Here is a 57,671-nt window from a genome sequence, read left to right on the forward strand (position 1 = left end):
TGGTGTCCTTTTTGTTTACTTTAATATCAGAAAATTGCGTGCAAAAAATAATAAGCATGGTCCTTACCGTTAAAACGTTGGTAAGGACCATGCTTATATTAATTTACTGGGGTTTTGTCCCAGCCTCTTTTTATTAACTTAAGGCTTCCAACAATTGAAGTGCATCTTATCAGTGATCGGCTTTTACTCATACACTTCCCTGTCATCACTTTTATTAAGTTCGTTAATAAAAAATCTACTAGTACCATTTAACGAAAGAAAAACGCTATATTACTAAGATTGATATGTATAAATAGAGGAAGATGTAATTAGACTTTCAACACCGTTTGGATGGTATGGTGTTAATTTATTTGCTGTGTTGTAATCAACCCATTTTATCTCTAGGATTTCATCTGTATACTTAATTTCACATTCTCCCGCTATTACATCTGCTTTGAATGTAAAAAATAACACGTGGTGATCCTTTTCTTTAAAAAACGCTTCATTAATTGCTACTACACTTCCTACCTTAACAGTTAACCCTGTCTCTTCCTCTACTTCACGAATAACTGCCTGTTCTAAAGTTTCACCTTTTTCTACTGCTCCCCCTGGTAACGACCAACCTTGACCAGCATTATTAACCATAACTATTTGCTCTTTATCCTTGTTACAAATCAAAGCATAAACAACGTCAATCCTTTGCATATTGCCCCTCCATACATTATTATCTTATTACTTAACTTATCTATTCTATTTATTAAAAAACACTTACTCTTACTAAACTATCATCTTTTAGTTTCATAATCTAGACGAATTTCATGAAAATTCGCATATTCAACTAAAAAAGACTTTTTGCGTTTAGCAAAAAGCCTCCTTTTTCTATAGAATTTAACAGCGAACTGCTAATAAGCCATTAAACTCCTCGTAACTCACTATGTTTAGTCGCTTTAATATACCTACTAAATATAAAACGAACCAAAGGACCCATAATAATAATTTGTAGAGGTAAAGCCATAATCAAGTTACTGCCGAAAATGACTGCATAATCTTTTACAACTGAACTAGAAGTAAAACCATTATGAATATAAGCTGTCACTAAACCGTAAATCGACATAAAAAAAGCCATCCCAATTACCATACATATTGAAATTGCCAGTACTGTATAGATTTTCTTTTTGGTATTTGCAGTTATTTTTAAAGCAATTTTTTTAGCATTAGGTCCTACTATTAACATATCTAGAATTAATGCAATGACAAATCCAATTAGAAAATCGGATACCCCTTCCATAATTGTCATTTTACCCATCATACCATTTAAATAATAATTATAAACCGTCATCAGTAAAACCATCCCAAAACACATCATTAGTCCAAATTGTAGACTTTCTTTCTTAGTTGTCGGCAATTATATCATCCTCTCTTTTTTATACCTTTGTATTATAGTGATAATATAAACACTTTCGTAAGTGAACACTTTGTGAACGTTTATGATAATAGAAGTTGCAGATCAATTTTGTTTGAGTTAACTTAGACAAGTTTTTTAATATACAAGTCTCTATAATGGAACTACCTTCAATCAAACTATAATCCACCTTTAATAACAGCCTAAATTCACCGTAATAAAGCGATAAAAATCATACCAAAAATTTGACAAAAATTTTTATTTATGCTATAATTTACATTAATTAAAATTTTGTATATAATAAGGTTCTCCTGGCCAGGGGAATCTTATTTTTTTTAGGAGGAAACGGTTTGAAACAGAATGAGTCCAGTTTAACTTCCTTAGTATCAGCATTTGGTCGAGCTTATCACAGTAAAAATGACACACCAATCATTTTTGATGATTTTATGGTAAGCAATTTAATTTCCGAAGATGAGTTTGCAGCTATTAGCCAGAATATGATTAACGGTATAACATTTTTTAACAAGGATATCGGGGAAAGATTTAAAGAAAATCCGGATGAGATTTTAAAATGGATTACCCAAGTACAGCTCTCCCCAACACCTATAGCACGCTCAGCCTATTGTGAGAGTGTATTACTTAATGAAATTAATTTAGGCGCCAAACAGTATGTGATACTCGGGGCTGGTTTAGACACTTTCTGCTTTCGACATCCAGAATTAGAAGACAAATTAGATATATTTGAAATTGATTATCCTGCTACACAAGAATTTAAAAAGAAGAAGCTAGCAGAAGCTAATTTCTCTATACCAAACAATCTGCATTTTGTTCCTATGGATTTTACTAATAAGCTTTCTCACCGTGATTTAATTGATGTAGGGTTTGATAACAAGAAGACCTTCTTTAGCCTATTGGGTGTATCTTATTATTTGACGAAAGATGAGATTGCGAGTTTGATAGGTGAATTATTCGCTAATGTCCCAACAGGTAGCTCTATTGTTTTTGATTATGCAGATGAAAATCTCTTTAAAGTAAAAGGAAAATCGAATCGTGTTGAAAACATGGTTAAGATGGCTTCTGCAAGCGGAGAACCAATGAAATCGAGTTTCACGTACAGTGAGATGGAGAAAATGTTAGAACAATCAGGTTTACTAATTTATGAACATGTAACACCAACTAAAATAAATGAGGTTTATTTCAAAAATAGAACAGATTATTTGTCCGCATTCGAGACCATACATTATATCCACGCTGTTAAGAAATAATCTGGCTAATAATTCAAGAGTCTCTCAATGAGTAACACATTGAGAGATTCTATTTGTAATCTTCATTTATTGTCTATAGCAATGTTTACAGCTTCAGTGGCATGAATTACGGTTGTATCAAACAACGGAACATCTGAATCTTCAGGTTTAACTAGTAATCCAATTTCGGTACAACCTAAGATTATTCCTTCTGCACCATTTTTAACTAAATTATGAATTACATCCTTGTAATAATCCTTTGATGTTTTACTAATTTTTCCTAAACATAACTCTTCTTGAACTACCCCCACTTAACCTCCTTGCAGGATGTTTGAAGTGGGGGATTCTTGGGAACAGAGCGTACTTGTTAGTAGTCTTTCTTAACTAACAGCGGTTTCTCTTCTTTACCAAGCTATCCCCGTAGTCCCTACGGTTTTATAGGTTGTTTAAGCCGAAGCTATGATTCGTAATCCTTCAGCTAGAATATTTTTACTCGCATTGATATCTCGATCATGATGCATGTGACAAGCTGGACACGTCCATTCCCTTACCGCAAGCGACTTCTTGCCAGTTTGATGTCCACAAGCAGAGCATCGTTGACTGGATGGGAAGCCCCTACTTATTTTCACCAGGGTTTTACCATACCAATCCGCTTTGTACTGTAATTTCCTCACAAAACTAGACCATGATACGTCAGCGATAGATTTCGCTAGTTTATGATTGCGCAACATTCCTTTCGTGTTCAAGTCTTCGATACAGATGACATCGTGGTTTTTGATGATGGCTGTACTTAACTTATTCAGGAAGTCGGCACGTTGATTCAGCACTCTTTCATACAATCTTGCTACTTTTCGTTTTTGTTTTTGATAGTTTTTGGCATCGAGTAAGTTGATTCCGTTGTTTTTCGCATGCAAAGCACGTCTGGATAGTTTGCGTTGTTCTCGTTTTAACTTTTTTTCCATGTTGGCGGTGAACCGATGATTATCCACCTTTTGTCCATCAGAAAGAATCGCAAAGTCCGTGATGCCTAAGTCAATTCCGATAGCGGATGCTGTTTTTGCTAATGGTTGTACGTCTGTTTCTGCCAGTATAGAGATGAAATATTTTCCGCTTGGATTACGTCTTACCGTAGCATTGATGATACGACCATGTACTTCACGGCTTTTGGCAAAACGAACAAAACCAAGTTTCGGCAGTTTTATTTTGTTGTCTACAATGGAGATATTTCCGTTGGTCTGCTTCGTTGTGTAGGATTGAACCGGATGCTTTTTGGACTTAAATCGCGGGGCTTTATTTTGCTTTTGGAAGAATCTGGAGAAGGCATCAGAGAGGTTTCGGAGGGAAGTTTGGACTGCGATGCTGTCTACTTCTTTTAACCAGCTTAATTCTTTTTTCAATTGAGGTAGTTGAGCAGAACAAGCGTTATACGTCAGTCCTTTTCCTGTTTGTTTGTAGGTGTCGTTCCACTTAGCTAAAAAATGGTTGAAGACAAAACGAGAACAGCCCATGGTTTTCGCAATCTGTCTTTTCTGTTCATTTGTTGGATAGATACGGAATTTGTAGGCTTTTTTGACGAGCATTGCTTTCACCTCTTTCTGTATCACGATACATCTATTTTACCATATTTTGTATGGTGGATAGGTCATTTCAGGGAAGAATGGAAGCACTTGAATAGTCGGACAAGAGATGGCGATTCATCTCCCACCTACTCATTTCCCATTCCTTGAGGTGGGAGTCTTCTCGCCTATTGATGATAAATAATACTATTCACCTGTAACCTTTCTTCCTTATTTGGAACAACTACATTGATTCCTTGTGACTCGAGTCGAGACTTATAAAAATCTTGTTCCATCGTATATTTAGTCCCCAGTAATCCAATTGTTTTTATGTTAGCCTTTAAAATTTGGGTTGCCGTGGCGTCAGCGATATGTAAAACAGGTATTTCGATCTTTTCTTCTATTGAATCAATAACTTTGTGCATCGTATTCGTACAGATTACTATAAAATCTGCACCGGCTTTTTCTAACGATAATGCAACTTCACCTAAAGCTTGACCAGCCTTCTCCCAATCACCTTCCGCTTGATACTGTTCAATTTCGTTAAAATCAACACTATACAAGAGACATTTCGCTGAATGTAAACCACCTAATTTTTTTTCACTTCTTCGTTTATAATGCGGTAATATTCTAAGGAGGATTCCCAGCTCATTCCCCCTATAAGTCCAATCGTTTTCATTACGATCTCTCCCTACGTTAGTAACTATATTTGACGCGTATAGTTACGATAAAATTAATATGAAACGAATCCACTTTGTTAGTCTGTATATACTTAGCTATTTAGTTTATGATACCATAATATGGTTATTGTAATTGAAAAAATCAAGAGCTCCACCATTTAACATCATTTATGATTTTTATTGGTAAATTGTAAAGATCTATCTTAAGCCCTCTATAAAAAAGGATTCTACTTAACTGGTTGAAAAAATAAGTAGAATCCTTAATGTAAATTATTATAGGAACTAACTATCTGAATCTTGAACAAAACCTAACTCATTACCATCTAAATCACTTATAGTAAATTTTTTAGTCCCATAAGGGGTTGAAAACAGTTCTTCTACTACATTTACTTTATCTTTTACATCATTCCATAATACCTCTACATCTGTAACATTAAAATTAAAACGTCCATGTGATGGGTAATTTTTATCTTCCATGATGGCAAAAGTTGCTCCACTATCAGCCTCAAAATGGGCATAGTTAGGTTTTTCAGGTGGCCATGTTGCTGCAACCTTTAATCCTAATTTTGTTTGATACCAATCTATTGCTAAAGCTAAATCTTTCACATTAACTCGTACATGTGATAATTTGGTCTTCATCTTTCCTCCCCCTTCCTTTTAATCATACCAGGCAGATTGAGGTCTATTTGCTGGGTAACCGTTTTTTTCTCGATACTTTTTTCTTTCATGTGTAAAATCAAACCATTGCTTTTTACTAGTTGGATGATTCGCATAGTATACGACACATCGAATTTGGTCCTCCACACAACCATCTGTCCATACACCTAACTGTTGTTCTAATTCATCAAATAATTGTGCACCTTGTTTGTCTTTTATTTCGTTTAATGAATAGATGTTTAATTGATAAACCAATTTTTCAGCTAATTTATAACCAATAGATGGTACAGTTTGAAATTCAGCTAAACCTTTAATAATTCTCGCCCTATCAATTGAAGCATTTAATAGACTAGCTATTCTTTCCGTGTAAAGTGTACGTATTTCAGTTAATTTCACTTTAGCTTTCCTAAGCATTACTCTTTCTTCTAGTGTTAGTGGTAATTTAGGATTAGAACTCAAATGGTCTCCTCCTTATTCATTATCCGTTATACATCAAGAATCTTTATCAAATCTTTCAGTCTAGTTAGAAGAAATCACTACTTCAGAATGAAAAGATAATCCATTCAATTCTTCTAGTATTTTTTGTGCATCTATACTATATTGTGTTATTGGTTTTCCTTCATACATTGGCACCTTGCTGTATACTTTTCTAATGCTAATTGGATATCCACTTCCCGTATTGGAATCATTAATTGTAATGCGATCTGGTTCAAAGAGTAGCGTATTGATTAAGTCCTTGGCTTTACTAGAAGGAGAAGCTTTTAACATCGACACAACATCTGCATCTGTTAAACGCGCAAATTCACTCTTATTCATTGGCTCTACAGACCAGTGAATCTTAATAGACTCAGCTAATATTCTATCTACAGCGACCATGTATGGCGATAGAAACAGTTTATGATCTGACAAGATAAGCTCTAATAGGTAGTGCCCTGTTTCTAAATCCGTATCGATTCCTTTAACAGTACATGTCATTCTGTCTAATAAATCTTTAGGGAGCATTTCCACCATACCAGCCATATACGTATCTCTTAAAAAACTATCCAAATGATCGATTCCAAGTATATTGTCCTTTCCTGTGATAGGTGATGGTTCATTTAGAATTTTAATGATTACATTCGGATCAATATTATGGGCATTCAACATAGAAGATATTTCCTCTTCTTTTATATACTGTTCTGTTAATTCATGGTGATTAAATCCAAGCGTTTTTTCTACTGCGTGAGAGAAAGGTAGATGTCCGATATCATGTAACAAGGCGGCAACTCGTAATTCTATGTCATCTGGAAAAAAGAAAGAAGTTAATTTCCAAACACCTATAGAATGTTCAAATCGACTATGTACAACAGGTGAAACGAGTGCTCCGGCACCGAAATTGCTTCAGCCTTCTGAGCGGTTTGCTTTTAATTAATTGTATTTGGAGTTCAGTTGGTTTGATTGGTGGATAAAGTGCTTCTAAGATCAGTTTCGTTTCGCTCATCAATTATGTAATTCCTTCCATTTTGACTTTTCTTAGTTCGATAGTGGAACCATTCGGTAGAGAAACAAATAAACGATAAAATTCCTTATATGAATGGACTAATAATACGCTAAATTTTGGGAGCTTTATCAATCTGAATATTTCAGAAGTGCATCCAGTGATATAGGGAATTTTTGGTAAGTTAATTCTTTAACTGCATTAGCAAGTATTCTAATTTCATATTGCGCATCCTCTGGTAGTCTCAATTTCAAGAAATGAGCAACACCCTGTAATGAGCCTGTCCAATAATATCTTACAAACATCGAATAGGCGGCAAGGAATAGTCGAGCTTGTTCCGGTGCAATTCCAGCTTCCATTGCCTCTTCGTATAGACGCTCACCTTCTGCAACATGTTCTTCTAATTTCTTCGTAAAAGCACTACCTACGGATGGTTGTAATGCTTCACCTGATCCTTGTTTAGAATTGGCAGGCTTTGTTCTCCATTCATCATCATGTGGAATATAAAATGTTGGTTCTTCTGTAATATATCGGCGTGATGATTCGTTCCAAGCAACAAAAGGATCTTGGAAGCCTGAGCCGATGATATGCTTCCAATGTTGCCTTGCAACATACAGTGGAACATATACCTCAAATTGTAGCGAAGTGTGCCTAAATGGACTGGTATGTCCCTCCCGTGCTAGAAAATCTATCAGTCTTTCATCTTTTTCATCTAGCTTGTCTTTTTTCTTGTTGTATGACACTCGAGCTGAATTAATAACAGATAAGTCCGAACCCATATGGTCCTGTAAAATGACATACCCACCATTTAATATATCTATTTTTGTCATAGCATCCCGCCTCTCCATTTTGCTATCTAAATTTTACCAAAATTATATGCTATTTAAAACTAATCACATTTTAATTTTGGAAAGCTATTCCTTTAACATCTGTATTATAGATTATAATCACCTAAAAAAATAACCCCGATTGAAAATTCCAATGGGGTCTCTTTTTCCTATATCCTAATGTTCGTGCGTTAAAGGTAAGTGATTCTGTTGACATAATGGCGAATCTACATGTGGATGTTCCTCGTTCTCTAGCTGTACCGTGACGTGGTTTATTCCTTTATGCTCTAATTCATGTTCAACCGCTCTTATAATCTCTTGGCTTTGGAGAACAGATAGATTTCCATCTACAACCGCGTGGCATGAAAGAACATGCTGCCCACTTGTAATACTCCATACATGTAAGTCATGAATCCTTTGAACACCTGTTACACTCTCAATCGTCTTTATAATGCTCTCGATATCGCAGCTCTTTGGAGTTCCTTCCATTAGGACATGTACAGCATCTTTAGTCACTCTAAAACCACTAATTAGTACAAGGATCGCAACTAGTACACTAGCTAGTGGGTCCGCCCATCCCCATCCAAAGAACATCATACATAATGCGGCTGTTACTGCTCCTACAGATCCAAGTAAATCACCTAAAACATGTAGAAAAGCGGCACGCATATTTAAATTTTCTTTCGTATCACTACGCATTAATAACCAGGCAACCATTATATTAACGAGGAGACCTATAAAAGCGATAATGAACATGCCGGTAGATGCAACCTCAGGTGGTTCTGAGAATCGATGATATGCTTCATAAAATATATAGAGAGATATTACTATGAGGGTAACCCCATTAAATACTGCTGCTAATATTTCAAACCTTTTATAACCGTATGTTTTATTATAATTTGCTGCTTTCTCCCCTAATCTAAAGGCTAGTAGTCCTACACCAAGAGAAATGGCATCACTCAACATATGCCCAGCATCAGAAAGAAGTGCAAGACTATTAGTGAAGATTCCCCCAACTGCTTCTACCACCATATATGTCGTAATAATAATAAAGCTTAACATTAACATTTTTTTATTTGTAGTGTGTGTATGGTTATGATCGTGTCCCATTATATCCCACCTTCCAATATTGAAATATGAGCATTTATTCATATAACGATGAAAAGGAACTACTTAGTTATGACAAGCATGATCAATCATTTGTTTCAGCATATTCATGACATGTTCATCATCTTGAGAATAATACAACGTTGTACCCTCCCGGCGATATTTTACTAAACGTAAATTTTTCAAGAAGCGTAATTGATGCGAAACCGTTGATTGCCTTAACTGTAAGGTTTCCGCTATTCCGTTTACTGAGTATTCGTGATGAATTAAAAGATTTAGTATCCGGATTCTCGTTGGATCACCCAATGCCTTAAACGTTTGTGAAACCACGAATAACGTCTCCTCATCCAAATCCTTATTATTAACCGCTGTCTGATTTTCATTATGTTCCATAACATCCTCTCCTTTCTAGGCTTAAGTTAAATTTATTAATATGTATATATTAGTATATGTTCATATTATAAAACAAGAAATGGATCATGGTCAATGATTTATAAATACCGTATAAATCGTGGGACAAGGCAATATAAATTAACAAAGGAAGGAAAAGGAGACGTATGATGGCATTCATATGGTTATCGGGAGTAATTGCCTCTGGATTGGGTATTGGTATTGGGGGTGGACTAGCATGGTTCATGAAGCGTATCCATGGTAGTGTTAGCTTTTTATATTCTCTCTGCGGCGGATTAATAATCGGCCTATTATTTATTGAAATGATCCCTAAAAGTATTCAACTTGGTGGTTGGGTTATATTGGCTCTTGGAATTGCAACTGGAGTTATTCTGTATCTATGTATTCATCGTGTCCTAAACATGATAACCCTTGTTACAGATACTCAACAAAAAATTCTCTTATTCCGTACTGGAGTTCTATTAACTATTAGTATAGCAATGCATAATTTTCCAGTTGGCCTTGCGCTGGGAGCAGCTATCGGTACGGAATTTGGCAATCCCATGTTATTAACCATCCTGTTACACAATATTCCTGAAGGTGTGATCATTTTTACCCCACTATTTTTAGCTGGATACGGCTTCTTCACTTGGTTGGTAATCACAGCCGTGCTTACCGTCCCAGTAGCAATAGGCTCGTTACTTGGGTTATTTATTACTGCTGAGGTCCCTTTTTTATTTGCTTTTATGATTAACCTTGCCATCTCTATGATTTTCATAGTCGCAGTAAAAGAAATGGTTTGGGAAGCAATGAAAAAATCTTCTATATGGTATGGTTTACTAGTTAGTCTATTTGGTATCACATTGGTCTATATGTATTTTACTTTTATTAACTAATATCTTAGGTTCATTTTAATCAACAATTAAACCTTCTTGAAATACTGTCGGTACATTGTACGAGACTAAACTGCAGTATTCCCTACAGTTGAACTTTTCTGTACAATAATACCCTTTTACACAGTAAAACTCCTCCACCACAAAGGAAGAGGAGTTTTATTTTGGATTATTACTCCATAAGGGAGATTTCATGATGATGCAGAATTAGTTTCTCTAGCTTTTAATCTCTCTTGATCTTTTCTTTCCAATTCTTCTTGGGATTGACGCTTATCTTTAATAAAGAGAGCAATCAACAATCCGACTAATGAAAGTGCTGCTACAACAATGAACGCTACATTGGCACCATAAATGTCTGGATTGACAATTTCCCTACTTGCTGCACTCTCCTCTGATGTCGTCATGACTGTAACGAGAATTGCTGTACCTACAGAAGCTGCTATTTGTCTCATCGTATTATCCATTGCAGCCCCGTGTGGAATTAATCGTTTAGGTAATTGATTTAATCCAGCGGTTGCAATCGGCATCATTACCATCGACAGTCCGAACATTCGGATACTGTATAGAATGGTTATAAAAGCTAATGAAGTCGATGTATCTAATCTAGTAAACGGGATTGACGATACGGTAATGATTATTAATCCAATTATTACTAGCTTTTTAGCACCGAATTTATCAAAGATTCTACCTGTAATTGGTGACATCAATCCAGTAATTAATGCTCCAGGTAACAGAGCTAAACCAGCTTCAAAGGCTGTAAACTCACGCATATTTTGCATATATAGTGGTATTAATGTCTCCACGCCAATTAATCCCATAAAAGCGATCATGCCTATCGCAACGGCCAGCGGGAAAATGGAATAAGTAAACACTCTGAATTCGAGCATTGGATGCTTTAGCTTTAATTGTCTTAGAATGAATCCGAATAATGCTAACACACCAACTGCAAGTGATATGATAGTCATCATAGCCAACCAGCCATTATTTCCTGCTGAAGTAAATCCATATAGTAATCCACCAAATCCAAATGAAGATAAGATGATTGAAAGTATATCGAATTTTGGTTTCTGTAACTCGGTTACATTTTTCAATGCAAAGCAAGCTATGACAATATCAATTACTGCAATTGGCAGAATAATAAAGAATAACAATCTCCACGAGTAATGTTCTGTCACATACCCAGACAAAGCAGGACCGATCGCTGGAGCAAACGAGATTACTAGTCCAATTAGTCCCATTGCCGCACCACGTCTATGTACAGGGAAAATCATTAAAAATACCGTCTGCATCAATGGTAACATAACCCCAGCACCAGTTGATTGGATGACACGGCCGATTAATAATGTGGAAAAGTTAGGCGCGATACCTGCAACTAATGTTCCAACAGCAAATATACTCATCGCTGTAATAAACAATTGCCTCGTCGTAAAACGTTCTAATAAAAACGCACTAACTGGAATCATAATCCCATTAACCAACATGAACACAGTAGTTAGCCATTGTCCAGTATTCGCTGTAATTCCCATTTCTTCCATTATTGGTGGGATAGCGGTTATCATTAGCGTTTGATTCAAAATGGCAATAAACGAACCTGCTAATAACAATGGTACGATCATTTTTCTGTTTACTTCTACATTCTGCATAAATACCCTCTCTTCCACTTATCTTACTATCTGTAATCATATACTTTATACAGGATACATGAATCAATTCTATTAATCTATAAGTTTGCTTACTGCCAATAGCTCACTTCGACAAGTCTAGAATACTTGTTTTAACAAAAAACTGCCTATTTAATATTAACGCCTAGTATCACGTTCTATTCCTAGCATACATTATGACATATATGGCACTAATAAAGAATGGAGGGAATCAGGATGATCTGTTTACCAGGCTACCGTTATTGCGGGCCAGGATGTAGTGGTCCAGGTGCACCTACCAATCAGCTTGACTACTTCTGTCTGCAGCATGATCAATGCTACCGGAGTGGTCTACCAAGAAGAGTTTGTGATGAACAATTTTTACGACAACTTGCACCATATATGACTAGACGAGATAAATTAGGTAGAGATGCGCGATTAATGTATCGGGTTATTTCGTTTAAATTGGGGTTCTAAACAAATACAAACACTAACTTAGCCCATCAAGACTAAATAAGACAATCACAAATCCATTCGATTGTCTTATTTTTCTATTATTTAATTTTTTATTTATAGATTGCTAACTTAATAGCGGGTTTAATGGACTCGTGATATCACCTATTTGAATGGGCATACCAAAGCGCCCGTGATAATCTGACCCACCCGTCATAACTAGGTTGTACGATTTTGCTAGTGCTTCCACTTTTTGGTGATCTTGTTCTGTATGATCAATATGGTTCCGTTCAATGCCACCTAGTCCGACCTCTACTAGCTCAGGAACCAAATCATAGGAATCTAGTTGTCCAGGATGTGCAACAACTGCCAATCCACCATCTTTTACAATTGCCTTCACTGCAGCGAATACATTAACATACTCAATATCTTCAGCAATAAGATTTTTAAATAGCTTTTGATATAGTTCTTTATACGTTGTTGAGGAATAAGGGTCTTTTATTAAATAATCCATCACATGTTGTTTATAAATTGCCTGACTTGGTAACGCTTTTTCCTTTATAATATCCGACTCTATTTCATAACCAAGTTTTCTTAATTGTTGGATTTGCCATAGCGATAACTCATTTCTTCTTTCCAATATAGGGTTACAAACCTTAAGGATATGGGATGCATCAGGTCTATAATGGTAACCGAGTATATGAACCTTACGTTTTCTTTTATAATCAAAGGCGAATATTTCAATTCCAGGGATGGTCGTAATATTATATGCTCGACCAACTTGACGGATTATATCTTGTCCGTCAACTGTGTCATGATCTACAAGACTAATGTGGGTTACACCATTTTGCTTAGCCTTCGTCATAATCGTTTCTATGGAATCAGCCCCATCAGAATAATGACTATGTACATGGAGATCAGCTTTCATTACGAACACCTGCTTTTATGATAGTTGGTTTCTTACTCATGTTAAAAATTTGATCACAGAGATTATCCATGAATTCAATATCGTGAAAAATTCCTACTAATGTCGTCCCACTCGCTTTTAATTTCACGATAACTTCTCTAACCTTTTCTTTCGATTGATAGTCTAAGCTAGCAGTTGGTTCATCTAACAACAATAGTCTCGGTTTTTTAACTGTTGCCATTGCTATGTTTAATCGTAACTTCTCACCACCAGAAAATGTATTCGGAAATGTGTCCCATAGACTCGGGTCCAGCTCGAAATGTTCGAGTGCTGCCTCCGCTTGGCGCTTTGCACGGAAATCAGATTCCCCCATTTCCAAAACTGCTTGTTCTACTAATTGTCTGCACGTTCTTCTTGGCATGACATTTAAAAATTGAGAAACATAGCCAATCTCATGTTTTCGTAAATAAATTACTTGCCTTTCTGTTGCTTTCGTTAAATCAAGTCGTCCAAATCGCTCAGACTCAAATAATATATTCCCTTGATTAGAAATGTATGTACGATAAATGCTTTTTAATATGGTAGATTTACCACTACCACTTTTTCCAACAATGCCAATAAACTGCCCCTTCTCTAGTTGAAAGCTAATCCCATTTATAGCTTGCCTTGTCGTTCCGAGATAATGATTAATAAAATTCTTTCCCAGATTATGAACTTCTAACATGGCCATGATCTTCCCTCCTATCATCCTATCTATAATTGGTTGTTGTGATGACTTGACCATTTACCATCGTCATCGTTAACATCGGATAACCATCTTCCATTCGTTCAATGATAAGTAAATCTGCCTTTTTACCAGGGTGAATCGAACCTATCTCCCGGTCCATATGAACAGCCTTAGCAGGATTAATCGTAACCATGTTAAACATATCGTGTAGCTTGTTATTATGTTTTTCGTGTAATTCAAAAATAGCATGTAGTAATGCAGATGGATAATAATCACTGCAAAGAATGTCGGCAAACTGATGCTGGATCGCTTCAATAGCAGAAAGATTTCCCGAATGAGATCCACCTAGCAATACATTAGGAGCACCAACTAATGTTCGTAACCCTAATTCTTTTGCTTTCTTAGCCACTTCCAAGGTAATAGGGAATTCACTTATAGTCGTCCCGAAGGATTGTACTAATTCTAGCTTATCTATATGGTCATCATCATGGGAAGCAATGGCAATCCCTTTGTCTATTGCTATCCTTGCTATTTCTGATATTTCACGTAAACTTAAAGACGCTCTGCTTTTTCGTTCTGCAATAATAACATCTACCTCATCATCGGATACGTTACGATAGCCTTTAAGCGTATGGCGGAAGACTTCTAAATCACGATATTGGCCTTGACCAGGTGTATGATCCATAAAGGATAAAAGATGAACCTTGCCTTGTTTTATATTCTGGATTAAACTTTCCACACCATCGATATTATCTATCTCAAATCTAGCATGCAGACGATGACGAATTAAATGGGGCTGACTTGCTGTTCGATCAATAGCATCCACCAGTCGCTGGACATTTTCAGGATAGCGCATTGGTTTATGGGAGAAGATATCTTCTAGGTAAAATGATAACGAATGAAAAATGGTAGTAATTCCATGACTGATTAAGTTCTTCTCCGCTTCTCTAAGACTCATATTTACGTCCATAATACTTGTAGGTCTTGGCGAGACAATCGTCTCAATGTAATCAGAATGGATGTCTATAAAACCAGGGGAAATATAGCCTCCCTTTGCATCGATAAACTGCTTATCTGAACCATACTCCATATCGCTCTCTAAAATAATATCCTGAATGCGATCACCTTTAATCACGACAGCATGCCCTTCTATAATTCCTGTTTCCATGACAATTTTTCCGTTATGGATAATAATCAAAGTACGTACCTCCTATAACAACGAATAAACTAATTGTTGCGTATATTTATCAGTCGGATCCTCTAAAATTTGATCTGTTAATCCTTGCTCCACAATCTCACCATTTAACATGACAATGGTACGGTCGGCCAGCATTCGAATGACAGCTAAATCATGTGATACAACAATCATACTAATCCCAAATTCACGTTGTATCCGTTTAATTAGGTCTAATACATCTGCCTGTACAGAAAGATCTAATCCAGTTGTTACTTCATCTAAAAATAAAACAGGTGGGTTATTCGAGAGAGCCTTTGCAATTTGAACTCGCTGCTGCATACCACCCGAAAAATTCCGCGGCTCCTCCTTCATTCGAAAGACAGGAATTTGCACAATGTCAAGCAGTCGTTTTCCGATTTCTTCCATATTACCAACATGGCGATTTCCAGCAGCAATTAATTTTTCTGCGATATTGCCGATAGAAGAAAAATTCATTTTTAACCCATGTACAGGATTTTGATAGACCATTCCATATTTGTAATTTCGAATATATCGCTTCTTTTGCGATGACAATTCAAATAAGTTTTCTCCGAGAAATTCCTCATCATCGAGATACACTTCCCCACTAGTTACTTCTGAGTCAAAATAAAGACATTTCATTAAGCTAGATTTTCCACTTCCGCTTTCCCCAACTACACCAAGTATTTCACCAGCAAATAAATCAAGTGAGATATTCCGACAAGCATAAACCGTTCCACATACTTCACAATAATTATTGGTTAAAGCTCTATTATCTGGGTTTTTACAGCTATTACACCCCGGTCCAAATTGCTGATTTAAATTTCGAACAGATAATAAGGCTTGTTCATCCTTCACTAGTCCCCACCTCTTCTCTTTCCTTTTTATTCAATTGTTCTATACAGAAACTAGTATCATTACATTGAAACACCCGCTCACCTGTATGGTGATCAATTAACTCATCCAGAAATACACCACTTGTTCCGCATAGATGACATGACTTATCTGTAAAGTCTTCTGTTCTGAAAGGGTGGTCATCAAATGCTAAAGAAACGACATCGGTATAAGGTGGAATTGCATAGATTTTCTTTTCTCTCCCCGCTCCAAATAGAATAAGTGCCTCGGATTGATTTAGCTTTTCATTATCGAAACGTGGAATCGGACTAGGTGCCATTACGTAGCGACCATTCACATAGACAGGGTGATCTGCTCCGGTGGACGTTGTACCATGCTTCATGATTTGCTCAAATAGCATAAGCCAGGCACCACTATATTCTTCTTCTGAATGGAGTAGTTTCGTTATCGTATTTTTTGCTTCATATGCCCGAAGTGGTTCCGGTTCAGGCACTTGTAGCACAAGGATTTGATCACTCGTTAGCGGAATTTCAGGAATTCGATGTCTTGATTGAATTAATGTTGCCTCCCTTGTTTGCTCGGTTATCACTACACCTGTCGTTTCATGGACAAGCTTCTTAATATTAACCGCATTCACCGATTCATCTGCACCTTGGTCAATGACTTTTAATACATCCATCTTCCCGATAACGGATAATGTAATCTGGAGACCACCCGTACCCCAGCCGCGAGCTATCGGCATCTCCCTTGATGCAAACGGTACTTGATATCCAGGTATCGCTACAGCTTTCAGAATGCTACGGCGAATTTCTTTTTTAGATCCTTCATCCAAAAAAGCAAAATGAGGGCTAGTCTTCATGTTTTTGTCCTCCTTGTTTCACGGTTCTCACACTATCAAGTTTGGATTGGAATGTGACATAATGCGGTAGTTTCAAATGAGATATAAAACCAGTCGACTCTACGGAATCAATATGTAATAAAACAAATTCCTCGTCATGGGTTGGAAAATCAGCTTCCGGATGTTCCAAGCATTGATCGAGAATGCTCATAGCTATTGCTTTCGTTTCATTCTGACCAAAACAAATCCCATAGCCAATCTCAAATTCTAGTTCTTCCCTTTGCTGCATATTCTTCTTAACAGGAACAAAGGACTCCACTTCTGTTAGTTTCACTTCACCAATGTAATAATTTTCCTCCTCGTTTCTTGTTTCTGTAGCTGGTGCAATATAGATCGGTGCCATCCCAACGCGAACCTCTCCGACTGTTGGATGGACCTGTCCATAGCCCCGTAACGATGCATAGCCCAATGACGTAACGGTACCTGTTTGACCGCGGGTTAACGTTTGTAATCGTTGACTTCGAGTGGCAGGAAATTGTAGACTTTTTTTCGTAATATCGTCAGGTGGTTCATTATTTTCCACATAACTCGTAAACAATCCCTCTTTACGTAAATACTCCACTACTTTAGGAAAATAGATTAACTCATTATGAGGATGTTCCTTGGATAGCTCCGCTTCATAAGCCGCTAACCATTGCTTCATTTCTTCTTTTGTCTCATTTAATAACGTATAATCTAGCAAACGGTGGCTATAATCATTTGTGGCCCCTAATATCTGGCCCCCCGGAATATCCTTAAAGCTAGCAGAAATCCTGCGTTCGACAAACATACTCTCTGATTCTACTGTTTCACTATAGTATAGTCTTGGTAATGTAGAGCGGTGGGCTCGAAGTAGAAATACAGCCTCCTCCATACTCCCTTCAGCTTGTTTAATGGCTAGTGCTGCTAACGTTGGTTCATATAGACTAGCTTCCGACATCACCTGATCAATTAATGACCGCATTGTAGTTAGGATGGTATGTATCTCTAATACCTCTTGTCCCTTTAATCGCTCATACCGTAATCGTTTCAACGATGCTTCAATTGCATCAGTTCCACCTTTTACTGCTACATAGCCCATTCCTAAGCACCTCCTAGCGGTTCGATAGTAGTTGTACGTGGTATACAAACAACCTGTAAGCTTGCATCCGTGACAATCATATCTATACCTAACGGATACTCTTTCACTAGCTCATTTCGTTTAGCGAGGATTCCGTTCGATAGATTTACCTGAATAGTAGTTTGCTGGTTAATACCTGGTCCGCTTAAACGCAAACTCCTTCCTGTTTTAATCGATTCACACTCCAGTATCCATGTTGCCGAATATTGTGGATCGATTAGATTACCTATCTTACATTTTTCCATTGCCTGTACAATGGTACTGTCATCTGTACCTTGTAAAACAATCACAAAATCAGCTTCTTCCATCGGTACGATTTTGGCAGATGTGTAATCCATAATTTGTTTTTGAAGCTCATTCTGCTGGTCATTAGTCAAGATATGAAAGCCGATTTCTGCATCAAATAGAGTTAGCATTGTTAACATAGTTGCTTGGTGACATGTCCTACTAGAGAGGTTAATAGAAGTCTCGTTTAATTTCGAAATTTCACCAGGTCGCGACATACTATGAAGTAAATTACGGAATACAGCTTGTGTGTCATGTACAATATTCATCATCATTACAAAACTCCTTTATATAGATGAGGCTGACTATACTTGCATCGTATCAAACTGGACTTTAGTCGCTAGTAGTTCAGCTTGTTTTTTAATTTTTGATTCTAAGAGCGCTTTTTCCTCTTTTAATAAGGGCTCTTCCCATTCTATGGTCTCTTTCAGATTCGCTTTATAAGCTGCATCGATGATGGCTAAGTGTTTTGCCAGCTCCTCTTTCATCCCAGTTACAATCCCGATCCCAATATGACCTTTTATTTCCATTTTCGCTTCGGTTATGACTACCTCGCCAAGATAGAATAGCGAACTTTTAGCGGTTTCTCTCATTTTTATCATCGTCAGTCCATATCTAGGAGAAATTACTTCCCGATATGGATATTGCAGCATAATTGTTTCTGCTAATTCTTTTGCTAATTCTGGTCTCCCTTGAATTAGTATTTCGGTTCTTCTTCGTCGATTCATTTAGCCCTCTCCTTTCTTCTACGTCCATGGTAACTTGTTGCCAAGTTACCATGTGTTAAGAAATGTTGAAGTATTTGTAAATTCAATTAACAAAAGAAATATAAAAAACTAGCACATCTGCTAGAAAATAAGCGAATGTGCTAGTTTTTATCATGCGATGGGGAGATTTTTTAAATTCCCTATCTACGAATGTAAAATCACATACTTAATGATATATGTTGTTCATGGGTCGGTTGTGATATCATATTTAAATTGATCACTACGATATAGTATTTTCGTATATTCTAAAATGCTATCGGAGTCTTGGTCTACACAATCCGTCTCTAGAATAATCAGTGGAACCATACTATTACAAGATAATAAATGTTGTTCCTTTAGAGTGGGAAACGTAATACTAAGATAGGTTTTTCTACTAGAAAATCGTTCCGTCCCTTGTTGACGATAGTAGTCAAACATAGAATGAATCGTTGGACCATCTTGTTTGATCGTTGGAAAACGATGCTCACTTACATAGGAATAATGGATAGCCATTGGGACGCCGTTTATGATACGTAACCTTCCAATTTGATAAACTGTATCCGTTTCTTTGGCTTGTAAAATATCATATATTTTCGATTCGAAAAGAATTTTTTTACATGATATCGTAACGGTCTTTAAATCATGACCCATCGCTTTCATTTTTTCAGTAAAACTCGTTTTTCCTGTAAGCGAAAGTTGGATAGGTATGGATTTGTCTTTTAAATACCTCCCTTTCCCTTGTACAGAATAAATATAAGAGCGCTCTTCTAATTTAATCAAGGCATTTCTAACCGTTATTCTAGGTACATCATATTTTTCAGCAAGCTCATTCTCAGAAGGTAACTTAGACCCCGGTAGGAGCTTCTTTTCTATAATTTGTTGGATTAAGTCATCGATAATTACAGCTTCTTTATGGATACCCATCGCAACCGATTCCCCTCTTTCCATTATGTGTAACGCATTTGTGCTTTTAGCTTATAACATATTATAAGCGTATTGCATTAACTAATGGTAATAACAAATTTAATTTTGTTAAGATTTTCAAAAAAAATTTACATTAGCTCAAGAATAGTCCTACATACTTTCGCTACACTAAGTAGTAAGAAGTCCCAAACATAGGAGGTTCTATCGTGGCTAATCTAAGATTATTAGATTTCAGCTTTCAAAATTTAACACATAAACATATGACCTTTCAGGAAGTTTTCCAGCATATCGTTCGATTTATGAAAAAAGATCCAACCGGTAGATATCGTTTAATATTTGGTACCGATTCCCAAATACACCCAACCTACACTCGATTTATAACTGGAATTGTTATTCATTGTGAATCAAAGGGTGCATGGGCATGTATTCGAAAAGTTGTCGTACCAAGAAAAATGACCAATCTACATGAACGAATTTCCTATGAAACAACCTTGACAGAGGAAGTCGTATCCATGTTCACGGAAGATAAAAAAGATCAATTGATTAATATTGTCTTACCCAATATATATAAAGGATCTTCCTTTACGATTGAAGGGCATATTGACATAGGCGCCAATAGTCAAAATAAAACAAGAATGTTTGTAAATGAAATGGTTGGACGGATGGAATCTTTAGGGATAGAACCAAAGATTAAGCCTGAATCCTTTGTAGCGAGTTCCTATGCTAATCGATTTACTAAATAGCACGTCTCTCGCCTAGATGTATTTACTTCCTTCGCGTATGCTTAATTTTGCTAAATCATTTTCCTGGATAAACATTCTTACAGATATAGGGTTGGTTTTGGAATATTCTCGTAAAGCCCAGCCAATTGCCTTCTGTATAAAAAACTCTGTACTTGAAGCATTCATTTTTATGTACGTATATAGCAATTCTTCATTTGTCCTATCCTTATACTTCAGCTGAAATAAGATAGCAGTTCTTCTAAGCCACATATTTTCATGATGAGCCCATTCTGTTATTCTTTCTGGGATCACCTCTGGAGATTCCAGTGCTATTTTGCCAATTGGCTTTTGTGCCAACATATCTACTGTATCCCACCAGGATTTTGTTGTAAGCAGCTTCTCCAATAATTCAAGATGCTCTTTTCCCAGCTTAGGAAGCATCGTTTCGATATAATCCAATGCAATATTCTGATACTCTCTTTCCTTCTGTTCCCATAAAGCTTGTACAAATTTTACATTAAACGGTTCTTTCGTTATACCGGTTTGTTTAAAAAATCGATTGGATATATTTCTTCTTTCCGGGGTTTTAATACCGAGGAAAGGAAAACGATTCTTCATGTACTTTTCCATTTGATAAGCGTTCTCATGATTACGATTTCGTTCAAGTTCAGTGATTAACCGCTCTAGCAATCTTAATCTCCCCCTCATTAAAATAGTAAGGTCTAATAAGACGTAAGCCTACATTAGACCTTACCCAAACTAAGATCCGGTAAACAGTTGTACCCAAGCACCTTGGTAATACCCCACACCAATGGAATCAAAATTCGGATTTAAGATGTTATCTCGGTGTCCTGGCGAATTCATCCATGCATTCATTACTGCTTGTGGGGAATCTTGGCCTTTCGCAATATTTTCACCTGCAGTTCGATACAAAACACCAAATGTTTTCAACATATCAAATGGCGAGCCATAATTTGGGCTTGTGTGGGAGATATAGTTGGAATTAATCATATCTTCAGCTTTTTTCTCTGACACAGCTTTAATATCTGCACGGTGTTTCAACGGAGATAATCCAGCTTTAGCTCTTTCCTGATTTACTAGTTGGACCACCTGCTCCTCAAAAGTAGCAGGACTTGGTGCAGTAGCCCTTAGTCGAATGACAGATCCAATTTGCATGTTGGTTGGTACGACATCTGGATTTAACCGCATTAGTTCTCTATAATCCAACCCATACCTTTTGGCTATAAACCAAAAGGTATCTCCCTTAGAGACTTTCTAAAAATCAAATGGAGCCTCTTTAAACATTTTAACCTCAGCACTGACTCCTATAGGAAATGTAATCAAAATCGCAAGAATCAAGGGAATGGTTCGCTTTAACATAATAAAGTCACCTCAAGTACGTAATTTAGCAATCCCCTGCTTCTATTTTCCTCTACACCTGCTTCTTAATGCCTGGTTATTCTTGGTACATTCTATCTTAGAAAAACATGGTTAAACCAATCAGGATTATCATTATATCCGCACAAATATGAATCATCCATGAAGCCCAAATCGTTTGATTTCGTTCATTCACCTTATGAAATATAAATCCAATCGTCCATAGTCCTATAAAACAAAGTGCTATAATCAGCGGACTAAACCATAGCATAATCATCGGAATATGATAACTAGCAAAAAGTAACGGACTATAGATGTAGCCAACTTTTTTCGGTAAATTAAAAAAGATAAATCCTCTAAAAAAATATTCCTCTAAAAATGAATTTGCGAAAGTAATATAAATACCAACTATAATATAAGTCGTTGTTGTAATTCCTAATCTCTCTGTTAAATCATTTTTAATGGTATGAAGATCAATAAGTGGTGAAAATAAAAGATAAGCAAGTAATACAATTCCAGCAGAGGAAAAGCCAAGAATTACAATTCGCTTCCATTCTCTGACTGATATCTTTTCCATGCGCACTGGATTTTTAAACTGATAATTCTTAAACAGCCAAGCAAAAGACCCTACTGTTAGAAAAAATAACAGTATTTTTAATCCCGATTTAATTAGATAATTCATCTCGAATCCATGCTCAATGAATGCAAGCAGGATACATGTAAATAAAGTACTGCCAATTAAGTAGTAATGTTTTTTCTCCATAAGTTCCCCTAATTTTATAAATTTTGCACGTTTCTTCTCGATTATGACATATTAAGGAAGAAATGGTCAAAGTAAAAAAAACAGGATAATTATGTTAAAAAATAATGAATTAAAAAAGATTTTCGGGGTAACATACATTTTGTAAGGTGAAATAACAATGATTATTTCACAAAAACATGATAGGAGGGTCAGAAAAAATGGCGAAAAACAATAAGAATCGCAATAACAACAACAATAACAACAATGATAATGTTGAATTTGCGAATGAGTTTCTAAATGATAATTTAGATAACAACAACAATAACAATCGCAATAACAACAACCGCAACAATAACAACAACAATAATAACAATAACAACAATCGTTAGTAGTCTTCAAGGCAAAAACCTGTATTTTTCAATACAGGTTTTGGTTTCGACTTTATGATAAGAGCTTTATTACACTTTTTACTTGAAGCTCTTCTAATCTTTTCACAACGTTCTCCCGATTATAATTCCAGGTAGCTTGTTCTAAAGGAACCGTAACTGGTACGTCACAACGAATTTCAGCCAGACTTCTGGATAAATGAAGCATATCTAAATTAGATCGTATCTTGGTTTGTACTCCCTTTGGAAGCTGGTCAATATTCTCGAGCAATTGATCAATAGACTCATTTTCTTGAAGAAGCTTTAAGGCAGTCTTTTCACCAATACCTTTTACTCCAGGATAATTATCAGATGTGTCCCCCATCAATCCTTTTAAATCAATAATTTGACGTGGTGCAAGACCCTTCTTCTCCAAGAAATTCTCCTCATTAAATACTTCATAATTTCCTTGCCCTTTTCTCATAATCGCAACACTTATGCCAGGCTCTACTAATTGTAAAATATCTTGATCACCAGTTAGAATCAATACTTGATGTTCGTTAGAAAACTGCTTCGCAAGTGTGCCGATACAATCATCTGCCTCAAAATTTTCAATCCCAATATTTGGCATATCAAATGCAGCAACAACTTCCTTCACTAAATCAAATTGTGGAATAAGCTCTTCTGGTGGTTCAGAGCGATTCCCTTTATAATCCTCATACATCGAAGTTCGGAAGGTCTTACTACCCATATCCCAACAGCAAATAACATGTGTCGGTTGAAACGTATTGACGGCATCTAATAAATATCTAACAAATTGATAGACACCATTGGTAGGAACCCCGTTTTCATTTTTCATAAAGTTTCCTCGAATAGATGTTGCAAAAAAACCTCTAAATAGCAAGGCCATTCCATCTACTAATAATATATTTTGCTGCATGGTTTACACGTCCTTTAATTTATACTTTCTAGTAGTACAGCTAAATGCTCTTCTTTACTGGTTAAAAGATTGATATCAATCACATCATCTAGAATTGCCATGCTACTTTGAACATATTGGTTAATTTCACTATTAAATTCTTCTGTTATCGTAGTAACAATCGTCTGCCATTGCTTCCCATATGCCTCTTTCATGATTTCTTCTGTTTGCATTAAATAGCTTTGAATTTCTGGTTGCAAAATCTCATAGATGGATTCCTTCATTTTTTCTTTTTCATTCTTTTCAAAGAAAGACTTTGTACTTTTGAACAGAGCATAGGATTTTTGAAATGCACTTAAGTTCATGTCTTGAAGCGGCTGAGTGAATTCTGGCGTATCTAAATTAACTGTATCGAAAGCTGGTAAGCCAAAATTCTCATCTAGCTTTGTTAGCGTATGCTTGAAATTGTCAATCAAATCTATTTGCTGTTCCTTCATAAAAGCCTCCATACGAAGTGAAACAGCTCTTGCTTCCTGTAATGTTTCATATCCGGCGTAGTCTAGCAAATCAATCGTGTTTTTTTGTAATTGATGTACGGCCTTACGACCAGATTCTGTCACTGTAGTAGGGTTAAACTTATCCTTAAACATATCATGAAAACGAATTCCAATTCGTTCCATAACATAATGCAGTTGTTTGGCTATTTTTTGATTGATTCTTTCCTGATAGACCATTCCATCAACAGTAAGAACTTCCTTAGAGAGCATTTCCTGTTTATCGAGTAGTTCCTGTTTATATTTTTCCTTTTCTTGTTTGTTTAAATTTGCCTTTTGTTTGAAATGGTGTAGTAGCTGTCTTGTTCTATGCAACTCATGTATGCTAGATTTGATTGCTAAATGAGATAATTCATTCTCAAGGAAATGATAGAAATCCTCTTCGAACATACGGAGTTGCCTATTTATTGGAGCTTTAACTAATTTTTCTTCCAGTGATTTTTTACTAGAGACTGGATATAGTCTTGGATTACGAATACCTAATTTCGTTAACTGCTCCTTCACATAATTGGTGACAAGCTGTAATTCTGTTTGATCAGATGCTAAGTCTGCTGCATTGATGATGAAGAACATTTTGTCTAATTGGAATGACTCTTTAACACGCCCAAGCTGCATGACAAAATCTTTGTCTGCCTTCGTAATAGCATGGTTATAATACGTGACATAGAGAATCGCATCCGCTGTTTTAATATAATCAAAAGCTACATTCGTATGTCTAGCATTCACCGAGTCAGCACCAGGTGTATCTACTAATGTAATACCTTTTTGGGTTATCGAACAATCATAATATAAATCAATTGTCTCTACAAAACATGCTTTCGATTCATCTGTTGCATACGCTGCAAATTCATCTAACTGAATGGTTATAGTCTTGCCAATTATATCTTTATGTGCGTCATATCCTTTAATAAATGCTTGTAAATAGCTCTGATACATCTGACTTAAGTCTTCATGATATTGAATCTGATGTTGTTTAATCCATCCCACATAAGTGCTTATATCCGCTGTTGTTGGCGGTGAAAAATGCTTTAGAATATTTGCTAAATCCATAGAAAGGGTATGTTCACTCTTTAATTGAATAACTACCGATCCATGCTGATATTCGTCTGTAACCGGGGTAATCCGATTAATGACCGCAGTAGTAGGATTTGGTGATGAAGGTAATACGCCTTCTCCAATCAATGCATTAGCAAACGAAGATTTACCGGCACTAAACGCGCCAAATAATGCAATCGTCATGTCACGATTTTCCAATCGCTCTTTTCTTATCTTTAATTCTCTTGTAATGGACTCAAATCCGGGTAATTCTTCTACTAATTGAGCGGTTTTATCAATTGCTTGAATCACCTTTTGTACATGTGGAACGTCATCTTCATCTGTTATAACAGAAGGTCTTACTTCCTCTCGTTGCGGTTCTGTATGAGAAGCAAGCGCTGATACAGTTTCTCCTTTTAAAAATACGGTGCTTTCTAATTGTTTATTTAACATAGATTCCGTTTCATTGGAATACTCAGGAGAATGCAACTGATTTTCAATTCGAGTTAATTGTTTATGATATGCTTCCTTCCATGACGCAAGCTCTTCATGAACTTTCATTAGCTCTTTGTGTTCTCGTAATTGTTCTTCATATTGGGCAATGGTCTGATGCCCGTCATTTTCCATCACCGCAATAATTCTACGTAGAAGCTTACGACTAGCATTGCGGTATTTTGTTTTTATTGAATGGCCAAGATCATTGGCGTAATTCAGTACATAATCGCCATTGACGGTTGCCCCTTTCTTTACATGGGCATATAAGTCATCGGGACTGATGTTTACTGTTAATTGTTGTAGATCTGTATTTAGATCTTGGTTTACAACTGCATATGTTTTTAGTAGTGCTGTGAATTTTTCACGTAATTTCCATTCAATACTAGCCTTCATGCTTTCTGTTACAGCAGTAAGAAACTCCGTTAACCTTCTCTCTCTTTCTTCCTCTGTCTTTTTCTTGGCACCAAGAAAACCAACCTTAAAGTCCTTTTGTTGGGATTCTAGAAAATGTAATGCTTTGTCACGTACGGTTGCAGGCATGAGGTAAGCATTTTTTAATGTTTGATCCAAAGCTTCGATAAAATCCTTTTCTAAATTTATCGGCTTTTGTTTAATCGTTTCAATTGAGCTTTGTAGATTCTCAACTTGATAGATAAAATCCTTATCTGTCCCGCCCTTACTAGAAAGCTCGGCAACAGACTCCTCTAATTTCTCTTTTAAAAACTGCTTATGTGCTTCAATAATAGTTCGTACGGAAGAATCAATGCGTTGAACGCTTTCCTCTAAAAATAATTCGTTTACTTTTGCTTTAATTTGATCAAATTGATTTATTGCCATCTCTTTCTTGAACAGGGAAGAGAAATATACTTCTTGTGGAGATAAGCCCCATTGGTCAAACGTTTGTTTGACACTATTCTCAAAGGATGCAAAAGTTAGTTCTTGTTCATTATGCTTATCAATCTGATTGATAATAATATAGAAAGGAATATTCATAGCTTGAATAGTCTTCAAGAACATTAAATTCACTTCAGATTGTACGTGATTATAATCCATCACATAAAACAACACGTCAACGAGATGCAAAGAGGATTCCGTAATAATTCGGTCAGTATCATCTGCCGCATCAATTCCTGGCGTATCAATAATGGAACAATTTTCTGGGATGATTGGCTGACTAGAACTAATCTCTATTCTTTCGATGGAATCTTTATCTTTACAATACTCCTTAATCATATCTAAGTCATACGGCTCTTCGTATTCAATCGGTGCTTCTTGATGGAAGAAAACACGTGCTACCCCACTTCCAGAAGAAAGCTTCACTATATTAGCACTAGTCGGAATGGGACTTTTTGGTAATAATTCAGTTCCAATAAGCGCATTAATCATAGAGGATTTACCGGCGGAAAAATGACCAGCAAAACTAATGATAAATTCATTCTTTTGTTTTTTCTTGTAAAGATCGACTATTTTATCGGCATTAACCTGATCACCATGTTCCCTCATCACATGATAGATGCCTAGTAAATTATCATAATTCAATACAGATGTATGTTGTTGAGTAGCCTTCACGAAACTAAACCCCTTTATTTCTTCTTGTATCCTTATTATAGCTTAATCTCGTATCGGATTACTACACCTTTGGAGACCTTTTATCATAACACATATTTATTGTTATGTAGATAGTGACAATGAATCTATATGATTAGGAGAAACAATTAAACGTTATAAAGCAGAACAGAAAACGGGACAAAAGAATTGATCGTAAAGGAAAAACCGAGTGATACACAAAGATCCCGCTCCGGAAATATACTTGAGGTTGCTTCTAGCACAGGGGCGACATCTGCTCGAAAAACCATCGCAGTGTCTTCTTTACACTTTATCACAGTATAAGTCCGACATCTGCTCGAGAGAATCTCGCAGTGTCTTCTTTACCGCCAGGCGGCTGGTGGGCCTCCTCGTGCTACTTCTTTAGGGGTCTCAACCTTGACCTATCCTCCCCCGCTTTCGTCTACGTATATTTCTGGAGCTAGTATCGTGTATCATTCGGTTTTACATTTAGTTCTTTTCGTTATATCTAAGCCTCCACTTACCCCTGAATAAGCTCATTGGTAATATGTCGAAGTAAGTCCCCTCTACTGACTACTCCAACGACTTTCTTTGAGGAATCAATGACTGGGATTTTTTTGAATCGATAATGTGAAAACATACGAAGTGCATCATCTATGTCATGGTTTGGTCTTAGTGTTTTGATATCCCTCGTCTTCATCAAACTGGATACTGGCTTTGTTAACGCGTATTGTAGTTTATCGGTTAGTTTTTCCTGCTCATTTACCATAACAACTGCAAACATATCAAAAATCGTTCTGCTATTCGGCTTCAAATAGCGAATGACATCGCCATCGCTTATAACACCAACTAGAACATTATCCTCATTTACAACCGGTACCCCACCAATTTTATGCGAAACGAATAGTTTTAATAGGGCCTTCAAAGTAGTATCTTCTTTTACACTGATAACGTCCGATATCATGAACTCTTTTATTAACATTTTGTCACCATCTTACGTTAGAATTTAGAATATAGTTCATGCACGATTAGTCCATCTATCCAATATTATTACCTTAAATAACAAGATTAACACGAAATGGGAAACTATTATCAGTTTACATAATAATAATATTGTTAATTAAGGTGATATAGCATTGCCTATTATAGGATATGTCAATACAGTCATTTTGTTAGGCAAACACCTAAAAAAAATGACCCAAATAAGCCTAAGCTTATCTGAGTCATCTAACCTATTTATACTGGGTAAACACCGTGTTTTCTTTCTGTAAAAACTACATTTTTTGCTTCGTATATACGGAAGCGTTTCATTAATTCTTCTCTTAAATTATTCGGCTCAATAATCGCATCAATTACCATTTCACTGGCTAGTCGATAAATATCAATATCATCTCGATATTCATCTTGTTTCTGTTTAATGAATGCAGCTCTTTCTTCTTCTGGTAACGCTGCTATTTTATTGGCATATACGGCATTTACAGCAGCCTCTGGACCCATAACTGCAATTTGAGCAGTCGGCAGCGCAATACAGCAATCCGGTTCAAATGCAGGGCCAGCCATCGCATATAAACCTGCACCATAGGCTTTACGCACAATTACCGAAATTTTAGGTACAGTCGCTTCACTCATTGCCGCTAGCATTTTTGCCCCGTGACGGATAATCCCTGCACGTTCCACTTTCGTACCAATCATAAAACCTGGGACATCCATCAGGAATAACAACGGAATATTAAATGCATCACAAAGCTGGATGAACTTGGCTGCTTTATCAGCAGAATCAGGGAACAGTACTCCCCCCTTCATTTTGGGTTGATTCGCAATAATTCCTACCGATTTTCCATTGATTCTGGATAGCCCTGTAATTAATTCTGGTGCAAATTTCTTTTTAATTTCACAGAAGCTATCTTCATCAATAATTCGATTAATAAGATCATGCATGTTAAATGGTGCATTTTGATTCTCGGGAATAATCTCTTCAATTGTTTTTTCAAATTGTTTGGTAGCAATCGGTTCATATGCTTCTGGTTTATATCTAAAATTCTTAGGGAAGTATGTCAAATACTTTCGTACATACGTTATAGCATCTGGTTCTGTTTTTACTAGGACATCACCAACTCCAGATACGGAACAATGCATCTTTGCTCCGCCCATTTCTTCTAAAGTTACCTTCTCACCAATAACCTTTTCTGCCATTCTTGGTGAGCCTAGATACATAGAAGCATTACCGTCCACCATGACAACGATGTCACAGAATGCAGGGATATAGGCGCCTCCTGCTGCAGATGGACCGAATAATAAACAAACTTGTGGAACACGACCAGATAACTTTATCTGGTTATGAAATATTCTACCAGCCCCTCTTCGACCAGGAAACATTTCGATTTGATCCGTTATTCTTGCACCCGCAGAATCCACCAAATAAATAATTGGTAATTCTAGTGTTAATGCTGTCTCTTGAATGCGTAGTATTTTCTCTACGGTGCGCTTACCCCAGGAACCGGCTTTCACAGTTGAATCATTTGCCATAACGCACACATCTTGCCCATTAATCTTCCCTATTCCGGTGACAACACCGTCTGATGGTAAACTATCATCTATACAATTAGCAAAAAATGCATCTTCTATATCTATTCCCTCATCTAATAGTAATTCCAAGCGATTACGAACAAATAATTTTCCTTTTTCTTCGTTTTGCTTGTGGTATTTTTCATTTCCACCTTTTTCAATCTGTTGAACTCTGTTACGTAGCTCTTCCAAATATGACATGTTCAGGCCTCCCATTGGTTAGTTTCCTTGGTATAATGGAGATCGTTTTTCTCGGAAAGCTTCCAAACCTTCCAGTCTATCGTTAGTTGGAATCGTTTCTTTATAGCATAGGTGTTCTATCTCTAATGCTGTAGCAAGATTCACCTGACTTCCTTGATTGATAGCTATTTTTGCTTGTCGCAATGCTATTGGCCCATTTTTAGCAATATCTAGTGCCATTTGTATTGCTGCATCATGAAGTTCCTCATTCGAAACTACCTGTTCTACCAGACCAATGGAAAATGCCTCTTGGGCAGTGATTGGTTTCGCTGTATAAATTAATTGCTTTGCCCGACCAATGCCTATTAATCTAGGAAGTCGCTGTGTACCACCTGCTCCTGGTATGATGGCTAGGGATGTTTCTGTTAATCCTAACTTCACATAATCCGCTGCAATCCGAATATCACAGCAAAGGGCAAGCTCTAACCCACCACCAAATGCGATACCGTTTAACGCAGCGATTACGGGAACCTTCATGGCTTCTACTTCTGAAACCGTCTTCCCAATATATCGAACCGCCGCAATTACTTGATCATCCGTCATGCCCCGACGCTCCTTCAAATCCGCTCCTGCACAAAAGGCTTTTACACCGGAACCAGTCAATACGGCACAGTAAATGTTAGGGTCATGATTTACCTTTTGTATAACTTGATTTAATTCATCTAGTAAAGCTTTAGACATAGCATTTGCTGCCTGGGGCCGATTTAATGTGATGACCGCCACGTGACTGTTTACGATTTCTAATTCTACTAGTGTCATAGAATCCTCCCAAATACTATTCTTTTAGTCTATTTTGATAATAGCTAACGTATCCCCTTCATTAACAAAATCGCCTTCCGCTACCTTAATTTCCGTGATGGTACCAGCCTCTTCAGCAGCTATAGGGATTTCCATTTTCATCGATTCTAAAATGACAATATCCTGATCCTCTTCTACTGTATCGCCCACAGATACTAAAACCTTCCATACATTACCTGCCATCATTGCTTTTATTTCTTCCATGTTTCTTCCTCCTTGTATAATGAACTAGTTTCGTTTAACTGGACTGAAATACGTTTCTATAAATTTTGTTGTCGTCTTACCAGATTGAAAGGCATCATGTCGTGCAATATCTAATAGTATTGGGACATTCGTCTTAATGCCTTCTATCGTTGTTTTTGCTAATGTATCAATCAATAATTCTATTGCTTCCTTTCGATTTGCCCCTTTGACAATCAACTTACTAATCATAGGGTCATAAAAAGGGGTGACCTGATAATTACTTGTCGCAGCACTCTCTATACGAATATTTTCCCCCATCGGGATATCAAAGGTTGAAATATAACCAGGTGATGGGAAAAATGTCTTTGGGTCCTCGGCATAAATTCTTGCTTCAATTGCATGCCCATTTATTTCTAAATCGTCTTGTGAGATGGAGAGCTTTTGACCGTTAGCAATATGAATCTGTTGCTCTACGATATCGATTCCAGTGATTTCTTCAGTGACCGGGTGCTCCACTTGAATTCTCGTGTTCATCTCTAGAAAATAAAAATGTTCCTTCTCATCCACTAAAAATTCAATGGTACCTGCATTGGTATATCCAATGGCTTTAGCAGCCTCAATCGCAGCATTTCCCATTTTCCTTCTTGTAGTTTCGGAAAGAAAAGGAGATGGGGCCTCTTCTATTACCTTTTGATTACGGCGTTGTATCGAACATTCTCGCTCAAATAGATGAATAACATTGTCAAACTTATCAGCAAGTACTTGTATTTCAATATGTCTAGCATCATCAATCTTCTTTTCCAGGAACATGGCCCCATCGCCAAAGAAGCTTTTTGCACGTTTAGCATTATTATCAAATGCTTTACGTAGCTCCTCATCACTGTTTACAACTTGCATCCCAATGCCCCCGCCACCTGCTGATGCCTTTAACATAATGGGATAACCAATTTGCTTTGCCAATTCTACTGCTTCCTCAGGAGATTCTATTGCTTCCTCTGTTCCAGGGACGATAGGAACATTAGCCTGCTTCATTACCTTCCTTGCTTCAATCTTACTGCCCATCATATCCATGACCTTGCTTGAAGGACCGATAAATGTAATCCCGGCTTCCTCACATTTCTCTGCGAATCTACCATTTTCACTTAAAAAACCATAGCCTGGATGGATGGCATCTGCCCCAGATTGCGTTGCGATAGAAAGGATTTTATCCACATGTAAATAACTTTCATTGACTCGTGATGGGCCAATTAAATAGCTCTCATCTGCCATCTTTACAAACGGCGCATGTTCATCTGCCTCCGAATAAACTGCAACGGTCTCAATCCCCATCTTTTTACAGGTGCGAATAACTCTAGCCGCAATTTCACCACGATTAGCAATTAATACTTTAGAAATCATCTTTTCACTCCTATCCACATCGTATTTCTCCTTAGCTAGCATCCTAGTTGTCTAGCAATAACAAGTCTTTGAACCTCCGATGTACCTTCGCCAATTTCTAGCAGCTTAGCATCACGCAAGTATCGTTCTACCTCATATTCACGCATGTAACCATATCCGCCGTGGATTTGAATTGCTTGGTTCGCAGCACGGAAGGCGGTTTCTGTTGCGAATAACTTTGCATAGGCAGATTCTTTCGTAAATGGTTGATTATTATCTTTTAACCATGCGGCTTTGTAGACCATGTTTCTAGCCAGTTCTACTTCCATTGCGATATCGGCAAGTTTAAATTGGATAGCTTGAAAGTTCGAGATAGATTTTCCAAATTGTTTACGTTCTTTTGCATATTGTAATGCTTTTTCGAGTGAGGCTTGTGCTATTCCCAACCCTAATGCGGCAATGGAAATTCTTCCACCATCTAGCGTATATAAAAATTGGCTAAACCCTTTTTGTGGATCACCTAATAGGTTGGCTCTTGGAACTCGAACATTATCTAACACAATTTCTGCCGTATCTGATCCACGAACGCCCATCTTATCGTAATTACTAGTTATTTTTACCCCTTCTGTATCGGTAGGGACGATAATAGCGGAGATAATATTTTTACCTTTTTCGTTTTTTCCTGTAACTGCTGTTACAATTAAAGTCTTGGCATAACTTGCATTCGTAATGAAGCACTTTTCACCATTAATTATAAAATCATCACCATCAACTACTGCAGTTGTCTTCGTTCCACCAGCATCTGAACCAGCATTGGGTTCCGTTAATCCAAATGATCCTAAAGCCTTTCCTTCTGCTAATGGCTTTAAATACTCCTGTTTCTGTTCCTCCGTACCAAAGTAATAGATTGGACTAGCACCTAAAGAGACTGCTGCAGCATAACTTAAACCAGTACTTCCACAGACACGACCAATTTCTTCTACAGCAATTGCGTAGGATAAGGTATCCCCACCAGAACCACCGTACTCTTCTGGAAACGGAATTCCAAGTAAACCAAGCTCGCCCATCTGTTCAAAAATATCTACTGGGAATTTAGCTTCTGTATCAATTTCTATTGTTCTCGGTTTAATCACTTCCTCGGCAAAATCACGTACCATTTTCCGAATCATCGATTGTTCTTTTGTTAAAGTAAAATCCATAAGTTTCCCTCCTGTTATCGTATAAGACCGACTGGTTGGTCGGTATTCAACTGAAAAATATAGCTTTCTCTCAAGCTATGCTGGAAGTAGCCAAATTAGTTAACCGCTTACATTTTGTTGGTTTATAATCGATCGCATAATTAATTCCACATAGATATCGCCAATCTCGTCAATTGATTTTTCACCAGACTGCTTATACCATTTATAGGTCCAGTTAACCATGCCAAGAATGGCCATACCTGTAATTTCTTCTGATAAGTCTTTTCGAAATTCGCTAGCTTCTTTTCCTTCTCGAATCGTATCAATGATAATGTTCTTAAATTGATCCCGCTTCTTCTTGATCAATTCCTCATAATTCGCTTTTAAGTATACATTTTCTTGATAAAACACTGATATATGCGGCTTATACAAGTCAAAGACTTGAACAAAGCTTTTAATAATTTGTTGCAGTTTCTTCGTTGGAGAGTCGTAGGTGTTCTTGGCTATGTATGCTTTTTCGAGCACATAAGTGATAAAAGTATCGTGGATAACAAATAACAATTCATCCTTCGATGAAAAGTGATGATAGAATCCCCCTTTGGAGGTCCCAATACTATCAACAATTTCATTAACTGTCACACCATGAAAGCCCTTTTTCTCAAATAAATGTAACGCTGCATCGACAATTTTATCTCTTAAATTCGTTACAAGCCCTCCTCTCTCTTTTCCATATTAGCTTATCATAATTTTCGAAATATAGAAAGTTAAAAATAATCAACGTAATTCAATCGTTCCGTAGTGAAACAAGGATGTCTTTCTTTTAAACTGGGTAAAACCTAACTCTTGAAACCTTTTGCTTTTCCAATGATCTTTTAATACCACTCTCTCTTTTGCTACTCTTTTTGCTTCTTCTATAATCTCGGCTGTTATGTCTGATGTAATAGCTTGTTTTCTTATGGCATTGATGCCGTTCGATTCTTCAATTCCTTCTTGGAACATTGGATCAAAATATACAATATCAAACGAATTCGCTTCTGCATGTTGAAGGTAATATAAATGATCCTCATGGACTACGTGGATACGTTTCATTGCTTCGTCTATATCTAAATGACCAGTTATATGTGAAGCTAGGCCCTCTTTTACTAGTAAATAGAGTAGTTCGTTTCCTTCAATACCTGTGACCCTACCTGTAGGTCCAACTACGAGACTTGCCATAATACTGTCTGATGCTAGTCCAAGTGTACAGTCAAGAAAGGACATCCCTTTTTTTAATTTTGCTGTTTCGATTAGTGGCTCGGTTTCCCCTTTTAGAACCCGTTTTGCTCGGATCATTGCTAAATTCGGATGAAATAACATTCGTGTATCACTGTTTTTTGGTGCAATAACTAATTGCTCCTTTCCTACAATAAGCACGTCATCTTGATAGTTCATCTTCATTTTTTCAATCGATACACCTTGTCTTTCCTTAAATGGTATATGATAAGTTTGTGCTAGCTTCATTGCTTTTCGAATTAATGGGCTTGTTGCTTTTCCTGCAGTCGTGATAATCATAGCTTCTCCTTGTAAAGTTGTCTGTCTTCTTTATTTCCATCTTACCTTAATTCCGCTCTTAACTGAATACATTAGTAGAGCTTTCTTAAGGATTTACACTGATATACTCAAGATAAAAAGACAGACTGCGAATATACAGTCTGCCTCCATTTTATTAATCCATTGTCGGATCAAATGGTTTTTCGTAATTGGCTTCTCTCCATGCTTTCAGAACTTCACCTTGATTATCAGAATCAATGACAAAGGAGCCATTACTATATCGATCACTATTTGGTAACTCTAATGGGAAAATTTGATGTGTTTCCCCTTTTGATGTAGTAAAGGAAAGCGTATCTTGCTCATAGGTTGCAAAGAATCCTACAATTCGATGTGGTTTATTCTTAAGCTCTCTCAACATGAGTAGACCACGTTTAGCTCTACTTGATTTTTCGAATTCCCGAAGCTTCATTCGTTTGCATGCGCCTCGCTGTGTAATAACGACAAGTGATGGTTCTGATAAGTCATCAAAGACTTGCCCACCAACTACAGATTCTCCGTCTTTTAGCTGAATCGCTTTAACACCTGCTGCACGCTGGCCTACAACTGGAACTTCTGATTCATGATACCAAAGTCCATAGCCTTTGTCAGACGTAATAAATACGTCAGAGTAACCTTTCGTTCGGCACACACTTACCACTTCATCATCTTTTTTCAAATTAAGTGCAACTAACGCTTTTGAATAACGCTGTGCTTCATATATTTTTAATTCACTTCGCTTAATCATACCATTTTTCGTGAAGAATATGAGATATTCTTCCTCTTTAAATTCTCTAATAGGTAACGCATGGACAATATATTCATCTTTATCTATTGGAACAATATTCGAGACGTGCTGACCGATATCCTTCCAACGAATATCTGGTAGCTCATGTACTGGAATATAAAGATACTTTCCTTTGTTCGTGAATAATAGAAGCTTATCGGTTGTATTTGCTTCGATCAATCCTACTAAATGGTCGTCTTCCTTGATAGCGAAATCTTCTCCATTAGATGCGGCATAGGAACGAATGCTTGTACGCTTAATATAGCCTTCTTCTGTAACCGAAATAAGGACATCCTCACTTGCTACCGTCACTTCAATGTCGATCTTTAATTCTTCAATTTTCTCTTCGATGACTGTTCTACGACGATCGGAGAATTGCTTTTTCATTTGTTTCAAGTCCATCTTAATCGTTTCTAATAATTTCGCTTCACTTGATAAAATAGACTCGTATTCAGCAATTTTCTGTTTTAGTACCTCTGACTCTTCCTGTAGCTGTGTTACATCCGTATTGGTTAAACGGTAAAGCTGTAACATCACAATTGCTTCGGCTTGTTTTTCTGTAAAGCCATATAAATCCATGATTCTTTTCTTCGCATCCTGCTTATCTTTTGATGCACGAATCGTTGCAACTAGTTCATCTAAGATGGAAATTGCTTTGATTAAACCATCCACAATATGAGAACGATCCTTCGCATGCTTCAAATCGAATTTAGTTGATCTTGTAACAACTTCCTTCTGATGGGTAATATAAGCATCTAGCATATCGGTTAAAGATAATAGCTTCGGTGTTCTGTCTAAAATGGCTACCATATTAAAATGGTATGTAACCTGTAAATCGGTATTTTTATAGAGGAAATTCAAGACCCCTTCACTATTCACATCTTTTTTCAACTCAATCACAATACGTAGACCAGTACGGTCTGTTTCATCTCGAACTTCTGCAATTCCTTCTACTTTTCGATCATAACGTAGCTCATCTATTTTCTTAACTAGATTTGCTTTATTAACCTCGAATGGAATTTCATCAATTACAATTTGCTCGCGATTTCCACGAATCGGTTCAACAGATGCTTTTCCTCGGACAACTATTTTCCCTTTACCTGTTTCATACGCTTTCTTAATTTCATCGACACCTTGTATGATTCCGCCAGTTGGAAAATCCGGGCCTTTAATAATCTTCATTAACTCATCAATCGTAGCATTTGGCTTATCGATACGCTTGATAACTCCATCGATTACTTCTCCAAGGTTATGTGGTGGAATATCTGTTGCATAACCAGCTGAGATACCGGTTGAACCATTTACTAAAAGGTTAGGAAACTTTGCTGGTAATACAACAGGTTCATGATCGGTATCATCAAAGTTAGGCATAAGGTCTACAGTTTCCTTGTTCATATCACGAAGAAGTTCAGAAGCAATACTAGAAAGTCTTGCCTCTGTATAACGCATAGCAGCAGGTGGGTCACCATCCATACTACCGTTATTTCCATGCATTTCAATTAGTACATTCCGCATTTTCCAATCTTGACTTAAACGCACCATTGCATCATAAACCGAGGAATCACCATGTGGATGGTAATTCCCAATTACAGTCCCAACTGTCTTAGCGGACTTACGAAAATGTTTATCATGGGTATTTTTCTCACGAAACATGGCATACAGAATTCTTCGTTGAACAGGCTTTAACCCGTCTCTTGCATCTGGTATGGCACGGTCTTGAATAATATATTTACTATATCTACCAAAACGATCACCGATTACTTCTTCTAATGGAAGATCGAGAAATTTTTCTGACTGTGACAAGTCATTTCCCCCTTCTTGTTACATTTGGTCTTTATTATTCTTGGTGAATTTTATCATTTTCTAAAATATTTGGATCATCATCTAAACCGAATTCCACATTGGATTCAATCCATTTTCTTCTTGGTTCAACTTTATCACCCATTAATGTCGTCACACGACGCTCTGCTCGGGCAATATCCTCAATGGTTACACGGATTAATGTCCGTGTATCTGGATTCATAGTTGTTTCCCATAATTGGTCGGCATTCATTTCTCCAAGCCCTTTATAGCGTTGAATAATATAGCCATTTTTAAACTTATTGATTGCCTCTCGCATCTCATCATCGTCCCATGCGTAGATGATCTGCTCTTTCTTACCAGATCCTTTCGATACTTTATATAAAGGTGGTAAAGCAATATATATTTTACCTGCTTCAATTAATGGTCTCATATAGCGGTAAAAGAAAGTCAATAACAATACTTGAATATGGGCACCGTCCGTATCTGCATCTGTCATGATAATGATTTTATCGTAATTGGTATCTTCCAGATTAAATTCAGGCCCAATTCCAGCTCCAATAGTATGAATAATAGTTGAAATTTCCTCGTTTTTAAATACGTCCTGGAGCTTCGCCTTTTCTGTATTGATTACTTTACCTCGTAGTGGAAGAACCGCTTGGAACTTACGATCTCTTCCTTGCTTTGCTGAGCCACCCGCAGAATCACCCTCTACTAAGTATAATTCATTTTTATCCGGGTTCCTCGATTGAGCAGGAGTAAGTTTCCCACTTAAGATGGTTTCCTTACGGCGTTTTTTCTTACCAGATCTTGCATCATCACGGGCCTTCCTAGCCGCTTCCCGTGCTTCTTTTGCTTTTATAGCCTTTTTCACTAATAGTCCTGAAACATCTGGATTTTCCTCTAAAAAGAAATTCAGCTTTTCAGATACGACTGCATCAACTGCTGAGCGAGCTTCTGAAGTACCGAGCTTACCCTTCGTTTGGCCTTCGAATTGTAATTTTTCTTCGGGAATTCTAACTGATACGAGTGCCGTTAATCCTTCCCGAATATCCGTTCCTTCTAGATTCTTATCTTTTTCTTTTAAGGCACTGGTTCTTCTTGCATAGTCATTGAAACTTCTCGTAATAGCGGCCTTTGCTCCCGATTCATGGGTACCACCATCTTTTGTTCGAACATGATTAACGAAGGATAACATATTTTCTGAAAAACCGTCATTAAATTGAAAAGCAAACTCTACTTCAATTTCTTGTTGCTCTCCTTCAAAAAATACTACTTCATGTAGTGGATCCTTATCTTCATTTAAATATTTTACGAAAGACTTTAATCCATCGGGATATTCATATACGTCATTTTCTTCTGTCCGTTCATCCGATACCTCAATACGTAAGCCCTTTAATAAAAATGCAGCTTCACGTAATCGTTCAGAAATGGTGTCATAGCTGAAAACGGTAGTAGAGAAAATGGATGCATCTGGCTTAAAGTGTATAGTGGAACCAGTTTTTTTTGTCTTTCCAATCTTCTTGCTAGTTCCAACGGGAGTTCCACCATTTTCAAAGCGCTGAAAATAGACTTCTCCATCCCGGTGAGAAGTTACTTCTAACCATTCTGACAAGGCATTTACTACAGAAGCTCCAACTCCATGCAATCCACCACTTGTCTTGTATCCACCTTGGCCAAACTTTCCGCCAGCGTGTAATACGGTAAATATAACCTCCATAGTCGATTTACCAGTACTATGCTTACCAGTAGGGATTCCCCTACCGCTATCCTCTACTGAAATACTATTATCTTTATGTATGGTTACTTTAATATTATTTCCATATCCTGCTAATGCTTCATCAACTGCGTTATCAACAATTTCAAATACTAGATGATGTAATCCTCGATGGTCGGTGCTACCAATATACATCCCTGGTCGTTTCCGAACTGCTTCAAGACCTTCCAGTACTTGAATGGAATCATCAGAATAATGTAAAGGTTTCTTGTCCAATTCCGTTAGCTCCCTTCACCAATAGTTCATTGTCATATTTTATATAGTAGAACAGGTGTTTGTTTTTGTAAAGGTCAATTACCAACACAATATTAATAAGTATACTACAACATATTTTAAAATGTATAGAAGTTCTATAATGATAGCTATTTTATCATGTTTTTTCACTATATCTTATCCACTAAATAGCATAGTCAAGGTCATTCTTGTCTATAAGTGCATTTGATCTGGTATTAGCGGTCAGCATAAAAAAACCGAACTATTGGCAATCCTTATAGAAGAATTGCCAATAGTTCGGATTAAGCTATGTTAACTTCTTGATGCTCCGTATCTTTACTTTTTAACTAATACAGCATGTGCAACTTTTATACATAGATCCATGATTACAGTAAACCCTTTTTCGGTTAAATAATCATATGCTTCTTCATTGGTAATTCCTTGCTGAGCCCAGAAAACCTTACAATCCGTTTCTTGAGCTTCCTTCGCTATTTCAGGCAAAAATTCTGGTCTTCTAAATATATTAATAATATCAATTGGTTCCTTTATATCTAATAAGGAATCATAGGATTTTTCCCCTAATACTTCGTCAACTGTAGGGTTAACAGGAATAATGCGGTACCCTACTTCTTGCATTATTTTTGCAATCTGATAGGATGTTCTTTCGGGATTATCAGATAATCCAACTACCGCAATCGTTTTAGCTGATTCTAATATTTCGCGTATAACATCATTACTAGGATTCTGCATATTTGGTAACTCCTTTCATTTCGATTATACTTATTATTAGTTTATCATGTAAGTAAAAACATCTTTTGTGTTAAGATTTTATTTATCTTTCATAATTTAGTACCTAATATTAATAGTTCATGATAAACTATATATATAATTTTAAAGAAGAAAGTAGGAAGTTAAATGGAATATGTTCTATTTGCAATAATTGCGTATCTTTTAGGTTCCATTCCATCAGCACTTATTGTAGGTAAACTTGGCTATAAAATTGACATTCGCGAACATGGTAGTGGAAACCTTGGCGGAACGAATACATTTCGTGTACTAGGAGTAAAAGCTGGGATTATTGTTACAGCAGCAGACATTTTAAAAGGTACTCTAGCTACTCTCATTCCTTTATTTTTTGATGCGGATGTATATAGGCTAGCGATTGGGATCTTTGCTGTAATAGGTCACACTTACCCGCTTTTTGCTCGTTTTAAAGGTGGTAAAGCTGTCGCAACATCAGGTGGGATTATATTAGGTGTCAATCCAATTCTATTTGGTGTGATGGTGTTGACATTTCTAGTGACATTAAAAATCTCAAAATATGTTTCACTTTCTTCTATGATTACTGGTCTAGTATCCTTTATTGTTTCTATTTTCTTTGGGGATATTGGTCTAATGATTGTGATTGCTGTATTGACTCTTTTTGTTATTTATCGACATTTAGCAAATATAAAACGAATTATAAATAAAACCGAGCCTAAAATTAAGTGGATGTAAAAGCGGTATAATTGAAATCGAATGAATACTTGTCTTATACTTTGGACAGAGACAAGTCTTGCACTAGAAAGGGAAATAGTCATGAATTCAAACAACATACCGCGTAAAACATTACCTACAAAAGAAGAAAGACATAAACTATTTGGAACTGTAAAACCTGGCCCGAAGCACAAGCCAGTTGAAAAAGAAAAAATGGCTGATTTACAAAATATACAAAAAGACTTTTTATTTGAGCTTGATGAAGTTGGTATTACGAATGTGAAATACCCTATTATAATCGACAGTGCTACTGCACCACATTCACAAACAAGTGTTGCATCATTTACCTTTACATCCAGTATCCAACAATCAAGTAAAGGTACGAATATGAGTCGGTTTATGGAGCAATTAGCTGCCTATAGTGTAAATGGATTTCATGCTGATTTTTCCATGTTAAAGGAATTCACGAAAGAGCTTGCTGAACGATTAGGTCAAAAAGATGCGAAGATAACGATACAATTTCCTTGGTTTTATGAACGCAAAGGACCTAGTACCGGTATAGCGGGGTTAAATCATGCCGACTTAACGATGGAGGTTTCCTACAATCAGGATAGTGGATATCTCATGAATGTTGGCATGTCTGTCCTGATTACAACACTTTGTCCTTGTTCAAAAGAAATTAGTGAATACAGTGCCCATAACCAACGTGGAAATGTAAGGATGGAGGTATCACTCTCCGATGATTTCACTGATTTAGAAGAGGATTGGAAGCTTGCTTTATTAGAGGCTGCTGAAAGTAATGCAAGTGCTAGATTACACCCTATATTGAAGCGACCAGATGAAAAAATGGTAACCGAGGAAGCGTATGAAAATCCCCGATTTGTTGAGGACATGGCGAGATTAGTAGCTGCTGATTTATACGAATTACCTTATGTGACAGGATTTAAGGTATCCTGTCAAAATGAAGAATCGATCCATATGCATGATGCCATTGCAACTATACGCTTCAATAAATAATATTAACTCCTTTTAAAGAAGGTTCGTATATGAAATATCTATTTATAGGCCTTATTAAGTTTTATCGTAGTGCCATTAGTCCCTTTACACCATCTACTTGTCGGTTTTATCCAAGCTGTTCCGAATATGGACTTGAGGCAATACGGAAGCATGGGGCAATAAAAGGCGGATACTTAACAATTAAACGAATAAGTAAATGCCATCCGTTTCATCCTGGTGGAGTGGACTATGTACCAGAAAAAAAGCAAAAGAAAAAGCGCTAAAAGTAATGTACTTTAGCGCTTTTTATAAATCAAATTTGGTTATATGATCCCATTTACCCTCTTGGATTAATACCTCTTTTTGCCTTTGACCAAATAGGTCGAAGTGAGGGTATCTTTCATCAAGGTGGATATAGTTAGGATTGAGATGATATTGGTTGCCCCACTCTATTAACTTCTCAACGTCTTTGCACCCTACTTTCGTTACACTTGTACAACCTGGAAAACGATCATCTAACCAATAATGGGTTAAAATAGCAATTTCGCCATTTTCCACTTTTCGTTTCCATTCTATTAATTCTTCTCTATTCAAACCAAACGCCATCACTGTTCCCCTTCTATACTCTGCATATAACGCTCATGCCATTTAGGAAAAGCTTTTTTTAAAGAAATGGGTCTAAAGTTATCCTTTTTCACGATAACGTGTTTTGTCGTTCCCGTTACCCTTATTTCCCCTTCTTCATCAATAATTTGGTAGCCATACACCGTTCTTAGTCCATCATATTTTTCAATCCATGTCTCTACAAATACGTTATCACCGTAACGAACAGGTTTTTTAAAAGAAACTTGTGCATCCAAGACAGGAGAAACTACATTATTTTTTTCCATTTCTACATAGCTTAGTCCTAAGTGCTCGATAAATTTGGTCCGTCCAATTTCGAACCAAACTAGGTAATTAGCATGGTACACTACTCCCATTTGATCGGTTTCTTGATATCTTACTTCGATTGGTATTTTTACTTTATTCAATTGAAGTCCTCCCTTATTATGTATGTTTAGTTTAGCATATACATTGGTTGAAACATAAATAAAGAGGCTTCACAAGATCCTAATTCCTAAAGGGAAAACCGAACTACTATACCATTCTGTTCGATTTCATAATAGTTCGGTTTAATATATTAACTAAATTATAGATTAGTGGCATATCCGTAATCCATATCATTGAGAAGATAGAACAAGGACAGCTATAGTTATCAGGCTTTTAACCAAACGACTTCACAAATATCCTCATGGCTAACGATCATGCGCTTCATCTTGAATTTCAGAGCGGAAGCCCTCAATTGCTTCTTCTCGACGTTTATTTTTTTCGATGATGTTCTGCTTTTCCTCACCTGAAGCAAATTGCATGGTTTCATGCGCTTCCTCGATGTTTTGAATCGTGTTTTGAACCATATCTTGTAGTTTCTCTACATTATCACTGCGATCATCCGGCTTTGGTGTTTGATGTTTTTCCGTCATATTCTTTCCTCCTTGTAATATTCGATTGCCATAGGCAATGTTATTGTTTGATTTTCTGCTATAACTATTCAAGAAAACAATAAGCACAACATGAAAAAACTCCACCCTATGTAACAAATTCGCTACACATAGTGGAGGTCTGAAGTACTTGATACAAATAACTATGCTTCTTTTCGTTTTGATAATAAATCTCTAGCTCTCTTTTCTAGGTTTTGCTCTATTCGGTCCAAGATTTCTTTATCATCTAGTATTTGCTGTCTATTCGCTTGAACCAATTCTTCAAATGAACGTCGTTTTTTTAAAGAAATGGTAATCACTCCCTTTTTAATAGAAGTATTACCATTTCTGTTGGTTTATATAATAATTTTTAGAAAAATATAATCCTTTAGTTTAAGGAATTCATCATTTCCACCATAAAATCATATGTCATTGGACCGACTTTACGCGGCACTTGTATAACACCATCCGTACCAATAAAATAGGACGTTGGAATCGTGTAGGCCATATAATTATCTGTCGTATCGTTATTCTTGTCAATTGCTACTGGAAAGGTGTAGCCATATTCATCAATAAAATCGCGAACAGCAGACTCATTACGTTCTGAACCGGTAGCATTAATAGCTATAATCGTAATATCATCTCCATATTCTTCGTACAAACGCTGCATTTCAGGCATTTCCTCTTTACAAGGTGGACACCACGTAGCCCAGAAGTTAATCAGTACCTTTTTGCCCTTTAAATCTGAGAGTTTTACGACATCACCATTTAATAACGGTAATTCAAATTCTGGTGCCTGATCTCCCACATTTAAGCCGTTAGCACCAGGAGATACGATCATTTCACCTTCAACTGACGTGTCACCTGTTACATCGACTAAATTAGGACCAGATGTTTTTTTATTAGTTAAATCCAATACGTTAATGACTAACGCAATACCTAGTGCTAGTAAGATTGTAATACCTACAAACTTTTTTATCATTAGTTAAACTCCCAACGTTATGTATTCCATCTCTGTTATCTATGCTTATAGTATACAATCTTAGCTAAAATAATAAAGAAATAAACCTATCTGTCAAAGAGATTTCACAAATACAACAATCTCATACGGAATTATTTGACATATAAAAGATTTTTTCCATGTAAAAACGAGCCCCAAAAGGAGCTCGTTTACTTGATTATTACGCTAGTTTATTACGTAATACCATTTGTAGGATACCACCATGACGGTAGTAGTCAATTTCAACTTCACTATCGAAGCGTACTACAGCTTTGAATTCAGTTGTTTTACCATTTTCATCTGTAGCAGTAACCTTTACAAGGTCATGAGGCTTAACATCTTCACCAATTTCTAAATTGAATGTTTCTTTACCTGTTAGACCTAATTTTTCAGCATTTTGACCTTTTTCAAATTCTAGTGGAAGTACTCCCATCATAACTAGGTTAGAACGGTGAATACGCTCAAAGCTTTCCGCAATAACCATCTTAATACCTAAAAGGTTAGTACCTTTCGCTGCCCAGTCACGAGAAGATCCCATACCATAATCTTTGCCGGCTAGAATAACTAACCCAGTACCTTCTTCTTGATACTTCATCGCTGCATCATAGATTGGCATGATTTCGCCTGTTGGCCAGTAGGTTGTATAACCACCTTCAGTACCTGGCGCAATTTGGTTACGAATACGGATATTCGCAAATGTACCACGCATCATGACTTCATGATTACCACGACGGGAACCATAAGAGTTGAAGTTTCTTGGTGAAACTCCTTTTTCTTGTAAGTAAAGTCCTGCAGGCATATCTTTTGCAATTGCTCCAGCAGGTGAAATATGGTCAGTCGTTACCGAGTCACCAAATTTACCAATAACACGTAGGTTGTTTAATGGTTTTACAGTACCTGCATTTTTCGATAACCCTTCAAAGAATGGAGGGTTTTGAATGTAAGTAGAATCTTCATCCCACTCGAATAATGGTTCATCAGTTGTATTGATTTCGTTCCACTTCTCGTTAGAGTTGAATACATTCTCATACTCTTTACGGAAGATTTCTGGATTAACAACACGATTAACCTCGTTCTTAATTTCTTCCATGGATGGCCAAATATCATTTAAATAAATTGGTTCGCCATCTGCATCTGTACCGATAGCATCTTTAGCTAAGTCGACATCTACTGTACCAGCAAGTGCATAAGCAACTACTAATGGTGGTGAAGCTAGGTAGTTTGCTTTCACTAATGGATGGATACGACCTTCAAAGTTACGGTTACCAGATAATACAGATGCAACCGTTAAGTCATTGCTTGCAATTGCTTCTTCAATTTCAGGTAAAAGTGGTCCTGAGTTACCGATACATGTTGTACAACCATACCCAACTAGGCTAAATCCTAATTTATCTAGGTAAGGCATTAAACCAGCATCTTCTAAGTAACGCGTTACAACTTTTGAACCTGGAGCTAGAGAAGTTTTTACATAAGCCGGTACTTCTAACCCTTTTTCAACGGCTTTCTTAGCAAGTAAACCAGCACCTAACATAACATATGGGTTGGATGTATTGGTACAAGAAGTGATTGCTGCGATTGCAATAGAACCGGTTTTCATCACGGTTTCTTTACCATTAGAAAGCTTAATGGTTACTTCTTTATCAAACTCTGATTTATCTAGTCCAAAGCCTTGGTTACCTTGTGGTGCCGTAATTGCCTTATTGAATTCTTCTTTCATTTTAGAAAGAGGAATCAAGTCTTGTGGACGTTTAGGACCAGAAAGGTTTGGTTCTAATTCTGATAAGTTAATTTCAACAACCTCAGTGTATTCAGGATCTTTTACTTCAGGTGAGTACCATAGGTCATTTTCTTTACAATATTTTTCAACTAATTTAATATGCTCTTCACTACGTCCAGTTAAGCGTAGGTAGTTAAGTGCTTCTTCATCCACTGGGAAGAATCCACAAGTAGCACCATATTCTGGAGCCATGTTAGAAATAGTAGCACGGTCTGCAAGCGGCATATCTTTTAGACCTGGTCCAAAGTATTCTACAAATTTACCAACTACATTACGCTCACGTAGTACTTGTGTAACTTTAAGCGCTAAGTCTGTAGCGGTAGTTCCTTGTGGGAAGCTGCCAGTAAATTTAACACCAATTACTTCTGGTTGTGGGAAGTATGATGGTTGGCCAAGCATACCTGCTTCTGCTTCAATACCACCTACACCCCAGCCTAGTACACCTAGTCCGTTAATCATAGTAGTATGTGAGTCAGTCCCTACTAATGTATCAGGAAATGCATCATACTCACCATTTCCATTTTCCACTTCATGAACTACATTGGCAATGTACTCTAAGTTTACTTGGTGAACAATACCTGTTGCTGGTGGTACAGCACGATAGTTATCAAATGCTTTTTGAGCCCAATGTAAGAACTCATAGCGCTCACCATTACGTTTGAATTCTAAATCCATATTGGCTTGTAGTGCACTTGGAGAACCATATTGGTCGACTTGAACAGAGTGGTCAATTACTAAATCAACCGGTACCTCTGGATTAATTTGTTCAGGCTTTCCACCTAAATCTACCATCGCTTTACGTAGAGAAGCTAAGTCAACTACTGCAGGTACTCCTGTGAAATCTTGTAGGATAACACGTGAAGGTTTAAAAGGGACATCTACCCCTTTACCATCTTTTGTTCCCCATTTTACTAATCCTTTTACATGATCATCATTAATTACACGGCCATCATATTGACGTACGAGAGATTCTAGAAGAACACGAATAGAAAATGGTAATCTATCAATTTTGCCTAAGCCAGATTCTTCTAGTGCTTTCAGCTGATAGTAGTTATAAGACTTACCATTAAGTTCGAATTTCTTCTTTGCATTGAAGATACTATTCTCCCCCATTTTCATAAACCCCTTTCAACACGGAATTCTCTAGATTTGGAACAGCTACTAAGAAAACATCATTTCAATTACACATAAGCGCTTCCAAAGTCTATTGTTTTCTTACATACTCATCTTAAATGAAAATCGAGTATAAAACAATTGTTTCATACTCGATTTACTATACAAAAATCTTATTCAAGGTGATAAGCATTACTTATACACAAGTTCGAATTAATTTCCTACTTAATTATATCAATAGCAGTAATAATGAGTCCTATTTTGGGAAAATAATCCGAAATGTACTGCCTTTAATTTCATTTTGTAAGATTTCTAACTTCGCATTATGTCTTTCCAGTAATTGCTTTGTAATCATTAATCCTAGTCCAGTACCTTGCTGTTTAGTAGTAAAAAATGGTTCGCCTAGCTTATGGATAACCTCTTCATCTATGCCTGGACCCTCATCGACTATGTCAATCGTAATCTCATCAGCCATATCCTTTAGAATTACCGTAATCTTGCCAGCTTCCTCCATTGCCTCAATAGCATTCTTAATAATATTGATTAGTACTTGTTTTATCTGGGATTTATCACAATAGATAAATTGTTCATCCCCGATGATCTCTATTAATATATTTTTTAGATTAGCTTGGGGTTTAAGTAATTCCATTACATCTTTGATCATCTGTAAGATAGATTCTTGCTTCTTATTATCCGTAAGTGGTTTGGAAATAAACAACAGCTCCGATGTAATAGTTTCCATCTTTTCAATCTCATCGATCATAATCTTATAATAGACATCTTTGCGATTTACCCCAGCCTGTAGTAATTGAAGAAAGCTTTTAATCGATGTTAGCGGATTTCGAATTTCATGTGCAATACCAGCTGCTAGTTGACCGGCAATAGACATTTTTTCTGAGCGAATCATCATTTCCTCGGTTTCTTTTTTTTCTGTAATATCTCTTGTCGTGCAAATATAGAGATGCTCTCCAGTAGTTGGGTCAGTGATTTTTCCAACTTTCACTTCACACCATATGTATTTTTGATCATAATTAACGATATGTACATTAAAGGTTTGATTTGTAAACGTTTCTTGATTAAAATCCTTCTTTATGTATGCAACATCTTCAGGAAGTATAAAATTCTGATAAGATTTACCTACTAATTCTCTAGGTTTTAAACCGAGTATATGCTCAATCGATTTTGAAAAGTATAGACCTATACCTCTACTATCCCATAAAGAAAAAAACTCATTACTATTTTGCTCTATCCATTCTGTGATAAATTCCGGTAACATATGAATACTATCCGATTCTGATAATACGCTTTCAAAAGGGCTGATTACCACTGCTGAATTTTGCTCTATACTGTCCTTATTTGTTTCTTTCTCCATTGGATCCACCCCTTTACTACAAATTCTTACAATCTAACAAGCTTACTATACTATATGTTGATATATATCCAAATATGAAAGTTGTTTAAAAAGTAAACTATAATTATAATAATATTAGCATAGATAATTATTAAAAGTAATAAGTTTATCAGAATTTTAGCGCTTAGTAGTGAAAATTACATAACTGTTACCTATAATTCAACTAAATTTTGATACGATAGTAAAGTAAAATGAAGGAAAAAGGTGGATATTATGTCATATATTATAGTGTTTTGGGGATTTTTTATGATTGGATTTATGGCAATCGGTGGATACTTTATGTTCCGCAAATTCTTAAAACAGCTTCCAAAAGAAGATGGAAAATCTATGATGGATTGGGAGCTTCATTTTATAGAGAAGTCAAAGCATATGTGGAATCAGGAAGAGAAAGATCTACTTGAGGAATTGGTCTCCCCTGTCCCTGAATTATTCCGAGATGTAGCTAGGCAAAAAATTGCTAGTAAAATAGGGCAAGTGGCCCTTGAACAAGGGATGAATAAAATTAATCAGGATGTTATCATCGAAGGATATATCCTTGCAACACCAAAGCGAGATCATAAATTCTTACGAAAAAAATTAAAAGAAAAACAAATAGACGTATCCCCTTATGAACATCTATTTAAGCGATCTAAAGAGGATTATAGAGCGAACTGGCAAGCTAATTATAAGAAAAGCCAATAAGTATAGTGTGAAGTGCCAGAGAATTAGATGTTGATGAACAATACGTTCGAATAAGTAAGGTGCCCTCAAGAAGATGAAGGCACCTTTAATTCTTTTTCTAATTGTTTATACTTATATAACATCGCTAGTCTCCAGCTACCAAGCATGCCAAAAGCCAATAAGAAAAACATACCGCTAGTTTCTCCTAACGTGATTGTTCCTCCTAATGCAATCTTTAACACTAATCTAACTATCAGTAAGCCAACTAAAATAAATATGAAGGCTTTGGAAGGAATCAAATATATTCTATCATTTCGAATTTCAAAGTTAGAGGTTTTAATGAGAAAAATCGAGAAAACAACCCCAACCGTAAGGGCCTCTACTACTTGAATCCACTTTATCTGAAATTCTGGGAAAAGAAACATCAATGCCCCTGTACTCATAAACAAAGGTGGTAAAATGATTCTTTTTACAGAAGCGGGCTTCCTGGATGCTTTTAAGCGAACAACTATCATGACAGAAGCCATTATAAATGCTACAACAGTACTTGCTATTATCCAAAACATAGTAACACTCTTTCCCGGTGTATAGATTAGCTTGTAATATGTGATAATACGCGATTTACCGTCTCCAACACACGGTGTTCATCGAATGGTTTTACGATAAAGTCTTTTGCCCCTAATTCTATCGCTTCTACAACCACTTTCTGATGCCCCATCGCTGAGCAAACAAGGATAGAAGCATTCGAATCAATCTTCATTATTTCTTTGATAGCTTCGATACCATTCATGATCGGCATGGTAATATCCATAATAACTAAATCTGGTTTTTCCTTTAAGTAAAGCGATATTGCTTCCTTCCCATTCTCTGCTTCCCCTACAACATCATGGTTATCCTTGGTTAGAATCGATTGAAGAGTCGTGCGCATAAATTTAGCATCATCAACTACCAATATTCTTGCCATTTAACAAATCCCCCAATTATATAAAATCAAACTTCTGCTTGTGTATCATTTGCTATATTTATAATAATTGTTACGGTTACACCTACTACTGTTAAATACACTCCCAAGTCAAACAACATTGCTGTCGCTAGTTCCACTTCGCCGAATACTGGAAATTCAAAGTAACCAAATGTATGTGATAAAAATGGAACATCAAATAAGAATGAACCTACACCTGTTAAGAATGCAACTAACAACCCGACTGAAATCAGCGCTCGAAAGTTAATTGGCAATATTTTGTTTACAAAATCAATACCATATGCCATGTATAGTAATACTACAGCTGCTGCTGTAACTAGGCCGCCAATAAACCCACCACCTGGAGAGTTATGACCTGCAAAAAACAAATATACAGAAAACCCTAGCAGTAAAAAGGCAATAAGTGCAGTTGCAGTTTGCAAAATTAGATTATTGGGTTTGCTCAAAAATAACACTTCCTTATGTAGAATCTATAGGTATTATAATAATATAGTTTACCGTTAAAATCCATTGAAACCTATCCACCCAGCTAAGAAAGCCGTAAGCTTCGTCATCCAATCGAAAAATAGAGCAATACCTAAAGCGATCATAATGTACCCACCGACTTTAACTAACTTATGGCTATTCCGTTTAATCCAACCTAATTTTCCGATAAAGAAGGAAAGGACAAGGAATGGGACTGAAAAACCTAAAATATACGCAATCATCATCACCATCCCCTTACTAGGATCGGTTGCAGTTAATGTAAATACTACCGCTAGAATAGGTCCTGTACAAGGTGTCCAGCCTAATGAGAAGGCAAACCCAATTAAGACAGAACCTAAAAAGCCTGACGGACGGTTTTTAAAGGTTATCTTCCTATCCTTCATTAAAAACTTGAAATTTAAAATACCGACAATGACAAGTCCAAAAAATATAATTAATAAAGCACCCACTTGTCTTATTATGTCCTTATAAGTCAAAAGAAATTGAGCTATAGAGGAAGTGACAAATCCAAAAATAATAAAAATACTAGAAAATCCAATTAAAAAGCATATCGTATGAAGAATACTATTACGATTTAACATTTTATGGTCATCTTTTATTTCACTAACACTCATTCCTGTTATGTATGATAAAAATGCCGGGTAAAGTGGCAATACACATGGAGAAATAAAAGATAGAAATCCAGCACCAAATGCAAGAAAAATATTTATTTCAGACATACTTAGCCTCCTAGTTTACTTCTGCCATTCATTATATCAGATGGTTGACCAATTTATGCATCAGGAATTTGACAATTAGGTGGATATCCTATTGGCAAAACTCTTAAATGGTTTCCTATCATATGAAAAAACCCCTACTAGGCATAGTACGGGGTATCTTTGTGCAATGTATACATGATTTTGTAACATGATTGCAGTATGCTATTTATCCATTTGATTATTCATTGCACGCATCATTTGATTGATTTTCTTCTGTGAAGGCTTTTGGCCCATTTGCATCATTAACGTGCGTAGCATTTGCTCATTAATAGGTGGATTCTTTTTCAAATAGCTCATCATATACTTTCTTGCAATAAAAAATCCAAGAGCAACACCAGCAATTAAAGCTGCTATAGCAATTAATACGACCCAAATTACGTCCATCTATTCGTTTCCTCCTTCGTGTTGTCTCTTATACAGTATAGTAAAACAGTCCTAAGAATACAATACTTGATCATTATTATACGCTGTAATTGTCTTTGCAGGCGAAATCCAACCATAATTTTCATATTCGCTATTCATAATGAATAAATATGGATGAAACCGTCTCAAAGTAGGAAATAATAATGCCTCAGCATCCTGTAATGTTTCACAACGAAATTTTATATGTTTTTCTTCAATCTGTAAAGTAATAAATTCCCGTTTATTACCAAGCTCTAGCATTTCGCTACTCTTAGTTTTTCCAAGTGTGTTTTTTGGCTGTCTCCGTAATTGTGAAGTTAAAGAATCCTTAGGGAAGTTCTCCGTAATATAATGAAATTGCATATGTAGATCATTTCTGAATTGATTCAAATGATACTCTTTAATAAAACGATATAAAATATCACTCTTATAGTAATAGTGTTTAGCAAATTCTTCTTTTATCCAATAAACCGTATACTCTTTCATTTGCTATAGCCCCTCCCCTTTTTCATCTATTATACGTTTTCTAGTAAAAAAGAATGTCAAACGGTGAAATATATTATCACTAGTTTTGTCGAATGGATGAATAGATGAAAAATAGGTTGGAACTACTTATATGTTATTTTTAAATAGCCCCGAATGTTGTTTCAGTCGGGGCTAATCTGCTTTTGGCTATCTTTTACCTAGAAAGAACATTTATGAACTTACTGAAGCCTCTCCTTCTGTTTGAGCCTATGCAATTCCTAAGTTGGTATCTTGTACTGATTTAAAATTAGATACGCATCATACCATCTAGTACGATTCCATTACGTAACGATATCTTTTACATGCTTTACTACATTTTCAACGGTAAATCCGTATTCTTCGATTAACTTTTCTCCATTTGCGGATGCGCCAAAGGTAGAAATGCCAATAATTTTCCCTTCTTGCCCAATATAACGTTCCCAGCCAAGCGGAGACCCCATTTCAATTGCAATTCGTTTGGTAACCGATTTAGGAAGAACTTTTTCTTTATAATTCTCTTCTTGGCTTTCAAAACGATCCCATGATGCAAGGCTAACCACTCGTACATCTATATTATCTTCACGAAGTACTTTTTGTGCTTCCACTGCTAATTGAACTTCGGAACCGGAAGCAATTAAGATCGCATCAGGGATTTCTTTATTGGAATCACGTAAAATATATCCACCACGTTTTACACCTTCATATGCATATTCCTTTGTACCCTCTAATGTCGGTACGTTCTGTCGTGTTAATACGAGAAGGGTTGGTTGATCTGTCGATTCCACCGCAAGTCTCCAGGCAGCATTGGTTTCATTTCCATCTGCCGGTCGAATTACGGAAAGGTTCGGCATGCTTCGGAACGCTGATAAATGTTCAATTGGTTCATGTGTTGGACCGTCCTCACCAACAGCAATCGAGTCATGTGTAAATACGTATGTAACAGGTGTATTCATAATAGCAGATAATCGTATTGCTGGACGTAAGTAATCACTGAAAACAAAGAATGTGCCGCCATACACCTTCAACCCGCCGTGAAGTGCCATACCATTCAGTGCAGCACCCATTGCATGTTCCCGAACACCGAACCATATATTTCTGCCACTATAATTCTCTCTAGTAAAGTCCTTATCTCCGGTAATGGTGGTTTTATTAGAGCCAGCTAGGTCCGCACTTCCACCAAGAAAATACGGAATCGCTTTAGCAATACCATTTAATACCTCGCCTGAAGAAGCTCTTGTCGCAAGAGACTTTCCTACCTCATATACTGGAAGGTTATCAGCCCACCCTTGCGGTAATTCACCAGTAATGGCCATCTCTAGTTCCTTAGCCTCTTGTGGATATTTATCACGGTAAGTGGCCAAAAGCATATTCCATTCTGCTTCTAGTTTCTCACCTTTTATTTGTACCTTCTCTTTAAAATCAGCATATACCTCTTCTGGAACATGGAATTCTTTATGCTGCCACTGATAGAATTCTTTTGTTAACAATACCTCATCCTTCCCTAATGGAGCACCATGTGAAGCAGAAGAAGCTGATTTATTAGGAGATCCATAGCCAATAACGGTTTTCACTTCAATTAGCGTAGGTTGTTTGATATTTTCTCTCGCGTCTTTTAATGCCATCCGAATCGCTTCTACATCATTTCCGTCCTCAACCCGAATTACCTGCCAACCATAGGCTTTAAACCGTTCTTCCGTATTATCCGAGAAAGAACGGTTTAATTCTCCATCTAGCGAAATATCATTAGAATCGTATAATACAATCAATTTACCGAGCCTTAGATGGCCAGCAAGGGAAGCCGCTTCATGCGAAATTCCTTCCATTAAATCACCATCACCAACTAAGCAATAGGTGTAATGGTCTATAATGCTCATATCACTCTTATTATACTTAGCAGCCAAATACGCCTCAGCCATTGCCATCCCAACAGACATTGCAATACCTTGGCCTAAAGGACCTGTAGTTGCTTCTACACCATCGGTATGATGAACTTCTGGATGACCCGGTGTCCTAGAGCCCCACTGGCGAAACTCCTTTAAGTCCTCTATTGTTACGTCATACCCCGATAAATGTAATAAGCTGTACAATAGCATGGATCCATGTCCAGCAGATAACACAAACCGATCGCGGTTAAACCATTGAGAATTATTAGGATTGTGATTCATTATATCTGTCCACAACGTATATGCCATTGGAGAAGCACCCATCGGTAATCCAGGATGTCCTGAATTAGATTTTTCTATGGCATCAATGGATAGGGTGCGAATTGCATTAATGGACATTTGCTCTATATTGGTAGACATACGTCATACTCCTTTCGGTCAAAAAGAATAGTAATACTTATTTCTGTAAATTGTAGATAGTTAACAAGTACTAGTATTCCTTATTACGAAATTACTATGTCTAATGTTTTTGGTTTCTTTCCTGCATGTCTCGTAACTTTTTAGGAGTCACGTCATTTCCCGCTGGGTCGATTACCGTCATGGTCTTCAATTGATTCTTAAAAGAGTTGCGGACATTCCCTAAATACTCTTCTCGTAGTTTTTTTCTCTCCCTTTCTTCATCCTTTGTCAGTCCTTCTGCAGTCTTTGCCTTTTTAGCCAGTGCATTAATACGAACTAATTTTTCTTTTGAAATCATCTCATAGCCTCCTAGAATAACTCTATCTTATTTAGCATTATTAATAGTAAAAAGCAAGAACACGACATGTTCTTGCTTTTTAATATTACCTGTTCAACTTATCTGAATCAATTATTTGATATTCTTGGTACCTTCTATGAACAGTTGCCTTTGAGATAGAATATCCCAATCCAGTTAACGTCTTTGCAATTTCACTGAAGGTAAGACCATTATTTCGCAATCGAATGATTTCCTCGATTGGTACTTCCTTTCTCTCTCTACCTGGAGCTAAATGCTGATTTGCCAGATTCTTAGCTGGATTATAACCATTCTCTATTGCTTTTTTCATACCTCGCTTTATTTTTACATTGTGAATTTTACGTTGGTATTCCTCCACTATTCCAACAATCTGTAATACCATGGAATCTGATTCGGATAATTCAAGCTTTCCATCGTGTATCGCAGTGTAGATGGAAATATTCAACTTCGCTAATTGATGAAACAATGCTATTTTTGTATTTCCCCGACCTAATCTTGTTTCATCTTGAATAAGGAGAGCATCTGCTTGTCCACGTTCAAACGCTTCAAGCATTTCAAATACGCCATCACGTTCTACTTCATATCCACTCGCTTGCTCCTCTATACATTTTACAACATGGAATTGATACCGATTAGCCAATTGGTATAATTCTTCCTTTTGTCTAGCTAAAGATGTTTCCTGAACTTTTTTATCTGTACTTACTCTGCAGTATATAATAACATTCAATTTATTAACTCCTATTATGCACTAATTAATGATACGTATAAGAAACCTAATGTTACAGCAAAAGCAACAATATAAAATAAATCTGTCTTGTTTACTCTACCAAACATTTTCCATCATCCCTTCTCCATTATATCACAAGAACCTTTGTTCGTATTTTTATTATAACAGAACATACGATCTTGTCAACGACTTTTTCGAACGAATGTTTGCATTCTATGCTATACGATGGTAAACTAGCATTAATAAATAATATGTGCGAGGTGTTTAATAGATGACAAAATTATCAACTAGACAACAAGCTATACTGGAATACATAAAAGAACAAGTCAGATTAAAAGGTTATCCACCATCTGTTAGAGAAATTGCTGAAGCAGTGGGCCTTGCCTCAAGCTCAACTGTTCACGGGCACCTCTCTAGATTAGAAAGCAAAGGTTTTATTCGCCGGGACCCTACTAAACCTCGAGCAATAGAAATACTAGATTTGGATGAAGAAAGTAATATCCCGAGGGAAGAAGCTCGCTATGCACCCGTTATTGGTAAAGTAACGGCAGGTATACCTATTACTGCTGTCGAAAATATTGAAGAATTTGTGCCAGTCCCTAGCTCAACTGCAGGTCCGGATGAAAATCTATTTGTCCTAGTAATTGATGGTGAAAGTATGATTGAGGCCGGTATTTTAGACGGTGATATGGTAATAGTGAAACAACAGAGTACGGCCCAAAATGGAGATATTGTTGTAGCAATGACGGAAGATGATGAAGCAACCGTAAAGCGATTCTTTAAAGAAAAAGATTATATTCGCTTACAGCCTGAAAACGCAACAATGGAGCCATTAATCTATAAGAATGTATCGATTCTTGGTAAAGTAGTTGGACTTTATCGTCATATTCATTAACGATATATCGAAATAAACAAACTAACACGCATTTGCCCATCTCTTGGCAAATGCGTTTATAATAATCGCAGAGCTAATATAATTTCTATCAAAAAACCGGTGAGCAAGG

61 protein-coding genes and 2 pseudogenes are annotated in these 57,671 nt (G+C 36.6%); 10 read left to right on the top strand and 53 right to left on the bottom strand.

What is annotated here, in order from left to right; all coding sequences use genetic code 11:
* Positions 1 to 273: 273 nt before the first annotated feature.
* Both AAIB49_RS00005 and AAIB49_RS00010 read right to left on the bottom strand, forming a co-directional pair.
* The gene (locus AAIB49_RS00005) at positions 274 to 684 is read right to left on the bottom strand and encodes an NUDIX hydrolase (protein ID WP_343456866.1); all 411 of its coding nucleotides are present in this window, start codon (positions 682 to 684) and stop codon (positions 274 to 276) included.
* A gap of 208 nt (positions 685 to 892) precedes the next feature.
* Entirely contained in the window at positions 893 to 1,384 is a 492-nt protein-coding gene (locus AAIB49_RS00010; protein ID WP_339215072.1) for a DUF2798 domain-containing protein, read from the bottom strand.
* A gap of 347 nt (positions 1,385 to 1,731) precedes the next feature.
* Between AAIB49_RS00010 and AAIB49_RS00015 the strand changes: the two genes are divergently transcribed.
* Positions 1,732 to 2,646 carry a class I SAM-dependent methyltransferase gene (locus AAIB49_RS00015; protein WP_343456867.1) on the top strand — a complete coding sequence of 305 codons (915 nt, stop codon included), beginning with the start codon at positions 1,732 to 1,734 and terminating at the stop codon, positions 2,644 to 2,646.
* 62 nt (positions 2,647 to 2,708) lie between these two features.
* On the opposite strand, the pseudogene AAIB49_RS00020 reads toward AAIB49_RS00015, so the two are convergent.
* The 9 genes and pseudogenes from AAIB49_RS00020 to AAIB49_RS00060 form a co-directional block, all read right to left on the bottom strand.
* Positions 2,709 to 2,930 (bottom strand): annotated as a pseudogene (locus tag AAIB49_RS00020) (aspartate/glutamate racemase family protein); the annotation flags it as partial.
* A 141-nt stretch (positions 2,931 to 3,071) separates the two neighbouring features.
* Positions 3,072 to 4,205 (bottom strand): IS200/IS605 family element RNA-guided endonuclease TnpB, encoded by a 1,134-nt coding sequence (tnpB, locus tag AAIB49_RS00025; protein WP_343456868.1) that lies wholly within the window; start codon positions 4,203 to 4,205, stop codon positions 3,072 to 3,074.
* Between the two features lie 167 nt (positions 4,206 to 4,372).
* Positions 4,373 to 4,860: pseudogene (locus tag AAIB49_RS00030) on the bottom strand (aspartate/glutamate racemase family protein); the annotation flags it as partial.
* Between the two features lie 283 nt (positions 4,861 to 5,143).
* Entirely contained in the window at positions 5,144 to 5,500 is a 357-nt protein-coding gene (locus AAIB49_RS00035; RefSeq protein ID WP_339215078.1) for a VOC family protein, read from the bottom strand.
* An 18-nt stretch (positions 5,501 to 5,518) separates the two neighbouring features.
* Positions 5,519 to 5,977 (bottom strand): helix-hairpin-helix domain-containing protein, encoded by a 459-nt coding sequence (locus AAIB49_RS00040; protein ID WP_339215080.1) that lies wholly within the window; start codon positions 5,975 to 5,977, stop codon positions 5,519 to 5,521.
* A gap of 60 nt (positions 5,978 to 6,037) precedes the next feature.
* Entirely contained in the window at positions 6,038 to 6,838 is an 801-nt protein-coding gene (locus AAIB49_RS00045) for an HD domain-containing protein (protein ID WP_343456980.1), read from the bottom strand.
* 288 nt (positions 6,839 to 7,126) lie between these two features.
* Positions 7,127 to 7,825 carry an FAD-dependent thymidylate synthase gene (gene thyX / locus AAIB49_RS00050; protein WP_343456870.1) on the bottom strand — a complete coding sequence of 233 codons (699 nt, stop codon included), beginning with the start codon at positions 7,823 to 7,825 and terminating at the stop codon, positions 7,127 to 7,129.
* Between the two features lie 174 nt (positions 7,826 to 7,999).
* Positions 8,000 to 8,932 carry a cation diffusion facilitator family transporter gene (locus tag AAIB49_RS00055; RefSeq protein ID WP_339215085.1) on the bottom strand — a complete coding sequence of 311 codons (933 nt, stop codon included), beginning with the start codon at positions 8,930 to 8,932 and terminating at the stop codon, positions 8,000 to 8,002.
* Positions 8,933 to 8,995: 63 nt separating this feature from the next.
* Positions 8,996 to 9,322 carry an ArsR/SmtB family transcription factor gene (locus AAIB49_RS00060; RefSeq protein ID WP_339215087.1) on the bottom strand — a complete coding sequence of 109 codons (327 nt, stop codon included), beginning with the start codon at positions 9,320 to 9,322 and terminating at the stop codon, positions 8,996 to 8,998.
* Between the two features lie 167 nt (positions 9,323 to 9,489).
* Here AAIB49_RS00060 and AAIB49_RS00065 point away from each other — a divergent pair, with 167 nt between their 5' ends.
* Positions 9,490 to 10,215, top strand: coding sequence for a ZIP family metal transporter (locus AAIB49_RS00065; protein ID WP_343456871.1), 726 nt, complete (start codon positions 9,490 to 9,492; stop codon positions 10,213 to 10,215).
* Between the two features lie 188 nt (positions 10,216 to 10,403).
* Here the strand turns inward: AAIB49_RS00065 and AAIB49_RS00070 are convergent, their stop codons facing one another.
* On the bottom strand, positions 10,404 to 11,855 hold the full coding sequence (locus AAIB49_RS00070; protein WP_343456872.1) for a DHA2 family efflux MFS transporter permease subunit: 1,452 nt from the start codon (positions 11,853 to 11,855) through the stop codon (positions 10,404 to 10,406).
* A gap of 234 nt (positions 11,856 to 12,089) precedes the next feature.
* Here AAIB49_RS00070 and AAIB49_RS00075 point away from each other — a divergent pair, with 234 nt between their 5' ends.
* Positions 12,090 to 12,329: a Parvovirus coat protein VP1-like protein gene (locus AAIB49_RS00075; RefSeq protein ID WP_343456873.1), complete on the top strand. Its 240-nt coding sequence runs from the start codon at positions 12,090 to 12,092 to the stop codon at positions 12,327 to 12,329.
* A gap of 103 nt (positions 12,330 to 12,432) precedes the next feature.
* Here AAIB49_RS00075 and AAIB49_RS00080 read toward each other — a convergent pair whose 3' ends face one another.
* The 9 genes from AAIB49_RS00080 to AAIB49_RS00120 all read right to left on the bottom strand — a co-directional run bounded on the left by AAIB49_RS00080 (position 12,433) and on the right by AAIB49_RS00120 (position 19,941).
* The gene (locus tag AAIB49_RS00080) at positions 12,433 to 13,233 is read right to left on the bottom strand and encodes a PHP domain-containing protein (RefSeq protein ID WP_343456874.1); all 801 of its coding nucleotides are present in this window, start codon (positions 13,231 to 13,233) and stop codon (positions 12,433 to 12,435) included.
* Entirely contained in the window at positions 13,223 to 13,942 is a 720-nt protein-coding gene (locus AAIB49_RS00085) for a phosphonate C-P lyase system protein PhnL (RefSeq protein ID WP_339215093.1), read from the bottom strand. The genes AAIB49_RS00080 and AAIB49_RS00085 overlap by 11 nt, the downstream gene beginning before the upstream one ends.
* A gap of 19 nt (positions 13,943 to 13,961) precedes the next feature.
* Complete coding sequence (gene phnM / locus AAIB49_RS00090) at positions 13,962 to 15,137, bottom strand: phosphonate metabolism protein PhnM (RefSeq protein WP_343456876.1); 1,176 nt, start codon at positions 15,135 to 15,137, stop codon at positions 13,962 to 13,964.
* A 12-nt stretch (positions 15,138 to 15,149) separates the two neighbouring features.
* The gene (locus tag AAIB49_RS00095) at positions 15,150 to 15,992 is read right to left on the bottom strand and encodes an ATP-binding cassette domain-containing protein (protein ID WP_339215096.1); all 843 of its coding nucleotides are present in this window, start codon (positions 15,990 to 15,992) and stop codon (positions 15,150 to 15,152) included.
* Positions 15,982 to 16,848 carry an alpha-D-ribose 1-methylphosphonate 5-phosphate C-P-lyase PhnJ gene (locus AAIB49_RS00100; protein WP_343456877.1) on the bottom strand — a complete coding sequence of 289 codons (867 nt, stop codon included), beginning with the start codon at positions 16,846 to 16,848 and terminating at the stop codon, positions 15,982 to 15,984. The genes AAIB49_RS00095 and AAIB49_RS00100 overlap by 11 nt, the downstream gene beginning before the upstream one ends.
* Positions 16,838 to 17,947 carry a carbon-phosphorus lyase complex subunit PhnI gene (locus AAIB49_RS00105; protein WP_343456878.1) on the bottom strand — a complete coding sequence of 370 codons (1,110 nt, stop codon included), beginning with the start codon at positions 17,945 to 17,947 and terminating at the stop codon, positions 16,838 to 16,840. Before AAIB49_RS00105 ends, AAIB49_RS00100 begins: the two co-directional genes overlap by 11 nt.
* A 2-nt stretch (positions 17,948 to 17,949) precedes the next feature.
* On the bottom strand, positions 17,950 to 18,546 hold the full coding sequence (phnH, locus tag AAIB49_RS00110) for a phosphonate C-P lyase system protein PhnH (RefSeq protein ID WP_343456879.1): 597 nt from the start codon (positions 18,544 to 18,546) through the stop codon (positions 17,950 to 17,952).
* 30 nt (positions 18,547 to 18,576) lie between these two features.
* A complete protein-coding gene (gene phnG, locus AAIB49_RS00115; protein WP_339215104.1) occupies positions 18,577 to 18,999 on the bottom strand; it encodes a phosphonate C-P lyase system protein PhnG in 423 nt (140 codons plus the stop codon).
* Between the two features lie 222 nt (positions 19,000 to 19,221).
* Positions 19,222 to 19,941: a GntR family transcriptional regulator gene (locus AAIB49_RS00120; RefSeq protein WP_339215106.1), complete on the bottom strand. Its 720-nt coding sequence runs from the start codon at positions 19,939 to 19,941 to the stop codon at positions 19,222 to 19,224.
* 260 nt (positions 19,942 to 20,201) lie between these two features.
* On the opposite strand from AAIB49_RS00120, the gene AAIB49_RS00125 reads away from it, so the two are divergent.
* Positions 20,202 to 20,684, top strand: coding sequence for a ribonuclease H-like YkuK family protein (locus AAIB49_RS00125; protein WP_445254553.1), 483 nt, complete (start codon positions 20,202 to 20,204; stop codon positions 20,682 to 20,684).
* A 12-nt stretch (positions 20,685 to 20,696) separates the two neighbouring features.
* Here AAIB49_RS00125 and AAIB49_RS00130 read toward each other — a convergent pair whose 3' ends face one another.
* From AAIB49_RS00130 to AAIB49_RS00145, 3 genes are all read right to left on the bottom strand, one after another.
* On the bottom strand, positions 20,697 to 21,371 hold the full coding sequence (locus AAIB49_RS00130) for a DNA alkylation repair protein (RefSeq protein ID WP_339215109.1): 675 nt from the start codon (positions 21,369 to 21,371) through the stop codon (positions 20,697 to 20,699).
* A 51-nt stretch (positions 21,372 to 21,422) separates the two neighbouring features.
* The gene (locus tag AAIB49_RS00135) at positions 21,423 to 21,890 is read right to left on the bottom strand and encodes a CAP domain-containing protein (RefSeq protein ID WP_481857820.1); all 468 of its coding nucleotides are present in this window, start codon (positions 21,888 to 21,890) and stop codon (positions 21,423 to 21,425) included.
* Between the two features lie 250 nt (positions 21,891 to 22,140).
* The gene (locus tag AAIB49_RS00145; protein WP_339215114.1) at positions 22,141 to 22,803 is read right to left on the bottom strand and encodes a CPBP family intramembrane glutamic endopeptidase; all 663 of its coding nucleotides are present in this window, start codon (positions 22,801 to 22,803) and stop codon (positions 22,141 to 22,143) included.
* Between the two features lie 197 nt (positions 22,804 to 23,000).
* Between AAIB49_RS00145 and AAIB49_RS00150 the strand changes: the two genes are divergently transcribed.
* Complete coding sequence (locus tag AAIB49_RS00150) at positions 23,001 to 23,171, top strand: hypothetical protein (RefSeq protein ID WP_339215116.1); 171 nt, start codon at positions 23,001 to 23,003, stop codon at positions 23,169 to 23,171.
* A gap of 52 nt (positions 23,172 to 23,223) precedes the next feature.
* Here AAIB49_RS00150 and AAIB49_RS00155 read toward each other — a convergent pair whose 3' ends face one another.
* The 13 genes from AAIB49_RS00155 to AAIB49_RS00215 all read right to left on the bottom strand — a co-directional run bounded on the left by AAIB49_RS00155 (position 23,224) and on the right by AAIB49_RS00215 (position 40,950).
* Positions 23,224 to 24,087: a 5'-3' exonuclease gene (locus AAIB49_RS00155; protein ID WP_339215117.1), complete on the bottom strand. Its 864-nt coding sequence runs from the start codon at positions 24,085 to 24,087 to the stop codon at positions 23,224 to 23,226.
* Between the two features lie 14 nt (positions 24,088 to 24,101).
* A complete protein-coding gene (locus AAIB49_RS00160) occupies positions 24,102 to 27,719 on the bottom strand; it encodes a dynamin family protein (RefSeq protein ID WP_343456880.1) in 3,618 nt (1,205 codons plus the stop codon).
* A 517-nt stretch (positions 27,720 to 28,236) separates the two neighbouring features.
* Positions 28,237 to 28,698, bottom strand: a complete 462-nt coding sequence (locus AAIB49_RS00165; protein ID WP_339215120.1) for a CBS domain-containing protein — start codon at positions 28,696 to 28,698, stop codon at positions 28,237 to 28,239.
* Positions 28,699 to 28,952: 254 nt separating this feature from the next.
* The gene (locus AAIB49_RS00170) at positions 28,953 to 30,482 is read right to left on the bottom strand and encodes an acyl-CoA carboxylase subunit beta (protein ID WP_343456881.1); all 1,530 of its coding nucleotides are present in this window, start codon (positions 30,480 to 30,482) and stop codon (positions 28,953 to 28,955) included.
* An 18-nt stretch (positions 30,483 to 30,500) separates the two neighbouring features.
* A complete protein-coding gene (locus AAIB49_RS00175; RefSeq protein WP_343456882.1) occupies positions 30,501 to 31,280 on the bottom strand; it encodes an enoyl-CoA hydratase in 780 nt (259 codons plus the stop codon).
* 24 nt (positions 31,281 to 31,304) lie between these two features.
* Positions 31,305 to 31,523, bottom strand: a complete 219-nt coding sequence (locus AAIB49_RS00180) for an acetyl-CoA carboxylase biotin carboxyl carrier protein subunit (RefSeq protein WP_339215123.1) — start codon at positions 31,521 to 31,523, stop codon at positions 31,305 to 31,307.
* 24 nt (positions 31,524 to 31,547) lie between these two features.
* Positions 31,548 to 32,900: an acetyl-CoA carboxylase biotin carboxylase subunit gene (locus AAIB49_RS00185; protein WP_339217980.1), complete on the bottom strand. Its 1,353-nt coding sequence runs from the start codon at positions 32,898 to 32,900 to the stop codon at positions 31,548 to 31,550.
* Positions 32,901 to 32,935: 35 nt separating this feature from the next.
* Positions 32,936 to 34,078: an acyl-CoA dehydrogenase family protein gene (locus tag AAIB49_RS00190; RefSeq protein ID WP_339215124.1), complete on the bottom strand. Its 1,143-nt coding sequence runs from the start codon at positions 34,076 to 34,078 to the stop codon at positions 32,936 to 32,938.
* 99 nt (positions 34,079 to 34,177) lie between these two features.
* A complete protein-coding gene (locus tag AAIB49_RS00195) occupies positions 34,178 to 34,696 on the bottom strand; it encodes a TetR/AcrR family transcriptional regulator (protein WP_445254509.1) in 519 nt (172 codons plus the stop codon).
* Positions 34,697 to 34,831: 135 nt separating this feature from the next.
* A complete protein-coding gene (locus AAIB49_RS00200; protein WP_339215126.1) occupies positions 34,832 to 35,608 on the bottom strand; it encodes a class I SAM-dependent methyltransferase in 777 nt (258 codons plus the stop codon).
* Between the two features lie 154 nt (positions 35,609 to 35,762).
* The gene (gene parC, locus AAIB49_RS00205) at positions 35,763 to 38,213 is read right to left on the bottom strand and encodes a DNA topoisomerase IV subunit A (RefSeq protein WP_343456883.1); all 2,451 of its coding nucleotides are present in this window, start codon (positions 38,211 to 38,213) and stop codon (positions 35,763 to 35,765) included.
* Positions 38,214 to 38,247: 34 nt separating this feature from the next.
* Entirely contained in the window at positions 38,248 to 40,203 is a 1,956-nt protein-coding gene (parE, locus tag AAIB49_RS00210) for a DNA topoisomerase IV subunit B (protein ID WP_343456884.1), read from the bottom strand.
* Positions 40,204 to 40,536: 333 nt separating this feature from the next.
* Positions 40,537 to 40,950, bottom strand: a complete 414-nt coding sequence (locus tag AAIB49_RS00215; RefSeq protein WP_339215130.1) for a CoA-binding protein — start codon at positions 40,948 to 40,950, stop codon at positions 40,537 to 40,539.
* 165 nt (positions 40,951 to 41,115) lie between these two features.
* Between AAIB49_RS00215 and plsY the strand changes: the two genes are divergently transcribed.
* From plsY to yidD, 3 genes are all read left to right on the top strand, one after another.
* Positions 41,116 to 41,697, top strand: a complete 582-nt coding sequence (gene plsY / locus AAIB49_RS00220; RefSeq protein WP_339215132.1) for a glycerol-3-phosphate 1-O-acyltransferase PlsY — start codon at positions 41,116 to 41,118, stop codon at positions 41,695 to 41,697.
* A gap of 81 nt (positions 41,698 to 41,778) precedes the next feature.
* Positions 41,779 to 42,693, top strand: coding sequence for a GTP cyclohydrolase FolE2 (folE2, locus tag AAIB49_RS00225; protein WP_339215133.1), 915 nt, complete (start codon positions 41,779 to 41,781; stop codon positions 42,691 to 42,693).
* A 29-nt stretch (positions 42,694 to 42,722) separates the two neighbouring features.
* The gene (gene yidD / locus AAIB49_RS00230) at positions 42,723 to 42,956 is read left to right on the top strand and encodes a membrane protein insertion efficiency factor YidD (protein WP_186868774.1); all 234 of its coding nucleotides are present in this window, start codon (positions 42,723 to 42,725) and stop codon (positions 42,954 to 42,956) included.
* A gap of 22 nt (positions 42,957 to 42,978) precedes the next feature.
* Here yidD and AAIB49_RS00235 read toward each other — a convergent pair whose 3' ends face one another.
* The 7 genes from AAIB49_RS00235 to AAIB49_RS00265 form a co-directional block, all read right to left on the bottom strand.
* Positions 42,979 to 43,278 (bottom strand): hypothetical protein, encoded by a 300-nt coding sequence (locus tag AAIB49_RS00235; RefSeq protein ID WP_343456885.1) that lies wholly within the window; start codon positions 43,276 to 43,278, stop codon positions 42,979 to 42,981.
* Positions 43,278 to 43,703 carry an acyl-CoA thioesterase gene (locus AAIB49_RS00240; RefSeq protein ID WP_339215139.1) on the bottom strand — a complete coding sequence of 142 codons (426 nt, stop codon included), beginning with the start codon at positions 43,701 to 43,703 and terminating at the stop codon, positions 43,278 to 43,280. The genes AAIB49_RS00235 and AAIB49_RS00240 overlap by 1 nt, the downstream gene beginning before the upstream one ends.
* A gap of 264 nt (positions 43,704 to 43,967) precedes the next feature.
* Positions 43,968 to 44,192, bottom strand: a complete 225-nt coding sequence (gene tlp, locus AAIB49_RS00245; protein ID WP_343456886.1) for a small acid-soluble spore protein Tlp — start codon at positions 44,190 to 44,192, stop codon at positions 43,968 to 43,970.
* Positions 44,193 to 44,353: 161 nt separating this feature from the next.
* Positions 44,354 to 44,500: an FbpB family small basic protein gene (locus AAIB49_RS00250; protein WP_339217984.1), complete on the bottom strand. Its 147-nt coding sequence runs from the start codon at positions 44,498 to 44,500 to the stop codon at positions 44,354 to 44,356.
* A gap of 77 nt (positions 44,501 to 44,577) precedes the next feature.
* Positions 44,578 to 45,171, bottom strand: a complete 594-nt coding sequence (locus AAIB49_RS00255) for a TlpA family protein disulfide reductase (RefSeq protein WP_339215141.1) — start codon at positions 45,169 to 45,171, stop codon at positions 44,578 to 44,580.
* A 199-nt stretch (positions 45,172 to 45,370) separates the two neighbouring features.
* Positions 45,371 to 48,079: an aconitate hydratase AcnA gene (gene acnA / locus AAIB49_RS00260; RefSeq protein ID WP_339215142.1), complete on the bottom strand. Its 2,709-nt coding sequence runs from the start codon at positions 48,077 to 48,079 to the stop codon at positions 45,371 to 45,373.
* Between the two features lie 256 nt (positions 48,080 to 48,335).
* On the bottom strand, positions 48,336 to 49,451 hold the full coding sequence (locus AAIB49_RS00265; RefSeq protein ID WP_343456888.1) for an ATP-binding protein: 1,116 nt from the start codon (positions 49,449 to 49,451) through the stop codon (positions 48,336 to 48,338).
* A 252-nt stretch (positions 49,452 to 49,703) separates the two neighbouring features.
* Between AAIB49_RS00265 and AAIB49_RS00270 the strand changes: the two genes are divergently transcribed.
* Positions 49,704 to 50,171, top strand: a complete 468-nt coding sequence (locus tag AAIB49_RS00270) for a DUF2621 domain-containing protein (RefSeq protein WP_339215144.1) — start codon at positions 49,704 to 49,706, stop codon at positions 50,169 to 50,171.
* A 65-nt stretch (positions 50,172 to 50,236) separates the two neighbouring features.
* On the opposite strand, the gene AAIB49_RS00275 is transcribed toward AAIB49_RS00270, so the two are convergent.
* The 9 genes from AAIB49_RS00275 to AAIB49_RS00315 form a co-directional block, all read right to left on the bottom strand.
* Positions 50,237 to 50,716, bottom strand: coding sequence for a CcdC family protein (locus AAIB49_RS00275; RefSeq protein ID WP_339215146.1), 480 nt, complete (start codon positions 50,714 to 50,716; stop codon positions 50,237 to 50,239).
* A 26-nt stretch (positions 50,717 to 50,742) separates the two neighbouring features.
* Positions 50,743 to 51,114: a response regulator gene (locus AAIB49_RS00280; protein WP_339215148.1), complete on the bottom strand. Its 372-nt coding sequence runs from the start codon at positions 51,112 to 51,114 to the stop codon at positions 50,743 to 50,745.
* A gap of 26 nt (positions 51,115 to 51,140) precedes the next feature.
* Positions 51,141 to 51,578 (bottom strand): Na(+)/H(+) antiporter subunit B, encoded by a 438-nt coding sequence (locus AAIB49_RS00285; protein ID WP_339215149.1) that lies wholly within the window; start codon positions 51,576 to 51,578, stop codon positions 51,141 to 51,143.
* A 54-nt stretch (positions 51,579 to 51,632) separates the two neighbouring features.
* Positions 51,633 to 52,337 carry a cytochrome c biogenesis CcdA family protein gene (locus AAIB49_RS00290; RefSeq protein ID WP_343456890.1) on the bottom strand — a complete coding sequence of 235 codons (705 nt, stop codon included), beginning with the start codon at positions 52,335 to 52,337 and terminating at the stop codon, positions 51,633 to 51,635.
* Between the two features lie 201 nt (positions 52,338 to 52,538).
* Positions 52,539 to 52,760, bottom strand: coding sequence for a YneF family protein (locus tag AAIB49_RS00295; protein ID WP_026907542.1), 222 nt, complete (start codon positions 52,758 to 52,760; stop codon positions 52,539 to 52,541).
* A gap of 51 nt (positions 52,761 to 52,811) precedes the next feature.
* Positions 52,812 to 53,264 (bottom strand): sporulation inhibitor of replication protein SirA, encoded by a 453-nt coding sequence (gene sirA / locus AAIB49_RS00300; RefSeq protein ID WP_343456891.1) that lies wholly within the window; start codon positions 53,262 to 53,264, stop codon positions 52,812 to 52,814.
* A 320-nt stretch (positions 53,265 to 53,584) separates the two neighbouring features.
* Positions 53,585 to 55,585 (bottom strand): transketolase, encoded by a 2,001-nt coding sequence (gene tkt, locus AAIB49_RS00305; RefSeq protein WP_343456892.1) that lies wholly within the window; start codon positions 55,583 to 55,585, stop codon positions 53,585 to 53,587.
* 100 nt (positions 55,586 to 55,685) lie between these two features.
* On the bottom strand, positions 55,686 to 55,922 hold the full coding sequence (locus tag AAIB49_RS00310; protein WP_343456893.1) for a DUF896 domain-containing protein: 237 nt from the start codon (positions 55,920 to 55,922) through the stop codon (positions 55,686 to 55,688).
* A gap of 85 nt (positions 55,923 to 56,007) precedes the next feature.
* On the bottom strand, positions 56,008 to 56,667 hold the full coding sequence (locus AAIB49_RS00315) for a YneB family resolvase-like protein (RefSeq protein ID WP_343456894.1): 660 nt from the start codon (positions 56,665 to 56,667) through the stop codon (positions 56,008 to 56,010).
* A 271-nt stretch (positions 56,668 to 56,938) separates the two neighbouring features.
* Here AAIB49_RS00315 and lexA point away from each other — a divergent pair, with 271 nt between their 5' ends.
* Positions 56,939 to 57,562 carry a transcriptional repressor LexA gene (gene lexA / locus AAIB49_RS00320; RefSeq protein WP_339215161.1) on the top strand — a complete coding sequence of 208 codons (624 nt, stop codon included), beginning with the start codon at positions 56,939 to 56,941 and terminating at the stop codon, positions 57,560 to 57,562.
* The last annotated feature ends 109 nt before the right edge of the window (positions 57,563 to 57,671 follow it).

It is taken from the genome of Ornithinibacillus proteolyticus, from assembly GCF_039581225.1.
In the GTDB taxonomy this organism is placed as follows: domain Bacteria; phylum Bacillota; class Bacilli; order Bacillales; family Amphibacillaceae; genus Ornithinibacillus; species Ornithinibacillus massiliensis.

What these genes read in the sequence shown, in the direction of transcription:
- AAIB49_RS00215 (WP_339215130.1), bottom strand. Translation starts at nt 40,950, where the DNA reads ATGCAGAATCCTAGTAATGATGTTATACGCGAAATATTAGAATCAGCT.
- acnA (WP_339215142.1), bottom strand. Translation starts at nt 48,079, where the DNA reads ATGGGGGAGAATAGTATCTTCAATGCAAAGAAGAAATTCGAACTTAAT.
- AAIB49_RS00175 (WP_343456882.1), bottom strand. Translation starts at nt 31,280, where the DNA reads ATGACACTAGTAGAATTAGAAATCGTAAACAGTCACGTGGCGGTCATC.
- phnH (WP_343456879.1), bottom strand. Translation starts at nt 18,546, where the DNA reads ATGATGATGAATATTGTACATGACACACAAGCTGTATTCCGTAATTTA.
- folE2 (WP_339215133.1), top strand. Translation starts at nt 41,779, where the DNA reads ATGAATTCAAACAACATACCGCGTAAAACATTACCTACAAAAGAAGAA.
- plsY (WP_339215132.1), top strand. Translation starts at nt 41,116, where the DNA reads ATGGAATATGTTCTATTTGCAATAATTGCGTATCTTTTAGGTTCCATT.
- yidD (WP_186868774.1), top strand. Translation starts at nt 42,723, where the DNA reads ATGAAATATCTATTTATAGGCCTTATTAAGTTTTATCGTAGTGCCATT.
- AAIB49_RS00150 (WP_339215116.1), top strand. Translation starts at nt 23,001, where the DNA reads ATGGCGAAAAACAATAAGAATCGCAATAACAACAACAATAACAACAAT.
- AAIB49_RS00130 (WP_339215109.1), bottom strand. Translation starts at nt 21,371, where the DNA reads ATGAGGGGGAGATTAAGATTGCTAGAGCGGTTAATCACTGAACTTGAA.
- AAIB49_RS00200 (WP_339215126.1), bottom strand. Translation starts at nt 35,608, where the DNA reads ATGATTATCACGACTGCAGGAAAAGCAACAAGCCCATTAATTCGAAAA.
- AAIB49_RS00075 (WP_343456873.1), top strand. Translation starts at nt 12,090, where the DNA reads ATGATCTGTTTACCAGGCTACCGTTATTGCGGGCCAGGATGTAGTGGT.
- AAIB49_RS00120 (WP_339215106.1), bottom strand. Translation starts at nt 19,941, where the DNA reads ATGGGTATCCATAAAGAAGCTGTAATTATCGATGACTTAATCCAACAA.
- AAIB49_RS00280 (WP_339215148.1), bottom strand. Translation starts at nt 51,114, where the DNA reads ATGGCAAGAATATTGGTAGTTGATGATGCTAAATTTATGCGCACGACT.
- lexA (WP_339215161.1), top strand. Translation starts at nt 56,939, where the DNA reads ATGACAAAATTATCAACTAGACAACAAGCTATACTGGAATACATAAAA.
- AAIB49_RS00065 (WP_343456871.1), top strand. Translation starts at nt 9,490, where the DNA reads ATGGCATTCATATGGTTATCGGGAGTAATTGCCTCTGGATTGGGTATT.
- AAIB49_RS00255 (WP_339215141.1), bottom strand. Translation starts at nt 45,171, where the DNA reads ATGATAAAAAAGTTTGTAGGTATTACAATCTTACTAGCACTAGGTATT.
- AAIB49_RS00270 (WP_339215144.1), top strand. Translation starts at nt 49,704, where the DNA reads ATGTCATATATTATAGTGTTTTGGGGATTTTTTATGATTGGATTTATG.
- AAIB49_RS00170 (WP_343456881.1), bottom strand. Translation starts at nt 30,482, where the DNA reads ATGTCATATTTGGAAGAGCTACGTAACAGAGTTCAACAGATTGAAAAA.
- AAIB49_RS00185 (WP_339217980.1), bottom strand. Translation starts at nt 32,900, where the DNA reads ATGATTTCTAAAGTATTAATTGCTAATCGTGGTGAAATTGCGGCTAGA.
- phnG (WP_339215104.1), bottom strand. Translation starts at nt 18,999, where the DNA reads ATGAATCGACGAAGAAGAACCGAAATACTAATTCAAGGGAGACCAGAA.
- sirA (WP_343456891.1), bottom strand. Translation starts at nt 53,264, where the DNA reads ATGAAAGAGTATACGGTTTATTGGATAAAAGAAGAATTTGCTAAACAC.
- AAIB49_RS00105 (WP_343456878.1), bottom strand. Translation starts at nt 17,947, where the DNA reads ATGGGCTATGTAGCAGTAAAAGGTGGAACTGATGCAATTGAAGCATCG.
- AAIB49_RS00070 (WP_343456872.1), bottom strand. Translation starts at nt 11,855, where the DNA reads ATGCAGAATGTAGAAGTAAACAGAAAAATGATCGTACCATTGTTATTA.
- AAIB49_RS00085 (WP_339215093.1), bottom strand. Translation starts at nt 13,942, where the DNA reads ATGGCCATGTTAGAAGTTCATAATCTGGGAAAGAATTTTATTAATCAT.
- AAIB49_RS00155 (WP_339215117.1), bottom strand. Translation starts at nt 24,087, where the DNA reads ATGCAGCAAAATATATTATTAGTAGATGGAATGGCCTTGCTATTTAGA.
- AAIB49_RS00055 (WP_339215085.1), bottom strand. Translation starts at nt 8,932, where the DNA reads ATGGGACACGATCATAACCATACACACACTACAAATAAAAAAATGTTA.
- AAIB49_RS00125 (WP_445254553.1), top strand. Translation starts at nt 20,202, where the DNA reads ATGACCTTTCAGGAAGTTTTCCAGCATATCGTTCGATTTATGAAAAAA.
- AAIB49_RS00080 (WP_343456874.1), bottom strand. Translation starts at nt 13,233, where the DNA reads ATGAAAGCTGATCTCCATGTACATAGTCATTATTCTGATGGGGCTGAT.
- AAIB49_RS00290 (WP_343456890.1), bottom strand. Translation starts at nt 52,337, where the DNA reads ATGTCTGAAATAAATATTTTTCTTGCATTTGGTGCTGGATTTCTATCT.
- AAIB49_RS00165 (WP_339215120.1), bottom strand. Translation starts at nt 28,698, where the DNA reads ATGTTAATAAAAGAGTTCATGATATCGGACGTTATCAGTGTAAAAGAA.
- AAIB49_RS00060 (WP_339215087.1), bottom strand. Translation starts at nt 9,322, where the DNA reads ATGGAACATAATGAAAATCAGACAGCGGTTAATAATAAGGATTTGGAT.
- tnpB (WP_343456868.1), bottom strand. Translation starts at nt 4,205, where the DNA reads ATGCTCGTCAAAAAAGCCTACAAATTCCGTATCTATCCAACAAATGAA.
- thyX (WP_343456870.1), bottom strand. Translation starts at nt 7,825, where the DNA reads ATGACAAAAATAGATATATTAAATGGTGGGTATGTCATTTTACAGGAC.
- AAIB49_RS00190 (WP_339215124.1), bottom strand. Translation starts at nt 34,078, where the DNA reads ATGGATTTTACTTTAACAAAAGAACAATCGATGATTCGGAAAATGGTA.
- tkt (WP_343456892.1), bottom strand. Translation starts at nt 55,585, where the DNA reads ATGTCTACCAATATAGAGCAAATGTCCATTAATGCAATTCGCACCCTA.
- AAIB49_RS00035 (WP_339215078.1), bottom strand. Translation starts at nt 5,500, where the DNA reads ATGAAGACCAAATTATCACATGTACGAGTTAATGTGAAAGATTTAGCT.
- AAIB49_RS00180 (WP_339215123.1), bottom strand. Translation starts at nt 31,523, where the DNA reads ATGGAAGAAATAAAAGCAATGATGGCAGGTAATGTATGGAAGGTTTTA.
- AAIB49_RS00295 (WP_026907542.1), bottom strand. Translation starts at nt 52,760, where the DNA reads ATGGACGTAATTTGGGTCGTATTAATTGCTATAGCAGCTTTAATTGCT.
- AAIB49_RS00100 (WP_343456877.1), bottom strand. Translation starts at nt 16,848, where the DNA reads ATGAAGACTAGCCCTCATTTTGCTTTTTTGGATGAAGGATCTAAAAAA.
- AAIB49_RS00265 (WP_343456888.1), bottom strand. Translation starts at nt 49,451, where the DNA reads ATGGAGAAAGAAACAAATAAGGACAGTATAGAGCAAAATTCAGCAGTG.
- AAIB49_RS00235 (WP_343456885.1), bottom strand. Translation starts at nt 43,278, where the DNA reads ATGGCGTTTGGTTTGAATAGAGAAGAATTAATAGAATGGAAACGAAAA.
- AAIB49_RS00275 (WP_339215146.1), bottom strand. Translation starts at nt 50,716, where the DNA reads ATGTTTTGGATAATAGCAAGTACTGTTGTAGCATTTATAATGGCTTCT.
- tlp (WP_343456886.1), bottom strand. Translation starts at nt 44,192, where the DNA reads ATGACGGAAAAACATCAAACACCAAAGCCGGATGATCGCAGTGATAAT.
- AAIB49_RS00005 (WP_343456866.1), bottom strand. Translation starts at nt 684, where the DNA reads ATGCAAAGGATTGACGTTGTTTATGCTTTGATTTGTAACAAGGATAAA.
- AAIB49_RS00310 (WP_343456893.1), bottom strand. Translation starts at nt 55,922, where the DNA reads ATGATTTCAAAAGAAAAATTAGTTCGTATTAATGCACTGGCTAAAAAG.
- AAIB49_RS00145 (WP_339215114.1), bottom strand. Translation starts at nt 22,803, where the DNA reads ATGGAGAAAAAACATTACTACTTAATTGGCAGTACTTTATTTACATGT.